The 41,208-nt window shown below is 63.5% G+C and carries 39 protein-coding genes (1 of these 39 running past the window's edge); 23 read left to right on the top strand and 16 right to left on the bottom strand.

Annotated elements, in window-relative coordinates; genetic code table 11:
- Positions 1-148: 148 nt before the first annotated feature.
- A complete protein-coding gene (locus AC04SG_RS08765; protein ID WP_488550707.1) occupies positions 149-1,942 on the bottom strand; it encodes an NAD(P)-binding domain-containing protein in 1,794 nt (597 codons plus the stop codon).
- Between the two features lie 402 nt (positions 1,943-2,344).
- Between AC04SG_RS08765 and AC04SG_RS08760 the strand changes: the two genes are divergently transcribed.
- The 7 genes from AC04SG_RS08760 (at position 2,345) to AC04SG_RS08730 (ending at position 10,534) form a co-directional block, all read left to right on the top strand.
- Positions 2,345-2,434: a K(+)-transporting ATPase subunit F gene (locus AC04SG_RS08760; RefSeq protein WP_488550706.1), complete on the top strand. Its 90-nt coding sequence runs from the start codon at positions 2,345-2,347 to the stop codon at positions 2,432-2,434.
- A gap of 24 nt (positions 2,435-2,458) precedes the next feature.
- The gene (gene kdpA / locus AC04SG_RS08755) at positions 2,459-4,162 is read left to right on the top strand and encodes a potassium-transporting ATPase subunit KdpA (protein WP_488550705.1); all 1,704 of its coding nucleotides are present in this window, start codon (positions 2,459-2,461) and stop codon (positions 4,160-4,162) included.
- Between the two features lie 8 nt (positions 4,163-4,170).
- Positions 4,171-4,332: a hypothetical protein gene (locus tag AC04SG_RS08750; RefSeq protein WP_488550704.1), complete on the top strand. Its 162-nt coding sequence runs from the start codon at positions 4,171-4,173 to the stop codon at positions 4,330-4,332.
- 50 nt (positions 4,333-4,382) lie between these two features.
- Entirely contained in the window at positions 4,383-6,476 is a 2,094-nt protein-coding gene (kdpB, locus tag AC04SG_RS08745; RefSeq protein WP_488550703.1) for a potassium-transporting ATPase subunit KdpB, read from the top strand.
- Between the two features lie 12 nt (positions 6,477-6,488).
- Complete coding sequence (gene kdpC, locus AC04SG_RS08740; protein WP_488550702.1) at positions 6,489-7,052, top strand: potassium-transporting ATPase subunit KdpC; 564 nt, start codon at positions 6,489-6,491, stop codon at positions 7,050-7,052.
- Between the two features lie 66 nt (positions 7,053-7,118).
- Entirely contained in the window at positions 7,119-9,845 is a 2,727-nt protein-coding gene (locus AC04SG_RS08735; RefSeq protein WP_488550701.1) for a DUF4118 domain-containing protein, read from the top strand.
- Positions 9,842-10,534, top strand: a complete 693-nt coding sequence (locus AC04SG_RS08730) for a response regulator transcription factor (protein WP_488550700.1) — start codon at positions 9,842-9,844, stop codon at positions 10,532-10,534. Before AC04SG_RS08735 ends, AC04SG_RS08730 begins: the two co-directional genes overlap by 4 nt.
- Before the next feature lie 8 nt (positions 10,535-10,542).
- Here AC04SG_RS08730 and AC04SG_RS08725 read toward each other — a convergent pair whose 3' ends face one another.
- Complete coding sequence (locus AC04SG_RS08725) at positions 10,543-11,121, bottom strand: invasion associated locus B family protein (RefSeq protein ID WP_488550699.1); 579 nt, start codon at positions 11,119-11,121, stop codon at positions 10,543-10,545.
- Positions 11,122-11,317: 196 nt separating this feature from the next.
- On the opposite strand from AC04SG_RS08725, the gene AC04SG_RS08720 reads away from it, so the two are divergent.
- Together AC04SG_RS08720 and AC04SG_RS08715 are read left to right on the top strand one after the other, a co-directional pair.
- Positions 11,318-11,620, top strand: a complete 303-nt coding sequence (locus AC04SG_RS08720; protein ID WP_488550698.1) for a hypothetical protein — start codon at positions 11,318-11,320, stop codon at positions 11,618-11,620.
- Between the two features lie 122 nt (positions 11,621-11,742).
- Positions 11,743-12,219, top strand: a complete 477-nt coding sequence (locus AC04SG_RS08715) for an NUDIX hydrolase (protein ID WP_488550697.1) — start codon at positions 11,743-11,745, stop codon at positions 12,217-12,219.
- 3 nt (positions 12,220-12,222) lie between these two features.
- On the opposite strand, the gene AC04SG_RS08710 is transcribed toward AC04SG_RS08715, so the two are convergent.
- The 5 genes from AC04SG_RS08710 to AC04SG_RS08690 all read right to left on the bottom strand — a co-directional run bounded on the left by AC04SG_RS08710 (position 12,223) and on the right by AC04SG_RS08690 (position 17,548).
- Entirely contained in the window at positions 12,223-13,074 is an 852-nt protein-coding gene (locus AC04SG_RS08710; RefSeq protein WP_488550696.1) for a citryl-CoA lyase, read from the bottom strand.
- Positions 13,071-14,249 carry a CaiB/BaiF CoA transferase family protein gene (locus AC04SG_RS08705; RefSeq protein ID WP_488550695.1) on the bottom strand — a complete coding sequence of 393 codons (1,179 nt, stop codon included), beginning with the start codon at positions 14,247-14,249 and terminating at the stop codon, positions 13,071-13,073. The genes AC04SG_RS08710 and AC04SG_RS08705 overlap by 4 nt, the downstream gene beginning before the upstream one ends.
- A 15-nt stretch (positions 14,250-14,264) precedes the next feature.
- Positions 14,265-15,788 (bottom strand): tripartite tricarboxylate transporter permease, encoded by a 1,524-nt coding sequence (locus AC04SG_RS08700; RefSeq protein ID WP_352585767.1) that lies wholly within the window; start codon positions 15,786-15,788, stop codon positions 14,265-14,267.
- A 4-nt stretch (positions 15,789-15,792) separates the two neighbouring features.
- On the bottom strand, positions 15,793-16,329 hold the full coding sequence (locus tag AC04SG_RS08695; RefSeq protein WP_488550694.1) for a tripartite tricarboxylate transporter TctB family protein: 537 nt from the start codon (positions 16,327-16,329) through the stop codon (positions 15,793-15,795).
- A 241-nt stretch (positions 16,330-16,570) separates the two neighbouring features.
- Positions 16,571-17,548, bottom strand: coding sequence for a Bug family tripartite tricarboxylate transporter substrate binding protein (locus AC04SG_RS08690; RefSeq protein ID WP_142869019.1), 978 nt, complete (start codon positions 17,546-17,548; stop codon positions 16,571-16,573).
- 304 nt (positions 17,549-17,852) lie between these two features.
- On the opposite strand from AC04SG_RS08690, the gene AC04SG_RS08685 reads away from it, so the two are divergent.
- The 3 genes from AC04SG_RS08685 to AC04SG_RS08675 all read left to right on the top strand — a co-directional run bounded on the left by AC04SG_RS08685 (position 17,853) and on the right by AC04SG_RS08675 (position 23,175).
- Positions 17,853-18,605 carry an IclR family transcriptional regulator gene (locus tag AC04SG_RS08685; protein ID WP_488550693.1) on the top strand — a complete coding sequence of 251 codons (753 nt, stop codon included), beginning with the start codon at positions 17,853-17,855 and terminating at the stop codon, positions 18,603-18,605.
- A gap of 320 nt (positions 18,606-18,925) precedes the next feature.
- Complete coding sequence (locus AC04SG_RS08680; protein WP_488550710.1) at positions 18,926-20,125, top strand: ABC transporter substrate-binding protein; 1,200 nt, start codon at positions 18,926-18,928, stop codon at positions 20,123-20,125.
- A gap of 563 nt (positions 20,126-20,688) precedes the next feature.
- The gene (locus AC04SG_RS08675) at positions 20,689-23,175 is read left to right on the top strand and encodes an EAL domain-containing protein (protein WP_488550692.1); all 2,487 of its coding nucleotides are present in this window, start codon (positions 20,689-20,691) and stop codon (positions 23,173-23,175) included.
- A 25-nt stretch (positions 23,176-23,200) separates the two neighbouring features.
- Here AC04SG_RS08675 and AC04SG_RS08670 read toward each other — a convergent pair whose 3' ends face one another.
- Together AC04SG_RS08670 and AC04SG_RS08665 are read right to left on the bottom strand one after the other, a co-directional pair.
- Complete coding sequence (locus tag AC04SG_RS08670) at positions 23,201-24,301, bottom strand: OmpA family protein (RefSeq protein ID WP_488550691.1); 1,101 nt, start codon at positions 24,299-24,301, stop codon at positions 23,201-23,203.
- A 120-nt stretch (positions 24,302-24,421) separates the two neighbouring features.
- The gene (locus AC04SG_RS08665; RefSeq protein WP_488550690.1) at positions 24,422-24,961 is read right to left on the bottom strand and encodes a GNAT family N-acetyltransferase; all 540 of its coding nucleotides are present in this window, start codon (positions 24,959-24,961) and stop codon (positions 24,422-24,424) included.
- Between the two features lie 249 nt (positions 24,962-25,210).
- Between AC04SG_RS08665 and AC04SG_RS08660 the strand changes: the two genes are divergently transcribed.
- From AC04SG_RS08660 to AC04SG_RS08645, 4 genes are all read left to right on the top strand, one after another.
- On the top strand, positions 25,211-25,666 hold the full coding sequence (locus AC04SG_RS08660) for a DUF2214 family protein (RefSeq protein ID WP_192259140.1): 456 nt from the start codon (positions 25,211-25,213) through the stop codon (positions 25,664-25,666).
- Positions 25,667-25,845: 179 nt separating this feature from the next.
- Positions 25,846-26,823 (top strand): tripartite tricarboxylate transporter substrate-binding protein, encoded by a 978-nt coding sequence (locus tag AC04SG_RS08655; protein ID WP_488550689.1) that lies wholly within the window; start codon positions 25,846-25,848, stop codon positions 26,821-26,823.
- Positions 26,824-26,915: 92 nt separating this feature from the next.
- On the top strand, positions 26,916-27,389 hold the full coding sequence (locus tag AC04SG_RS08650; RefSeq protein WP_488550688.1) for a tripartite tricarboxylate transporter TctB family protein: 474 nt from the start codon (positions 26,916-26,918) through the stop codon (positions 27,387-27,389).
- Positions 27,390-27,398: 9 nt separating this feature from the next.
- Entirely contained in the window at positions 27,399-28,907 is a 1,509-nt protein-coding gene (locus AC04SG_RS08645) for a tripartite tricarboxylate transporter permease (protein WP_352559655.1), read from the top strand.
- Here the strand turns inward: AC04SG_RS08645 and nth are convergent.
- A complete protein-coding gene (gene nth, locus AC04SG_RS08640; protein WP_488550687.1) occupies positions 28,904-29,710 on the bottom strand; it encodes an endonuclease III in 807 nt (268 codons plus the stop codon). The genes AC04SG_RS08645 and nth overlap by 4 nt on opposite strands.
- Before the next feature lie 22 nt (positions 29,711-29,732).
- On the opposite strand from nth, the gene AC04SG_RS08635 reads away from it, so the two are divergent.
- Complete coding sequence (locus AC04SG_RS08635; RefSeq protein ID WP_488550686.1) at positions 29,733-30,227, top strand: DUF2244 domain-containing protein; 495 nt, start codon at positions 29,733-29,735, stop codon at positions 30,225-30,227.
- A gap of 11 nt (positions 30,228-30,238) precedes the next feature.
- Here AC04SG_RS08635 and AC04SG_RS08630 read toward each other — a convergent pair whose 3' ends face one another.
- Positions 30,239-31,054 (bottom strand): class I SAM-dependent methyltransferase, encoded by an 816-nt coding sequence (locus AC04SG_RS08630; RefSeq protein WP_488550685.1) that lies wholly within the window; start codon positions 31,052-31,054, stop codon positions 30,239-30,241.
- Positions 31,055-31,185: 131 nt separating this feature from the next.
- Here AC04SG_RS08630 and AC04SG_RS08625 point away from each other — a divergent pair, with 131 nt between their 5' ends.
- The 4 genes from AC04SG_RS08625 to AC04SG_RS08610 all read left to right on the top strand — a co-directional run bounded on the left by AC04SG_RS08625 (position 31,186) and on the right by AC04SG_RS08610 (position 35,346).
- On the top strand, positions 31,186-32,091 hold the full coding sequence (locus tag AC04SG_RS08625) for a methylated-DNA--[protein]-cysteine S-methyltransferase (protein WP_488550684.1): 906 nt from the start codon (positions 31,186-31,188) through the stop codon (positions 32,089-32,091).
- Between the two features lie 149 nt (positions 32,092-32,240).
- Complete coding sequence (locus AC04SG_RS08620) at positions 32,241-33,149, top strand: ribokinase (protein ID WP_488550683.1); 909 nt, start codon at positions 32,241-32,243, stop codon at positions 33,147-33,149.
- Complete coding sequence (locus AC04SG_RS08615) at positions 33,146-34,606, top strand: amidase (protein ID WP_488550682.1); 1,461 nt, start codon at positions 33,146-33,148, stop codon at positions 34,604-34,606. Before AC04SG_RS08620 ends, AC04SG_RS08615 begins: the two co-directional genes overlap by 4 nt.
- Before the next feature lie 125 nt (positions 34,607-34,731).
- Complete coding sequence (locus tag AC04SG_RS08610) at positions 34,732-35,346, top strand: LysE family translocator (RefSeq protein WP_488550681.1); 615 nt, start codon at positions 34,732-34,734, stop codon at positions 35,344-35,346.
- Positions 35,347-35,500: 154 nt separating this feature from the next.
- Here AC04SG_RS08610 and AC04SG_RS08605 read toward each other — a convergent pair whose 3' ends face one another.
- Entirely contained in the window at positions 35,501-36,442 is a 942-nt protein-coding gene (locus tag AC04SG_RS08605) for a nucleoside hydrolase (RefSeq protein ID WP_488550680.1), read from the bottom strand.
- A 144-nt stretch (positions 36,443-36,586) separates the two neighbouring features.
- Here AC04SG_RS08605 and AC04SG_RS08600 point away from each other — a divergent pair, with 144 nt between their 5' ends.
- Entirely contained in the window at positions 36,587-37,012 is a 426-nt protein-coding gene (locus tag AC04SG_RS08600) for an Hsp20 family protein (RefSeq protein WP_013893014.1), read from the top strand.
- A gap of 65 nt (positions 37,013-37,077) precedes the next feature.
- Positions 37,078-37,335, top strand: a complete 258-nt coding sequence (locus tag AC04SG_RS08595) for a BQ00720 family protein (RefSeq protein ID WP_023683072.1) — start codon at positions 37,078-37,080, stop codon at positions 37,333-37,335.
- 136 nt (positions 37,336-37,471) lie between these two features.
- Here the strand turns inward: AC04SG_RS08595 and ptsN are convergent, their stop codons facing one another.
- The 4 genes from ptsN to lptB all read right to left on the bottom strand — a co-directional run.
- On the bottom strand, positions 37,472-37,936 hold the full coding sequence (gene ptsN / locus AC04SG_RS08590) for a PTS IIA-like nitrogen regulatory protein PtsN (protein WP_006200387.1): 465 nt from the start codon (positions 37,934-37,936) through the stop codon (positions 37,472-37,474).
- Between the two features lie 82 nt (positions 37,937-38,018).
- Positions 38,019-38,603, bottom strand: coding sequence for a ribosome hibernation-promoting factor, HPF/YfiA family (gene hpf, locus AC04SG_RS08585; RefSeq protein WP_488550679.1), 585 nt, complete (start codon positions 38,601-38,603; stop codon positions 38,019-38,021).
- A gap of 294 nt (positions 38,604-38,897) precedes the next feature.
- Entirely contained in the window at positions 38,898-40,424 is a 1,527-nt protein-coding gene (gene rpoN / locus AC04SG_RS08580) for an RNA polymerase factor sigma-54 (protein WP_488550678.1), read from the bottom strand.
- A gap of 214 nt (positions 40,425-40,638) precedes the next feature.
- A protein-coding gene (gene lptB, locus AC04SG_RS08575; RefSeq protein WP_112562685.1) for an LPS export ABC transporter ATP-binding protein crosses the window boundary here: on the bottom strand, positions 40,639-41,208 show its 3' portion. It continues 249 nt past the right edge of the window; 570 of the gene's 819 nt are visible here — the last part of the coding sequence; the start codon falls outside the window, past its right edge; it ends in the stop codon at positions 40,639-40,641.

Genomic DNA, 41,208 nt, shown 5'->3' with positions numbered 1-41,208 from the left:
CGCGGATCTCGAACCTCTCGCAGGATAGACATAATCAACGGCACCGCGGCCTCCTCTGTAGCGAGAAAGCCTCTCAAGAATCCCTCTTTTCCTACTTGGCAAGAGCCAATCAACTTATCTGCGATTCCCCTGCCCTCAAGGGGGGAGATCAGCAGCGCCCCGAATTACTCACCGCCCCATAAACTGGCGTTTCAATCCCCTCCATCCGCGCCTTGATCTGCAGCGCCACATATTTCGAATAAAACCGCGACAGCGCCAGGTTGCCGCCGTGGAACCACAGCGCGTCCTGCGCTGTCGGCTTCCACATGTTGCGCAGCTCGCCCTGCCACGGGCCGGGATCGCCCTTGACGCCGGAGCCGAGGCCCCAGCATGGCCCGACCTTGTCGGCGACCTCGCGCGAGACGATCGCCGCCACCGTCTCGTTCATCGAATGATAGCCGGTGCACGAGATGATCGCATCGACCGCCAACTCGCTGCCGTCGTCGAAGGCAATGCCGGTCGGCGTCAGCGATTTGATGCCGACGCCGCTTTTCACCTTGATCTCGCCGTTGATGATCAACTCGCAGGCGCCGACATCGATGTAGTAGCCGGAGCCGGTGCGGTAGGCCTTCATCAACAGCCCGGTCTCGTCGTCGCCGAAATCGATGGCGAAGCCTGAAGCGCGCAGGCGGTCGTAGAACGCCGCGTCGCGTTCCTTGATCACCTCGTAGAGGTCCCGCTGGCCCTTGGGCACCAGCGCGAATGGCGTTGAGGCGACGATCATGTCGGCCTTGTCGGTGGTGATGCCGCGCGCCAGGGCCTTCTCGGAAAAGATTTCGAAACCGACTTCCATCAGCGTGTCGGACTTCACCACCGTCGTCGGCGAACGCTGGATCATGGTGACGTCGGCGCCGCTCTCCCAGAGGTCGACGCTGACGTCATGGCCGGAGCTTGCCGCGCCGATGACCGCGACCTTTTTGCCGCGGAATTTCTCGCCGCTCGCATACTGGCTGGAATGCAAGAGCTCGCCCTTGAAAGTCTCGGCGCCGGGCAGCGCGATCTTCCGTGGCGGACCGTAGGCGCCGGTGGCAAAGACGATGTGCTTCGGCTTCAGCGTGATGTGCCGGCCGACGCGGTCGACCACCACCGTCCACACCTTCTCGGCCTCGTCATAACTGGCGCTGACGCATTTGGTGGCGACCCAGTAATTGAGCTCCATCACCCTGGTATACATCTCCAGCCAGTCGCCCATCTTGTCCTTGGGCGTGAACACCGGCCAGTTCTCGGGGAACGGAATGTAGGGCAGATGGTCGTACCAGACCGGATCGTGCAGGACGAGCGAGCGGTAGCGGTTGCGCCAGGAATCGCCGGGGCGCGCATTCTTCTCGATGATGATGGTGGGCACGCCGAGCTGCCTCAGCCGCGCGCCGAGCATGATGCCGCCCTGGCCGCCGCCGACGACCAGGCAATAGGGCTGCTCGGCGGCGCCGAGGTCGCGCGTCTCGCGCGCCCGCGACTCCGCCCAGGTCTCCCGCGCCGGATCGGCCTTGTGACGAATACCGAGCGGCCGCGCCGGCCCCTTTTGTTCCTCGAACCCCTTGAGCTCGCGCATCGCCGTGAACAAGGTCCGGCAGCGGCCATCCCGAAGCCGCAAGATCCCTTCGCCACGCGCGACAGAGGTTTCGAACGTGAACCAGGCCTCGACAGTACCCTCGTCCGAGGTCGCCTCGCCGGAGAGGGTCCAGTGTGACGGCTTCACCGTCGCCAGCGTTGCCTGCAGCATGTCGCGGATGGCGTCGCGGCCTTCCATGGTCGTGATGTTCCAGGTGAAGGTCAGAAGATCGCGCCAGTAGCAGTCGTCGACGAACAGGTTGGCGGCCGCCTCGATGTCGTCTGCTTCCAGCGCCCGCGCAAGAGCGGAAAGCCATGTCGCCGCCTGTTTCGATGGGGCCATGTTAAGCATCTTTTCTTCCCTTGTTTTGCGCTCTCATTGTTTCGAAAGACGGCGCCGCCGCAAGGGGGCCGCGATATCAAGACATCGGTTTTTGAGCGACCCGGAATCGAGCCCGCTGGCGCGAAATCTTTATAGGAATTTTATATCTTTCCTCCGCGGCCCGTCTCGAACCTTTATGGCTGTCGGGTCCATATTCCATTCCGAGCAAAACGCTCCGACCGTCGTGACCGATCGAGGTACGGCGGGTCGTTCTCATGGAATTTCTGGCTCGCCAGCAGCCGGCGCCAAATAAAGCAGAAGCAAGGACCAACACAATGGACACTGTCGTCATCGGGATCGACGTTTTGTTTTTCGCACTTTCCCTTGCCTACATCAGAGCCTGCGACGCTCTTTAAGCGGAAAGATCACACCATGCTTGTCGATTACATCCTCGGTGGCGGCGTGACCTTGTTCCTGTTCGTCTACCTGACATACGCCCTCGTTCGCCCAGAACGCTTCTGACGCAAGGCACGGAAAGCTATTCTCATGACTCTCAACGGATGGATACAGATCCTCGTCTATTGCGGGATCGTCGTTTTGCTGGTGAAGCCGCTCGGCGGCTACATGTATCGCGTCTTCAACGGCGATCGCACCTTTCTCTCGCCCATACTTGGCCCGGTTGAACGCGGCCTTTATCGCATCTCGGGAACCAGTGAACGCGAGGAGCAGCACTGGACGACCTATTCGGCAGGCATCATCTTCTTCAGTCTCGCCAGCTTCCTGGTGCTGTACTTCCTGCAGCGCCTGCAAGGCGTACTGCCTTACAATCCGGCGGGCATAACCGCTGTCGAACCCAACCTCGCCTTCAACACCGCCGTCAGCTTCGTCACCAACACCAACTGGCAGAATTACGGCGGCGAAAGCGCGATGTCCTATCTCGTGCAGATGGCCGGCCTGACCGTGCAGAACTTCATGTCGGCGGCTGTCGGCGTCGCCATTGCGGTGGCGCTGATCCGCGGCTTCGCCCGGCACTCGGTCAAGTCGATCGGCAATTTCTGGGTCGATATGACCCGCTGCACGCTCTACATCTTGCTGCCGCTCTGCATCGTGCTCACCCTCGTCTATGTCAAGCTCGGCATACCGCAGACGCTCGGGCCATATGTCGACGCCACCACGCTGGAAAGCGCCAAGCAGACGCTGGCGCTCGGCCCCGTTGCCTCGCAGGTCGCCATCAAGATGCTCGGCACCAATGGCGGCGGCTTCTTCAACGCCAATGCCGCGCATCCCTTCGAAAACCCGGATGCTATCTCCAACCTGATCCAGATGGTGACGATCTTCGCGCTGGGCGCGGCGCTGACCAACGTCTTCGGTCGCATGGTCGGCAACCAGCGCCAGGGCTGGGCGATCCTGGCCACGATGGGTGTGCTGTTCATCGCCGGCATCGCCATCTGTTACTGGGCCGAAGCCGCAGGCAATCCGCTGGTTCACGCGCTTGGCATCGACGGCGGCAACATGGAAGGCAAGGAGAGCCGCTTCGGCATTGTCGCATCGGCGCTGTTCGCGGTCATCACCACGGCAGCAAGCTGCGGCGCCGTAAACGCCATGCATGACTCGTTCACGGCGCTCGGTGGCCTGATCCCGATGGTCAACATGCAGCTCGGCGAGGTCATCGTCGGCGGTGTCGGCGCCGGCTTCTACGGCATCATGATGTTCATCATCGTCGCCGTCTTCGTTGCCGGCCTGATGGTCGGCCGCACGCCGGAATATCTCGGCAAGAAGATCGAAGCCAAGGAGGTCAAGATGGCGATGCTCGCCATCCTGTGCCTGCCGCTGGCGATGCTGACCTTCACCGCCATCGCCGTGGTGCTGCCAAGCGCCGTGGCCTCGATGGCCAATGGCGGGCCGCACGGCTTCTCCGAGGTTCTCTATGCCTACACCTCGGCGGCTGCCAACAACGGCTCGGCCTTTGGCGGCCTTTCCGGCAACACGCCCTGGTACAACATCACGCTTGGCATCACCATGCTGATGGGCCGCTTCCTGGTCATCATCCCGGCGCTCGCCATTGCCGGCTCGCTGGTGGCGAAGAAGACGGTGCCTGCCTCGGCCGGCACCTTCCCGACCGATGGTCCGCTGTTCGTCGGCCTGCTCGTCGGCGTCATTCTGATCGTCGTCGGCCTGACCTTCTTCCCGGCACTGGCGATCGGACCGATCGTCGAGCACCTGGCTGCCATCAACGGGCAGACGTTCTGAGGCTGGTGATGTCCTGGTTCAACCTCAAGCGCAGGAAGGGCCGGCCGCGAGCCGGCACCGAGGGAGAGGAAACTCCCCCTCCCTTCCCCAGCGTGTCCACCTTCCTCGGCCTCGCGGCAGTCATGATCGTGATCTGGCTGCTGGCCTATGGGCCGCCGCATCTCTTTTAGGCATCCGACCACTCGGTGCCGCCCAACATTTCAGATACTGGAGCCACCAAATGAGCCAGTCCAAATCCGCTGTCATCATGGATGCCAGCATCCTGTGGCCCGCCATCGGCGGCGCCTTCAGGAAACTCGACCCGCGCACCCTAGTCAAGAACCCGGTGATGTTCGTCGTCGCCATCGTCTCTGCTCTGACCACGGTCCTCTTCGTCAGGGATCGCTTCACCGGTGGCGGCGATTTCGGCTTCACCCTGCAGATCATCATCTGGCTGTGGTTCACCGTGCTGTTCGCCAACTTCGCCGAAGCCGTTGCCGAAGGCCGCGGCAAGGCGCAGGCCGACTCGCTGCGCAAGGCGCGCACCGAGACGCAGGCCAAGCTGCTTGCCGGCGAGGACCGCTCCAAATTCAAGCTGGTGCCCGGCACCAGCCTGAAGGTCGGCGACATCGTGCTGGTCGAAGCCGGCGACATCATCCCGTCCGACGGCGAAGTGATCGAAGGCGTGGCTTCTGTCAACGAAGCGGCGATCACCGGCGAGTCCGCACCCGTCATCCGCGAATCCGGCGGCGACCGTTCGGCGGTCACCGGCGGCACGCAGGTGCTGTCCGACTGGATCCGCGTGCGCATATCAGCCGCTTCCGGCCACACCTTCCTCGACCGCATGATCTCGCTGGTCGAGGGCGCTGCCCGCCAGAAGACGCCCAACGAAATCGCGCTCAACATCCTGCTCGTCGGAATGACGCTGATCTTCGTGCTCGCCACCGCGACGATCCCGAGCTTTGCCTCCTATTCCGGCGGCTATATCTCGGTGACCGTGCTGGTCGCGCTGTTCGTCACCTTGATCCCGACCACCATCGGCGCCCTGCTGTCGGCCATCGGCATTGCCGGCATGAACCGTCTCGTGCGCTTCAACGTGCTGGCCATGTCCGGTCGTGCCGTGGAGGCCGCTGGCGACGTCGACACGCTGCTGCTCGACAAGACCGGCACCATCACGCTCGGCAACCGCCAGGCCACCGAATTCCGCCCGGTCAAAGGGGTAACCGAGCAGGAACTGGCCGATGCGGCGCAGCTCGCTTCGCTGGCCGACGAGACGCCGGAGGGACGCTCGATCGTCGTGCTGGCCAAGGAGAAATATGCCATCCGCGCCCGCGACATGGCGACCTTGCATGCGACCTTCGTGCCCTTCACCGCCCAGACCCGCATGAGCGGCGTCGACATCGATGGCTCGTCGGTGCGGAAGGGCGCCGTCGACTCGGTTCTCGCCTATGTCAACCAGTCGACATCGGCCACCCATGGCGTGCGCCCCGGCAGCGACACCGTCAAGGATCTCCAGACGATCGCCGATGAGATCGCCAAGTCGGGCGGCACACCGCTGGCGGTCGAGCGTGAGGGCCGCCTGCTCGGCGTCGTCCACCTCAAGGACATCGTCAAGGGCGGCATTCGCGAGCGTTTTGCCGAACTGCGCAAGATGGGCATCCGCACCGTGATGATCACCGGCGACAATCCGATGACGGCGGCAGCGATCGCGGCGGAAGCCGGCGTCGACGACTTCCTTGCCCAGGCAACGCCGGAGGACAAGCTGAAGCTGATCCGCGACGAACAGGCCAAGGGCAAACTTGTCGCCATGTGCGGCGACGGAACCAACGACGCACCCGCCCTTGCCCAGGCCGATGTCGGCGTCGCCATGAACACCGGCACGGTCGCCGCCCGCGAGGCCGGCAACATGGTCGACCTCGACTCTGACCCGACCAAGCTGATCGAGATCGTCGAGATCGGCAAGGCGCTGCTGATGACGCGCGGCTCGCTGACGACCTTCTCGATCGCCAACGACGTCGCCAAATACTTCGCGATCATCCCGGCGATGTTCGCCGTCTTCTACGTCGCGCCGGGGCAGACCACCGGACCGCTGCACGCGCTCAACATCATGCACCTGGCGACACCGCAAAGCGCCATCCTGTCGGCCATCATCTTCAACGCGCTGATCATCATCGCGCTGATCCCGCTGTCGCTGAAAGGCGTCAAATACCGCGCCATCGGCGCCGGCGCCCTGCTCAGCCGCAACCTGCTGGTCTACGGCCTCGGCGGGATCATCGTTCCCTTCGTCGGCATCAAGGCGATCGACATGATCGTCACCGGCCTCGGCCTCGCTTAAGGAAACACGTCCATGCTCACCCAGATACGACCCGCGATCATCATGATCGTCTTCTTCACCATCCTGACCGGCCTGGTCTATCCCCTGGGGATGACCGGCATCGCCCAGGCGCTGTTTCCGCACCAGGCCAATGGCAGCCTGATCGAGAAGGACGGCAAGGTCGTCGGCTCCGAACTGATCGGCCAGGGCTTTGCCGGCGACAGATATTTCCATGGCCGCCCTTCGGCTGCCGGCGACGGCTACAACGCCACCGCCTCGAGTGGCTCCAACCTCGGCCCGACCAACCCCAAGCTGATCGACCGCATCAAGGGTGACGCCGACAAGCTGAAGGCGGAGAATCCGAACCAGCCGGTGCCGATGGACCTGGTCACCACCTCCGGCAGCGGCCTCGATCCCGACATCAGCCCTGACGCCGCCTATTTCCAGGTCGCCAGGGTGGCCAAGGCCAGGGGCTTCGACGAAGCCAAGGTCAAGGCGCTTGTCGACAGCCATGTCGAAGGCCGCGAACTCGGCTTCCTCGGCGAGCCGGTCGTCAATGTGCTGGCGCTCAACCTGGCGCTGGACGATACCAAGTGAGAGACAGTCTTTGAAGCCTAGCGCCGGGATCGACAGCATCCCCGGCGCCGTTCATGATCGAGCCTGATGCCGGACGACAGAAGCAACGACAACAGACCCTCTCCGGACGCGCTGCTTGAACATGCGGAGCGGGAAGAGCGCGGCCGTCTGCGGATATTTCTCGGTGCCGCCCCCGGTGTCGGCAAGACCTACGAGATGCTGATGGCCGGCCGCGCCAGGCTTGCCGACGGCGTCGACGCGGTGATCGGCATCGTCGAAACCCACGGCCGCAAGGAAACCCTGGCGCTTGTCGAAGGCTACGAGGTCATCCCGCGCCAGAAGGTCAGCTACAAGGACCGCGTGCTGGACGAGATGGACATCGACGCCATCCTCGCCCGCCGTCCGGCGCTGGTGCTTGTCGACGAGCTTGCCCACACCAATGCGCCCGGCAGCCGCCACCCCAAGCGCTATCTCGACGTCCAGGAACTCCTGACCCGCGGCATCGACGTCTACACCACGCTCAACATCCAGCATGTCGAGAGCCTGAACGACGTCGTAGCGCAGATCACTCGTGTACGAGTGCGCGAGACGGTTCCCGACTCCATCATCGACCAGGCTGACGACATCGAGATCATCGATCTCACCCCCGACGACCTGATCAAGCGGTTGAAGGAAGGCAAGGTCTATTTCCCCAACACCGCCCAACGCGCGGTCGAAAACTATTTCTCATCAGGCAATCTGACGGCGCTTCGCGAACTGGCGCTGCGCCGCACCGCCCAGCGCGTCGATGAGCAGTTGCTCAACCACATGCAGTCGCATGCCATCCAGGGTCCGTGGGCGGCCGGCGAAAGGGTGCTTGTCTGCGTGGACTCGCGTCCGGGCGGAGCCTCCCGCATCCGCTATGCGCGCCGGCTGGCCGACCGGCTGCGCGCGCCCTGGACGGCACTCCACGTCGACACGCCGCGTTCGGCCACCATGTCCGAGGAGGACAAGGACCGGCTGGCGACGCTGCTGCGCCTGGCTGAGCAACTCGGCGCCGAGGTGACGACCATTCCGGGCCAGAACGTTGCCCAGGACATCGTCCGCCACGCGACGGCCAACAATTTTACCCACATCGTCGTCGGCAGGCCAACCCGGTCGCGCTGGCGCGAGCTGATCGAAGGCTCGCTCACCTACGATCTCATCCGCAATGCCGGCGACATCAGCGTCCATGTCATTTCGGGAACCGAGCGCGGCAACGAGGCGGTCTCGCGGAACGTCAAGGCAGCGGACGAGCAATGGCAGTTCGATGTCTGGCCCTATCTCAAGGCGACGGCCTTCGTTGCCGGCTCGCTCGGTTTTGCCGCCCTGCTCGACCAGTTTCTCGACGTCCGCAATCTTGCGATCATCTTTCTCATCGGCGTGCTGACATCGGCGGTGGCCGGTGGTCTGTGGCCGGCTCTATATGCCTGTGTGGCCAGCGCCCTTGCCTTCAACTATTTTTTCCTCGAGCCGCGCTACACGCTCACCATCCGGGATCCGGAGAGCATTGTCGCGCTCGCCGTCTTCCTTGTCGTTGCCGTCATCGCCAGCAATCTGACGGCGCGCGTGCAGCGCCAGGCGGTCGCTGCCCGCTCACGCGCCCGGGCGACGGAGGATATCTACCTCTTCTCCAAGAAGCTCGCCGGCGCCGGCACGCTTGACGACGTGCTGTGGGCCACCGCCTTCCAGATCGCCTCGATGCTGAAACTGCGCGTGGTGCTGCTTTTGCCTGAAGATGGCACGATCACCGTCAAGGCCGGCTATCCACCCGACGACACACTCGCCGAGGCCGACATCGCCGCCGCCCGCTGGGCCTGGGAGCACAACCGTGCCGCCGGCCGTGGCGCCGACACGCTGCCCGGCGCCAAGCGCCTCTATCTGCCCTTGCGGACAGGCCGCACCGCCATCGGCGTCGTAGGCCTCGACAACGACAAGCAAGGGCCGCTGCTGACGCCTGAGCAGCAGCGCCTGCTCGACGCGCTGGCCGACCAGGCGGCGGTCGCCATCGAGCGCATTCAGTTGGTCGCCGATGTCGACCGCGCCAATCTGGCGGCCGAGGCCGACCGGCTGCGCTCGGCGCTGCTGACCTCAATCTCCCATGATCTGAAGACGCCGCTTGCGGCCATCATGGGCGCGGCCGGCACGCTGCGGGAATACGCACCCTCATTGCCCGAGAGCGATCGAGCCGAGCTGCTGACCACCGTGCTCGACGAATCGGAGCGGCTGAACCGCTTCATCGCCAACCTGCTCGACATGACCAAGATCGAGTCCGGCGCCATGGAGCCGAATTTCGCTCCCCACTATGTTGGCGACATCGTCGGCTCGGCCTTGCAGCGGGCGCGCAAGATCATTGCCGGGCACAAGACCGAAGTCGATATTCCGGCCGATCTGCCGATGCTGAAGCTCGACCCCGTCCTGTTCGAGCAGGCGCTGTTCAATCTTCTCGACAATGCCGCAAAATACGCGCCGCCGGGGTCGACCATCCGCGTGCAGGGCTGGGTCGCCAATGGCTCCGTCGTGCTGCAGGTCATGGATGAAGGACCGGGCATTCCACCCGCCGACCTGGAGCGGATCTTCGACAGCTTCTACCGGGTGCGCAAACGCGACCAGGTCCAGGCCGGCACCGGGCTCGGCCTGTCGATCTGCCGCGGCTTCATCGAGGCGATGGGGGGCACGATCACGGCGGCGAACCGCAGCGACCGCACGGGCGCGGTCTTCACCATCCGCATGCCGAGGCCGGCACAATCGCCCGGCATCAGCGCGGACGGGCAAGCATCTGGTGATCTCGCATGACAAATTCCAACGTCAGCATACTGGTGGTCGATGACGAACCGCCGATCCGCAAACTGCTGCGCGTCGGCCTCGGCAGCCAGGGCTATGCGGTCAGCGAGGCGCCCAACGCCAGAGCCGCGATCGAGATCGTCGATACGCAAAAGCCGGAGCTGATCCTGCTCGATCTCGGCCTGCCCGGCATGGGCGGCCTCGATCTCTTGCGCAAATGGCGCGACGACGGGCTCGACGTCCCCGTGGTCATCCTGTCCAGCCGCACCGACGAGGCCGGCATCGTCGCCGCACTGGAACTGGGCGCCGACGATTACATCACCAAACCATTCGGCATGAACGAGCTGGTCGCCCGCATCCGCGTGGCGCTGCGCCACAAATTCCAGCAACAGGGCGAGAAGCCGGTCTTCCACACCGGCGATCTCAGCGTCGACCTGGTCAAGCGCATCGTCAAGGTCGAGGGCAAGGAGGTAAAACTCTCGCCGAAGGAATACGACATATTACGCATTCTCGTGCAGCACGCCGGCAAGGTTCTCACCCACCATTTCCTGTTGAAGCAGGTTTGGGGCGATTCGACCGACGTGCAGTATCTCCGGGTCTATGTCCGCCAGCTCAGGCAGAAGATCGAAAAGTCGCCCGACCAGCCACGCTACATCACCACCGAGACCGGCGTCGGGTATCGGCTGCGCGAGGTCGAGTGACCGGGCGCTCAGTCAGCTGACAATTCCGCCGTCCGGGCCAGCGCGCCGCCGAAACCGTTGAGCGGGATGGTGAAGCTCACCGCTTGCCCGGTGTCGGCCGCGAAGGCGTCGATCTTCAGCGTGGTACCGGCCTTGAGCAGCGGCGTGACACTGGCGTCGAATGTCACCGGCACCAGGCAGCCGACCGCTTGGCAAGTGTTGAACGGCAGGCTGCCATCCAGCTTCTGGTCGTCGATGGTCAGGCTGACGCCCTTGGCCAGCGCCAGGCCGAATGGCAGCGCCAGCGTTCCGGCCGCATCCTCGCCGCTCTTGCTCGACAGCTCTATTGCCAGCAGGCGCTGGTTGGTTTGCTTGTTGAACTGCTGATGCGACAGGCTGCAGGCCTTATTGGTCCCCGTTATCTGGCAATTGACCGTCCAGTCGCCATGGGTTTCGGACAGCGCCGACGCGCCGCCAGGCAGTGTCGGGCCAGTGGCAGCGGCGGCAGGTGCTGCCTTGTCGGTCTTGGTCTGCGCGGCGACCGCCGCCGGGCCAAGAATACAGACGCTGCCCAGTAGCGCTGCGAAATATACTTGCCTGCTTTTCATCAATATCTCCCGATTGTGCCTCGAGCCAGCCGCCATTGAGCTCAAGGACCGCGCCCGATAGAGCGTTCATTCGATCTTTTGTGTCAAGTGAGGGCAGGTCGCATCCGCCACGGGCTCCACCGATTTCGCAACCCATGGCAGATCGGGACGAACGCCCTATATAGAAGTGAGGCTATGTCTGTGCGGGAATGAACGAATGTCGACGCTTCGTTTATCGACAATTCTGATGTCGGCGATGCTGGCGGCGGTGACGCTGCCGGGCATGGTGCAATCTGCCTCGACGCAGGCCGTCAATCCCGCCACAAGCCGACTGATCCAGCAGAACGAGCTGCAGCAGTTGCGCAACAGCCTGCAACGGCAGCAATTCCAGCAACAGCAGCAGCAATATCGCGACCAGGACCGCCGGGTCGTGCCGCAGCCGCGCCCTGAAGTGCCGATCGTCAGGCAAGCTTGCCCGATTCAGATCGTCGGCAACCATATTGTGCGTGTTTGCCGTTGATATCGGTCGCTTGCGATTTACTTAGTCGACTTATCTAATACAAATGCTTCATTGCCTCGCGGGCATTTTTGGGGTTTGCAGGCGGCGTGCGGCGGCGCGCCCGTCGACCGGGTTTTCAGCAAATGGCGACGACGAAGAAAAAGGCGGTGCGCAAGGCAAGGCGAGGTGAGCGGATTCGCCAGGTCGCAGCCATACCCTTTCGCCTGGACGCTGACGGTAATTTCGAAGTGATGCTGGTGACGTCGCGCGCAACGAAGCGCTTCATCGTGCCTAAGGGCTGGCCGATGAAAGGCAAGAGCGGGCGCAAGGCCGCCACCATCGAAGCACGCGAAGAGGCGGGCGTGCTCGGCAAGACCCGCAAGGCGCCGGCCGGCAGCTATTCCTACTGGAAACGATTGGAAAACAGTTTCGTCCGCGTCGACGTCGTCGTCTACCTGCTCGAAGTGTCCGAGGAACTGGCCAACTGGCAAGAGGCCAAGAGCCGCCAGCGCGCCTGGCTCAAGCCGCAAGACGCGGCGTTGCTCATCGATGAGCCCGATCTTTCGACATTGATGGCAAACCTGGCGACCACGCAGCCAGCGGTGCCGGACCCGGCCTGAGCCTCACTTGCCGTCGTCTCCTTCAGCGGGAAACGGCCGCACGGGCGTGCCTGTATAGGCCCACAGCCATTCGCGCGGCAGCGGCCCTTTGTTGCGGTCGCTCTGCTGCGACTGCTCCCAGGCATGCGCCAGGATGCCGACCGAGCGCGACAACACGAACAGGCCGCGCGTCAGCGGCGGCGGAAAGCCGAGTTCGCCATAGATGACGGCGGTGGCGCCGTCGATGTTGAGCGGTATCTTCTTGCGCTTGCGCCGCGCCACCTCCGCCTCGACCGCCTCGGCGATGTCGGCGAAGCGTCCGCTGACGACGCCGCGCGCGGCAAAATCGCGGGTCACCTCGATCAGCCGCGGCGCGCGCGGATCGATCGGATGGAAGCGGTGGCCAAACCCCGGCACATAGCCCTCCTCCTCGGCGAAGAAGCGACCGAGCCGCGCCGAGACCGCCTCGTCCAGCGTCGCACCCGCGTCGAGCGCCACGGCAATGTCGCCATAGAAGGACAGCGCCTGTTCCCCGGCGCCGCCATGCACGTCGCCCAGCACGTTGACCGCCGAGGCCATGGCGCTGTTGATGCCGACGCCACAGGTGATGGCCATGCGGGCAATGGCGATCGACGGCGCCTGCGGCCCATGGTCGACTGCTGCCCCCAACGCAATGCCAAGCAGCGCCGCCTGCTCCTCGCTTGGCAGTTCGCCGCGCAGCATCAGCCAGATGACAGCCGGAAAGCTGACGCGGCCGATCAAATCCTGGATTTCATAGCCGCGTAGCCGGATGATGCCCGGGCTCATCTCGATGATGCCGGTCTGCCACCATTCCTCACCGCGCTCGCGGCCGGTCTTTTTTTCCCCCTCGCTCACGCGCTTCTCCTGGTGCGCGGCGGCAGGCTGGAAAAAACCTCGTCCATGTGTTCGCCGAGCTCAGGCGGCGGCAGGACCGGCAAGGGTGCCGCGCCATCGACCATGAAGCCGCCGCGCACGACGGTCAGCGGCTGGTCCATGCCGGGCAGTCCCTGGAAGCGGGTGGTCATGTCGCGCTCGGTCACCTGGCGCTCGCCCAGCACCTGCGGGATGGTCAGCACCCGGCCCGCCGGCACGCCGGCGCGGTTGAACTTTTCTTCCCAGGCGGCGGCCGAGGCGCTGGCCAGAGCCGTCTCGATCAGCGCCTTAAGCGCCGCGCGGTTCTGCTTGCGGGTCTCGCGTTCGGCAAAGCGCGGGTCCGATGCCAGCTCCGGCTGGCCGATCAGCCGGCAGAGCGTGACGAACTGCTCCTGCTTGTTGGCGGCGATGTTGAGCAGGCCGTCGCCGGTGCGGAATGCACCGGAGGGCGCCGCCGTCATGTTCTCGTTGCCCATTGGCTTTGGCTCGACCCCGGCCGTCAGGTAGTTGGACACCGGCCAGCCGAGCGCCGACAGCGTGCATTCGAGCATCGAGACATCGAGAAACGCGCCCTCGCCTGAGGTCTTCTGCTTCACAAGTGCTGCGGCAATGGCAAACGCCCCGACCTGTCCACCCAAAGTGTCGGCGACGGGATAACCGACCCGCAAGGGTGCGGTCTCCGGCGTGCCGGTGATGCTCATAATGCCGGAAAGCCCCTGGATGATCTGGTCGTAGGCTGGATTGTCGCGCATCGGCCCGGTCTGGCCGAACCCCGATATCGCGCAATAGACGAGACCGGGACGAACCTCTTTAAGCTTCTCATAGCCGAGCCCAAGGCGCTCCATCACGCCGGGGCGAAAATTCTCGACCAGCGCATCGGCCGAGGCGACCAGGTCGAGGAAACGCTCGCGATCCACCTCCTTCTTCAGATCGAGCATCACCGATCGTTTGCCGGCGTTCTGCGCCAGGAACGATGCGCCCATGCCGGCTTTGTTGAGCTCCGGCGAGGCGCCGAGTTGGCGCGCCAGATCGCCGCCTTGCGGCGCCTCGACCTTGATGACGTCGGCGCCGAGCAACGCCAGCTGGTAGGCGCAGTAAGGCCCGGCCAGCACATTGGTCAGGTCGAGAACACGGATGCCGGCAAGCAGATCGGTCATGATGCTCCAGTTCGCTCAGGCGTCGCCCGGCACATGCTCCGGTCCACGCCGGCGCCTATGCTCAATGAAGGCCCAGATATGCGGACCGGCCAGCCCGATGAAGGCGAGAATCAGCAGCACCAGCGACAGCTTGTGGGTGTAGAACACCGACCAGTCACCATTCGAGATCGTCATTGCCCGGCGGAACTGGGTTTCGGCGAGCGGCCCCAGGATCATGCCGATGATCACCGGCGCGGTCGGGAAATCGAAGCGCCGCATCAGGAAGCCCGCAGCTCCCAGCAGATACAGGATGACGAGGTCGATCGGCGATTGCGAGATGCCGTAAGTGCCGACGGTCGCGAACACCAGGATGCCGGCATAGAGCTGCGGCGCCGGAATTTTCAGCAGCCGCACCCACAGCCCGATCAGCGGCAGGTTGAGGATGACCAGGATGACGTTGGCGATGAACAGGCTGGCGATCAGGCCCCAGACCAGATCGGCCTGCGTCGTCAACAGCAGCGGTCCCGGATTGATGCCGTAGCTCTGGAAGGCCGACAGCATGATCGCGGCCGTTGCCGAGGTCGGCAGGCCGAGCGTCAGCATCGGCACCAGCACGCCGGCGGCCGAGGCATTGTTGGCGGCTTCCGGGCCGGCAACGCCTTCGATGGCGCCGACCGTGCCGAACTCCTCCTTGTGCTTCGACAGCTTCTTTTCGATGGCATAGGACAGGAAGGTCGGGATTTCGGCGCCGCCGGCCGGCATGGCGCCGATCGGGAAGCCGATGAAGGCGCCGCGCAGCCATGGCTTCCACGAGCGCCCCCATTCGGCTGCCGTCATGTAGAGCGAGCCCTTGAGCGGCACGATCTCGTCCTTGCCGGCATAGCGGCGCGAGGCCATGTAGAGAGTCTCGCCGACGGCAAACAGGCCGACCGCGGCAATGATGACATCGACGCCGTCGAGCAGTTCGTTCGTGCCGAAGGTGAAGCGCGGCTGTCCGGTCTGCAGGTCGACGCCGATCATGCCGATGACAAAGCCGAGGAACAGGCTGGTGAGGCCGCGCACCGACGACGAGCCAAGCACAGCTGACACCGTGATGAAGGCGAGCACCATCAGCGAGAAATATTCGGCCGGCCCGAAAGCCAGCGCGAACTTCACCACCACCGGCGCCAGGAAGGCAACGCCCAGCGTGCCGATGGTACCGGCGACGAAGGAGCCGATCGCCGAGGTCGCCAGTGCCGCGCCGCCACGGCCGGAACGGGCCATCCTGTTGCCTTCCAGCGCTGTGACGATGGTGGCGCTTTCGCCGGGCGTGTTGAGCAGGATCGACGTCGTCGAGCCGCCATACATGGCGCCGTAATAGATGCCGGCGAACAGGATGAAGGAGGCTTCCGGCGCCACCTGGTAGGTGATCGGCAAGAGCAGCGCGATGGTCAGCGCCGGCCCAAGGCCGGGCAGCACGCCGATGGCGGTGCCAAGCGTGGTGCCGACCAGGCACCACAGCAGATTCATCGGTGAGAAAGCGACAGAAAATCCGTGTCCGAGATGGCCGAGCGTTTCCATGGCTTCAGCCCCTCAACGTGGTGACGATCGCGTCGATCACCGTGTTCAGCTGGTTTTCGATGAAGCCGGCGCCGATGTTGACGCCGAGCGCCCTGGCAAAGCCGAAATAGGCGGCCAGCGCCAGGATCAGACCAGTCAGCGCATCGCGCAGCGTGTGCCTGCTGCCGAAGCCGTAACAGACAAGCACGAACATGATGACGGAGGCGGCGGTGAAGCCGAGCGGCTGGATCAGCACCAGATTTGCGACCAGGCCGGCAACGACGATGCCCATCGCCTTCCAGTCGGTCGGCGTTTCCTTTTCCTCCTGCGGCTGCCAGCCACCGCGCACCGCGGCAAGGATGAGCAGCAGCGAAAGCACGATCATGCCGGTCATGGTGATGTAGGGAAAGACGGTCGGCCCGACCTTGGAATAGAGCGGCGACACCGGGATCGCCAAGGTCTGCCACGCCACGGCCGCGGCACAGGCGAGAAGCCCGATGCCGATCAACAATTCGGGCGTGGCAAGGCGCGAGGGCGCCGGCTGCTGGTCGCTGCTGCTCATCAATGTCCTCCCAAAATGGCCGGCATCCTCCCGCCGGCCGCATCCGCAGTTTCACTCCCACCGCATGATATGTCCATGCCGCAGGCGAAAGTCGGAAAGGGGCGGCCCAAGTCTCCTTGGAGACGCCGCCCCCGGAGCAATTCCAGGAAAAGTGTGAAGCGGTCTCCCGTCCGGAATTGCGTTAAAACAAAAGTTAGAGCGGATCGCCGTTTCCATGAAACGGCGAACCGCTCCATAAGTGTTAGGCGAGGCCGAGATCCTTGAGGATCGCGGTGATGCGGGCGGTGTCGTCGGCGAGGAATTTGGCGTAGTCGTCGCCGGTCAGAAGGATGGGCGTCCAGTTGCGGTTCTTGCACTCGGTCGCCCAGGCGTCGCTCTTGGCCATGGTTTCAATCATCGTGACCATCGCCGCCTTGTCGGCATCGGACACGCCGGGCGGTGCAAAGACGCCGCGCCAGTTGAACAATTCGACATCGATGCCGGCTTCCTTCATGGTTGGTGCGTCGATGCCGTCCTGGCGCTTATCGGCGGAGATCGCCAGCAGCCGAAGCGCGCCTGCCTTGATCTGCTCGGAGAACTCGCCGAAGCCGGAAATGCCGGCAGCAACCTGGTTGCCGAGCAATGCCGACAGCGCCTCGCCGCCGCCGGCGAACGGTACGTAGGAAAGGTTGGTTGCCGGAACCCCGACCGTCTTGGCGATCAGTCCGAACAATATGTGGTCGGAGCCGCCGGCCGAGCCGCCAGCCACCGGAACCTTGGTCGGATCGGCTTTAAGCGCAGCAACGAAATCGCCGGCGGTCTTGAACGGCGAATCCGCCGGCACCACCAGCGCCTCGAACTCGCCGGTGAGGCGGGCGATCGGCGTCACTTCGGACAGGTTGTTGGCCGATTTGTTGGCGATGATGGCGCCGACCATGACCATGCCGGCCACCATCAGCGAGTTGCCCTTGCCCTTCCACTGGCTGATGAATTGCGGCAGGCCGACCGTACCGCCGGCGCCGCCGACATTCGTGATCTGCGAGCCGGAGATCAGTTTTTCACTGCGCAGCACCTGGTCGATGGTGCGCCCGGTCTGGTCCCAGCCGCCACCCGGAGCGGCCGGCACGAAAATCTGGATCTGTGGTGCATCCTGAGCGAAGGCGGGCGTCAAATGCGTTGCGACGAAACCGGCAGCGCCTGCGGCCGCGGTGCTCATCAAAAATCTGCGTCTGTTCAGCATGGGATTCCTCCAAATCACGACACCTCCTCCGGTGCCTGCCAGAAACGTAGCCTGAAAACAGACCCGCTCGGCAAAAATTCATGCCGATTTCGATACGTTCTGTCAACAGGAACGGCGTTCTACTAGACAGAACAAGAGATGTGCGGCACAATCGCTTGGTCGGCCTAGAGCAATTCCAGGAAAAATGTGATCGGTTTTCCCACAGGAATTGGGCAAAAACAAAGAGATAGAGTGGCTCGCTGTTTCCGTGAAACGCGAAACGCTCTAGTCCGAGCGAGTAAACTGGCATGAGACTGTCCGTGAGATGACCGAGGCGCGACCCCAGCCGTTACAGGCAGATGGCGTTGCCGCGCTCGATCGTGCGATCGCCATTCTCGACGCTTTCGCCACCACCGACCGCTCGCTCAGCCTGGCCGAAATCGCGGCACGGACCGGGCTCTACAAGAGCACCATATTGCGGCTGGCGAAATCGTTGCTGCGCGGGCAGTTGCTGGAGCGGCTCGACGATGGCCGCTACCGCATCGGGCCGGCCACCTTTCGGCTCGGCGCGCTCTACCAGCGCTCGGTGGTGGCGGTCGACATACTGTTGCCGATCATGCGCGATCTCGCCGAGCGCAGCTGGGAAAGCGTGGCGTTCTATGTCCGCTCGGGCGACGCCCGCACCTGCCTCTACCGCGTCGAATCCAAGCATCCGATCCGCCATACGATCCGAGAAGGCGACCTGCTTCCATTGCTTTCCGGCTCGGGCGGCCGCGTGCTGGCGGCGTTTTCAGGCCAGCAGGGCGAGCCATACGAGACCATCCGCCAAACCTGCTACTACCTGTCGATCGGCGACCGCGACCCGGAGACGGCGGGCGTGTCGGCGCCGGTGTTCGGACCTGGGCACGTTCTGCTCGGCGCCTTGACACTCGCCGGTCCATCGACGCGTGTCGATCCGGCCTTTCTGCGCCGCATGACGCCGGCTTTGCTGGAAGCAGCCGCCCGCGCCACCCGCGCTTTCGGGGAGGATGCCTCAGCCCTCGAACATGCAGGCGTGAAGGCAGGCAACCTCACCTAGTGGTTCTGGCCTGACATAAGAGTCCGGCTAGGGAAGGACGTGCGTCCGGGTCCCGTGGTCATCGCCGCAGCTTGGTTCCAGGTATCTACGCCTTGCTCGTGCGACCGCATATCGCGCAGTCCCCCAACATGCCATAATGGGTCAGAGGATGTCGCGAACCCGCTGCTCGCTCCCACCTTCAAAACCGCGATCGATGCCAACAAGGTTCAACGCGGAGGAACTTGCATCGAACGCACGCCGACGGAGGAAAACGAACCATGAAACATGGATCAACGGACGAACACACAATGAGGGTTGAAACTGCCGCTGGTCAGCGACCGATGAGTCGCCGCGATGCACTCAAGGCAGCAGGTCTGGCTGGAGCCGCCCTATCAACGGGTGCCGTGTCGGTTTGCGACGCCCTAGCGTCCGCCGACGCGATGGAAGACCTAGTTGCAGCCGCCAAAGCAGAAGGGCAGCTTACCGTCATCGCGTTGCCGCGCGACTGGGGCGCATACGGCGTCGTGATCGACAGGTTCAAGGCGAGATACGGTCTGACAATCAACGAACTCCGGCCCCATGCCAGCTCAGCCGATCAGATAGAAGCGGTCAAGGCAGGGCGAGGCAAGACCGCCCCCCAAACACCGGACATAGTCGACCTTGGCATGTCCTTCGCCTCATCGGCAAAGGAAGACGGCTTGTTGCAGCCGTACAAAGTGTCAACGTGGGACACGATCCCGGAAGCGGCCAAGGATGCACAAGGGTATTGGTATGGCGGCTTTTACGGAGTCCTTGCGTTCGAGATCAACGCTGACCTAGTCACCAAGATGCCTCGGGATTGGGCGGATCTTGCCGCGCCGGAGTATAGGAACTCGGTCGGCCTCGCCGGCAATATTTCTTCGAATCAAGCGGTCCAGAGCGTGTTCGCCGCAGGCTTGTCGGCGGCGGGCAATGTCGAAGAAGCCGCTGATCAGGGTCTGAAGTTCTTCGCCGATCTCTATGAGAAGGGCAATTTCGTTCCCATTATTGGCTCTGCCAACACGCTTGCTGACGGCCGCACGCCGATCCTCGTTCGCTGGGATTACCTCGCGCTGGGTGACCGCGAGCGCCTGAAAGGGACAACGAGGATCGAAGTCATCAGGCCAAGGACCGCCGTCGTTGCGGGTGTCTATGCCCAGGCGATCAGCGCCTATGCTCCGCATCCAAATGCTGCTCGGCTATGGATGGAGTATCTTTATTCAGACGAGGCGCAGCTCGCCTGGTTGAAAGGCCATTGCTATCCTATCGGGTTCGCGGACCTCGTGCGCAGTGGATCGGTCCCCATCGATTGGCGCGAAAGGCTCCGACATCTCGACCACGAGGGGTACGATGTCGACCCGATATTTCCGACCCTCAAGGACCAGGAGAGGGCGAGAGACATCATCACCAACGGCTGGGACGATCTCGTTGGTGTCGAGGTACGTTGCCAGCCTCCTGAGGGGTACCTCGGCCCGATGTCCTTCAACAACATGGAAGCACCGGTTCCTCAGCAGCCAATTTGAGGTCAGCGACGGCCTCGCGCCAATGCAACTTCACAAGGCGGCGATGCCGATCATTGCCGATGCCCAGCTTCATTGGCGCTGTTGAGCGACCTCGTGCGGTGGATCACCAAAGTGGGAAGGTCGGCGCGTGGCGCTAGTTGCTGGTTCGGATTGACGAGACCAGCGGTTGCCTTCCGCCCTTGGGAGACCTGCACGGCGGGTACCAAGCGTCTGATCTTATCCACTAGTGCGGCCAAGCTCCGCAACGCGATCAAGCATGTGCGGTTTGCGTGGTGTTTCCACCCGCTCTTGCAAGATCCCGATACCGAATGTATTCTTGTAATTTACTCGAATACAACCCAATTTTTGCGAAAGATTGTGCACCTGACTCCGCGCAAGCAAATTCTACAGAAATCGAACCAGTCCGAAAGCAAGTATCCGAAGAATTTATTTGCTGTTAATGCCGGTAGGCTAGTCAGTCAATCGTCGCCGGATATAGGCGACATCGGGAGAGGGCGTCGCTGGGTCGGCATCTGGTCGGCAGGCAATTCGCGAGGAGCCATGGCCATTTCCATGAGAGCTTGATGAGGCTGTCACCAACAGACACCAGTCCCCGTCTTCTTGGGCTGGTCTGGCCATTCATCCTCGTGGTTCTTGTCCAGGCCCTGGTTGCCAGCGGCAGCCTCTACACGCTCTCGGCGGTGCGCGCCTATGTCGGCGGCGAGAGCCACTGGTCCAAGGGACAGAAGCAGGCCATCTATTTTCTCAGTCTCTATGCCGAAACCGGCAAGGAAGAATTCTTCAACGAGTATCGCGGAGCCATCGCTGTTCCGCTCGCCGATCGTTCGGCTCGACTTGCCCTCGAGCAACCCGAACCCGATATCAGCGCCGCCCGCGCCGGCTTCCTGCAAGGCGGCAACCACCCCGACGATCTGACGGGATTGATCTGGCTGTTCCAGAACTTCCGCAAGGTGAGCTATCTCGACATTGCCATCCAGCATTGGACGGCCGCTGACAGCATGATTCTTGACATCGATCGGCTCGGCACCACGATCCACCAAGGATTCTTGGAAGGGGCAGTTTCGGCTGCGCAAATCAGCACCTGGAAAGCCCAAATCCATCAACTCAACCATCTGATCGGCCCCCTTTCCAAGGCCTTCTCCGACAGCCTCGGCGAGGGATCCCGTTTCATCAAGATGGTGCTGACGCTTGCCAACCTGGTTACAGCCTCCTTGCTCATCCTGCTCGCCGTGTGGCGCACCCGCAAACTGCTGACGCAGCGCCGGGCTTTCCAATCCGCCCTCAACGCCGAACGCGAGCGCGCCCAGATCACCCTCGCCTCGATCGGCCAGGCTGTCATCAGCACGCAAGCGGACGGACTGGTGGACTACATGAACCCCGTCGCCGAGCGGCTGCTGGCACACTCGCTCCACATGGCCAGGGGCAAGCCGATCGCCTCGCTGTTCCGCTTGCTGGACAAGGACACCGGCGTCGAGGAACTCGGGTTGGCGGAACGCCTGCTGGCTGGCGAGCCACGTCGCCCCAACGTCCGCCCGCAACTGCTGCAGCGCGCCGACGGCTCGGTCATTCCCGTGGCGCTGACCGGCGCGCCACTGCTCATTTCCGGCCATGTGGTTGGCGCAGTGCTGGCTTTCCACGACATGACTCGCGAGCAGGACTACATCGAGCGGCTCTCCTGGCAGGCCTCGCATGACGCGCTGACCGGACTTGCCAACCGCCACGACTTCGAAAGCCGGCTGGAGTCGGAAATCGCCGAATTGCGTCACAAGTCCCGCCAGCACGCGCTGATGTACCTGGATCTCGATCAGTTCAAGCTTGTCAACGATACGTGTGGTCATGCGGCCGGCGATCAGTTGCTGCGGCAGATTTCCGTTCTCCTCGGCAATGCGCTGCGGCCGGGCGACATGCTGGCGCGGCTGGGTGGCGACGAGTTCGGCGTTCTGCTGTTCGATTGCGGCCCGGATCTCGCTGTCGACATAGCCGAACGCCTGCGTGCAACGGTGCAGGACCTGCATTTCACCTGGGAGGCCAGGCCTTTCAACAGCAGCGTCAGCATCGGCATGGTTCAGATCACCAATGCCGAAATCACGCTTGAAGAGACCCTGCGGGCTGCGGATGTCGCCTGTTACATGGCCAAGGAAAAAGGCCGCAACCGGGTTCAGCTGCACAGCGACAGCGATGTCGCCTTGCGCGAACGCTTCGGCGAGATGGCCTGGGTTCAGCGCCTGCATGCCGCGCTGGAAGAAAACCGCTTTGCGCTTCATGCCCAGGAGATCTGGCCGCTGAACGAGGCGGCCGCAGAAGCCGGCGCGCATATCGAGATCCTGCTGCGGCTGACCGACGAGGACGGTCTCGTCGTCTCGCCCGCCAGCTTCATTCCGGCGGCCGAGCGCTATGGGTTGATGCCGTCGATCGACCGTTGGGTCGTGCGCAACGCCTTCGGCGTCCTGGCGGCGCGCCTCGCCGATCCAACGGCCTCTCCCATCACCACTTGTGCCATCAATCTTTCCGGCGCCAGCTTCGGCGACGAGACCTTCCTCGGCTTCCTGCGCGAGCAGTTTCTTGCCTATGGCATTCCGCCGAAAATGATTTGTCTGGAGATCACGGAGACCAGCGCCATCGCCGATCTCGCCAATGCCATGCGCTTCATTGCCGATCTGCGCGGCTTGGGCTGCCGCTTCGCCCTCGACGATTTCGGCTCCGGCATGTCGTCCTTCGCCTACCTGAAGCACCTGCCCGTCGACTATCTGAAAATCGACGGCAGCTTCGTCAAGGACATGCTGGAGGATCGGATCGACCGTGCCATGGTCGAGATGATCCATCATATCGGCAAGGTGATGGGCAAGCGCACCATTGCCGAATTCGTCGAAAGCGACGGCATCATCGCGGCACTGAAGACCATCGGCGTCGACTATGCGCAAGGCTATGCGATAGCCAGACCGCAACCTTTCAAGGCCTCCATGACGCTGCTGAATCCAGCGGGGCCGGCAAAGGGGAGGGACAAAGATCGTTGGAACGGCCTTGCGCGAAAATTGCGCAAGGCCGGATGACAAGAAAAGCCGTCGCCGGACTTCGTCAGTTCGCCTTGACCAGCACCACGCGCCGGTTCTTGGCGCGGCCGGTTTCGTCGTCATTGCTGGCGACGGGCGCCATCATGCCGGCGCCGGCGGCAGTCAGCCGCCCGCCGTCAATGCCGTATTTCGAGACAAGCACCGCCTTCACCGACTGCGCCCGCCGCGACGACAGGTCGATATTGTAGTCGAAAGCGCCCTGATTGTCGGTGTGGCCGACGACGATCACCGCCATGCCGGGTTCGTTGGTCAAAAGCGTCGAGATCTCCTTCAGCGTCGGCTCCGATTCCGGCTTGATGTCAGACTTGTCGGTGTCGAAGAAGATGCCGTAGAGCGAGATCGAGCCGGTGGTGGAGAGCGAATCCGCCATCTTGGCGGCCTCGACGACCACCATCTTCTTGTCGCGCGCCTTCGGCTCCAGCACTTGGACGACGGCGATGGTGCGGCCGTTGAGTTCCTTGCAGTAGAGGTCATCGATCAGCGAGTAGGCCTGCACAGTGACATAGGCGTCGCCGCCATCCTGCGGCACCTTGGCTGAGAAGAAGCGCTGGTCGTTGATGCCCGTGGTTACTGCACAGGCGCCATTGGAAAACGCCGCGTCCTTGATGTCGCTTTCATGGAAGAAATACATCATCAGGCTCATGTCGCCGCCACCGCCGCTCGACGACCGGTCGGCAGCGCCGCCGCACTCTTCCTTCTTGCATTCGAACAGGACTTCGCCGCCGGCGGCCTCTGTCACATCCTGATAGTTGCGCAGCACTTCGAGCGGCGAGCGCTCGGCCGGCAGCACATAGGCGATGCGGGTCAGCGCACCCTCGACCTCGGCCTTCTTGTCCGGTGCATAGATACGATTGTTCATCGCATCGCGCGCGTCCGCATCGGCACTCGGCTTCAGCGGCGACAGCGGCACGGTGAAATCGGTATAGGTGAATTTTTCGTAGGAGACGATGAACGACCCCTCATAACGCTTGGCCAGATGATTGTCGGCGGCACCCTCGATGTCGGCGGTCGGCACCGTCGCATCGGCGCCAGCCAGCCGCACGGTCGCAAAGATGAGCAGCCCGGCCCAGAAAAGCTTTGCAAGTATCGCATTGATCGTACGCATGGTCGGCCTCCCCCAAAGAGCAATTCCAGGAAAAGTGTGAGCGGTTTTCCCACAGGAATTGCGTCGCTAGATCAGGATGGCAATTTTTGCAGAACGAGGCAATTGCGTCGATGAAGTGCTTCACACCAGCCGCTCAAGCAGGATGGTCGGCCCATCGTGATAGGTGGTTTCCAGCACTTTGGTGTAGCCGCATTTTGCCGCGACGTTCAGCGAGCCGGTGTTTTCCGGATCGATGATGCAGACGGTTCTGGCGCTGGCAAAGGTTTCGTCGCCCCAGGCCAGCGCCCGCCTGACGACTTCGCTGGCAAAACCCTTGCCATGCGCCTGCGGCGCCAGCGCCCAGCCAGCTTCGGGGATGCCTTCGAGCGAAGGCTCGATATCGCGCTTCAGATCGTGAAACCCGGCCTCGCCGATGAAGCGGCCGCTGGCCTTGTCCTCGACCGCCCAGAAGCCGTAACCGAGTAGCGACCACAGGCCGGCGTGCCGCAGAAACCGCATCCAGCTTTCCTCGCGCGTCCGCGGCTTGCCGCTGATGAAGCGGGTGGTGACGGGACTGGCCCACATGACGGCATAGTCGTCAAAGTCATCGATCCGGTGCGCCCGCATGATGGTCCGCTCCGTTTCGAGAACCGGAACGCCGGCTGTTTTTGGACTGCCCATGAAACTCTGCCTCCGTTGACGTGGCAGCGCTTAGCAAACCAGCGCGCCCGGACAAGGGCCAGGCCGTATCATCGTACGGCCAGCGAAACCATCTCGATCAATCACAGCTTAGTTGTCAGGATGTGGCGTCAATGACACTGATGACTGGACCAGAAGCAGCTCGCCTCTGGGAATTCTGCCGAACGATGCTACCTTCCGCACCGGCCCGGCGAGGGCCGGTCTCGATACCGTCAATGGGAGGAGAGCGCCATGGACACCACCGATCTTGTGCTTGCCATTTTCCATCACCTGCTGGTGTTCTCGCTGGCCGGCATCATCGGCGCCGAATTTGTCCTGATCCGCGGCGACCTCTCCGCCGCCACGCTCAAACGGCTTGCCGGCATCGACCGCCACTATGGCATCATCGCCAGTCTGATCATCATCATCGGCATTGGCCGTGTCATCTATGGCCTGAAGGGCTGGGAGTTCTACGTCTACAACTGGATGTTCTGGGCCAAGATGGCGGCATTCGCTGTCGTCGGTCTGCTATCCATCGTGCCCACCATCCGCTTCATCTCCTGGAACCGGCAGGCCAGCGCCGGTCCCGGCTTCCAGGTGCCGGCGGCCGAACTCGCCTCGGTGAAGACCTATGTGCGCGCCGAAGCCTTCATCTTCCTGCTGATCCCGATCTTCGCGGCGGCCATGGCGCGCGGCTACGGTTATTGAAGCAACGGCCAACACGAAATCCCATCTCCGCCTGGCATACTCCCCACTGATCGCATGGTTGCGCACGACTGTATTTTGCAGTTTGCGTCACGCGACAATCTGTTAGCCTGCCAATGTTGCACTTCGCTGGCGGGTTCCGGGCAACGGTTGGAAATTGATATCCTGGGAGGAGAATTAAGATGAAGAAATTCGTTACCGCCCTGGCCGCCGCCGCGGCCGTCACGCTTTATTCCTTCACCGTCTCAGCACAGACCTATCCCGAGCGCACCATCACCGTCGTCGTGCCGTTTGCAGCCGGCGGTCCGACCGATACGGTAACGCGCCTTGTCGCCGAAGCCATGTCGAAGGATCTCGGCCAGCAGATCATCGTCGAGAATGTCGGCGGCGCCGGCGGCACGCTGGGCGCCGGCCGCGTCGCCAACGCCGACCCTGACGGCTACACGCTGCTCCTCCATCACATCGGCATGGCGACAAGTGCCACGCTCTACAGGAAGCTCGCCTACGACACGCTGAATGCCTTCGAATATGTCGGCCTCGTCACCGAGGTGCCGATGGCCATCGTCGCCCGCAAGGATCTGGAGCCTACCGATCTGAAAGGGCTTGTCGAATACGCCAAGGCCAACAAGGACTCCATCACCGTCGCCAATGCCGGCATCGGGGCGGCCTCGCATCTGTGCGGCATGCTGTTCATGAGCGCCATCGGCACGCCGCTGGTCACCGTGCCTTACAAGGGCACCGGCCCGGCCATGACCGACCTTCTCGGCGGCCAGGTCGATATGATGTGCGACCAGACCACCAACACCACCAAGCAGATCCAGGGCGGCACGATCAAGGCCTATGCCGTCACCACGCCGGAACGCCTCGATGTCATGAAGGACGTCCCGACGACGATCGAAGGCGGCCTGCCCGCTGTGCAGGTCGGCATCTGGCACGGCCTCTATGCGCCGAAGGGCACGCCGGCTGCGGTCACCGACCGCCTGTCGAAATCGCTCCAGGTGGCGCTGAAGGACCCCAACGTCATCGCCCGCTTCGCCGAACTCGGCACCAAGCCGTCATCCGAAGCCGAAGCGACGCCGGCGGCGCTGAAGGCCAAGCTGGAAGGCGAGATCACGCGCTGGAAGCCGATCATCGAAGCCGCCGGCCAGTACGCCGACTGAGGACTTGAACAGGGCGCGACCAGCGCCCCGTTTTCGCTTCGACGCCCGTTTTCACATTTGCAACGGCAGGCCCGAGGCCTGGGAGGACCGTCATGAAACCTTTCGCAATCGACCGGACAAACGGCCTGTGCGCCGCGCTGTTCATCTTTTTCGGCGCCTTTTTCGCGATACAATCGCTCGGACTTGAGATCGGCACCGCCTTCCGCATGGGACCGGGCTATTTCCCACTGGTGCTGGCGATCGTCCTGATCGTGCTCGGCGCCATCATCCTGGTCCAGGCGGTGCGCATCGAAGGCGAGCCGATCGGCCCCATCGCCTGGCGCGGCATGTTCTTCATCCTGCCGGCGCCGATCTTCTTCGGCCTGACGGTGCGCGGCCTCGGCTTCGTCCCGTCGATCTTCCTGACGGCGCTGATCGCCTCCTTTGCCAGCGGCCGCATGAAGCCGCTGACCGCGCTTGTGCTGTCGGCCGGACTGACGCTGTTCTCGGTCCTGGTCTTCAGCTACGCGCTCGGGCTGCCGTTCCAGCGCTTCGGCCCATGGCTGCCCCAATGGCTAGCATTGTGAGGTGATGAGATGGACCTCCTCAAAAACCTCGAACTTGGCTTCTCGACGGCCACAACGCCCGCAAATCTCGGTTTCTGCCTGATCGGCGTCCTGCTCGGCACGCTGATCGGCGTCCTGCCCGGCATCGGCGCCACCGCAACCATCGCCATGCTGTTGCCGATCACCTTCCAGATCGGCGACCCGGTCTCCTCACTCATCATGCTTGCCGGCATTTATTACGGCGCCCAGTATGGCGGCTCGACCACCGCCATCCTCATCAACATGCCCGGCGAATCCTCCTCGGCCGTCACCGCGATCGACGGCTACCAGATGGCCCGCAACGGCCGCGCCGGGGCGGCGCTCGCCATCGCCGCGATCGGTTCGTTCTTCGCCGGCACGGTGTCGACCTTCCTGGTCGCCGTCTTTGCCCCGCCGCTGACGGCGATAGCGCTGCAATTCGGCGCGGCGGAGTATTTTTCGCTGATGATCGTCGGCCTCGTCTCGTCCGTCGCGCTCGCCCATGGCTCGATCGTCAAGGCGCTGGCGATGGTCGTGCTCGGCCTGCTGCTCGGCATCGTCGGCACCGACATCTACACCGGCACGCCGCGCTTCACGCTCGGCATCCGCGAGTATGCCGACGGGCTGAACTTCGTCGCGGTGGCGGTGGGCGTGTTCGGCATTGCCGAGATCCTGCGCAACCTCGAAAACGAACACGAGCGCTCGGTGCTGATCAAAAAGGTGTCCGGCCTGATGCCGACGCGCGACGACTTCAAGGCCATGGCGGCACCTATCGTGCGCGGCACCATCATCGGTTCGGCGCTCGGCATCCTGCCCGGCGGCGGCGCGGTGCTTGCCGCCTTTGCCTCCTACACGGTCGAAAAGCGCGTCTCGAAACACCCTGAGGAATTCGGCAAGGGTGCGATCGCCGGCGTCGCCGGGCCGGAATCAGCCAACAATGCCGGCGCCCAGACGTCCTTCATCCCGATGCTGACGCTGGGCATTCCGGCCAACCCGGTCATGGCGCTGATGATCGGCGCCATGATCATCCAGGGCATCGTGCCCGGCCCCAATGTCGCGACCGAGCAGCCGGCACTGTTCTGGGGCATCATAGCCTCGATGTGGATCGGCAATCTGATGCTGATCGTGCTGAACCTGCCGCTGATCGGGCTTTGGGTGAAGCTGCTGACGATCCCCTATTACGTGCTGTTCCCGATCATCATGGCGTTCTGCTCGATCGGCGTTTACAGCGTCAACACCAACGCCTTCGACCTGCATGCCGTCGCTTTCTTCGGCCTGCTTGGCTACGTCCTGACCAAGCTGCGCTGCGAACCCGCACCCCTGCTGCTCGGCTTCGTGCTCGGCCCGTTGCTGGAGGAAAACCTGCGCCGCGCCATGATCCTGTCGCGCGGCGATCCCTCGACCTTCGTGACCCGGCCGATCAGCGCCGGCCTGCTACTCGTGGCATTGGCCGTGCTCGTCGTCGTCTTCCTGCCCTCGGTCAAGAAGAAGCGCGAAGAGGTGTTTGTGGAGGAGAACTAGTTATCCGGAACGTCGAAGGGACCGAGCGTCGCGATCTCCACCAGCGGCGCCGGCACATCGGTGGTCTTTTCCGCCGCCTTGCAGATATCGGCGATGACGCAGGCCGGGCAATCCGGCTTGCGCGCCTTGCAGACATAGCGGCCATGCAGGATCAGCCAGTGATGCGCATGGCGCATATATTCGTCCGGGATGATCCGCAGCAGTCCCTGCTCGACCTGTTCCGGCGTCTTGCCGGGCGCCAGTCCCAGCCGGTTGCCGATGCGAAAAATGTGGGTGTCGACCGCCATCGTGTGCTGGCCGAACGCCATGTTGAGCACGACATTGGCGGTCTTGCGTCCGACCCCCGGCAGCTTGACCAACTCATCGCGCTCGCCGGGCACCTCTCCGCCATAGTCGCGTAGCAGCGCCTCCGACAGCGCAATCACGTTCTTGGCCTTGTTGCGCCAGAGCCCTATGGTTTTGATGTATTCGCCGACACGGGCCTCGCCCAGCGCCAGTATCTTTTCAGGCGTGTCGGCGACCTTGAACAGCGCCCGCGTCGCCTTGTTGACGCCGGCATCGGTCGCCTGCGCCGACAGCACCACCGCCACCAGCAGCGTGAAGGCGTTGACGTGCTCGAGTTCACCCTTCGGCTCGGGCCGCTGCACTGAAAACCGCCGGAAGATCTCATGCACTTCGGCGGCGCTGTAGAGCGAACGAACCCTTGCCGGCCGTGGCCGCGGCTTCGCGTTCGAGCCGTCGCGCCGGCCTGGCGGCAGTTCACTTTTGAGCATGGAAGAATCTTTGGACTTGGGGCTAGCCATTTCCCTCCTATAATATCCCGCCATGAGCGACACAAACGCCTCGTTTCAGGCTGACGAGCCCTTCTTTCACGCATTGTTGACCCCACACCGGTCGCTGGGAAGGACGGGCTTCCTGATCCTGATGGGCGCGCTGCTGTTCGGTTGGGTGGTGACCGGGGCGTTTTTCCTGTCGCGCGGCGCCTGGCCGGTGTTCGGCTTCTTCGGGCTCGACGTGATCGCCGTCTACATCGCCTTCCGCGCCAACTACCGCGCCGCCCGCGCCCACGAGGAGGTCTCGGTGTCGCGCACCAGCCTCGACATCCGCAAGACCGCGCCCTCGGGCAAATCGGAGGCGCATCGCTTCAACCCGTCCTGGGCGCGCTTTTCAGTCGCCCGCCACGCCGAGATCGGTATCACCAGGATGGCAGTTGAAGCACAGGGGCAGAATGTGCCGATCGGCTCGTTCCTGGATCCAGACTCCCGCGAAAGTTTTGCCACCGCGTTCTCGCGCGCTCTTGCGACCGCTAAAACGCGCTGAAGCGGCGCGCCTCAGAAACGGAAGCGCAGAATCCTGCCGACCTTGCGCAGTGCGGGAATGTGTCTCCAGAGCACGATGAACAGTTTCGCGGACCAGCCCATGTGAGCTGTGCGTTCGGCGCTGTAGGCCGAGATATCATCGACGAAGCGCAGCTTCGGAACGGCGCGCTCCAGTTCGTGCGGGTCGTCGATCGCCCAGTGGACCTCGGCGCCGGTCGCCCTGATGGTCGGATTGAGGCGAAGCATCTTCAGGCCGAATCGGCTGTAGGCGTCGAACATCAGCTCGCCGCCGGCAAGATGCGAGACGAGACGCGACAACAGGCGCGGCCCTTCCTCGGCCGGGAGATAAGGCGTCAGCCCCTCCATCACCACGACGGCCGGGCGATTGCGTGGCACTTGCGTCAGCCAGTCCGGTTCGGTCACCGACGACGCGACGAGGTGATAATCGTCCCGGGACGGGTAGAGCTTGCGCCTGAGGTCGATGACGTCAGGAAAATCGACATCGAACCACTCCACGCCATCGGGCGGATCGACGCGGAAGATGCGCGTATCGAGCCCGCTGCCGAGATGCAGCACGATGGCCCCAGGATTCCTGGCGACGAAGTCCTGAACGCGAACATCAAACGTCCTGGCGCGGATCGCCAGGCCGATGCCGAGATTGGTGTCGACCTTGAGCCGAGAAAAATCATAGTCGATGGCGCGCACAGCCTCATCCGCGAAACGGTCTTTGAGCAGCGAATGCTGCAACCGGCTCTCCAGCGCCTTGCCGTAGAGCGTCATCAGCAAGGTCTCCCTTGCCCCGGTCAGATTTACCTTTTCGCCGGCCATCGGCATCTCCCGCTTGGCAATGCAGTGTCTATTTGGGCCAATTTCTATTTGGGAGTGCTCGGCGACAAGGCAAGTTTCGGGTGGTTGCAGAGCGTGCAAAGACCGATATTCGCGGTCAAGGAGATATTGCCATGAACGCCCAGATGACCATGAATACGCAGATGAGACCGACGCCGATCCTGCAGCACGACATCACTCCCGAAGGCAACGACTACGAGGTCGTGCGCCGCGCCATCGAAAAGATCAGCCTCGACTACCGCGACCAGCCCTCGCTGGAAGCTTTGGCAGCCGATGTCGGCGAGACGCCGACCGGCCTGCAAAAACTGTTCACCCGCTGGGCCGGCCTGTCGCCAAAAGCCTTCCTGCAGGCTGTCACCCTCGACCATGCGCGCAAGCTGCTCGATTCCGGCATGCCGCTCCTGGAAACATCGTTCGAGCTCGGCATGTCCGGCCCCGGCCGGCTGCATGATCTCTTCGTCACCCATGAAGCGATGTCGCCGGGCGATTACAAGACGCGCGGCGCCGGGCTGACTATCCGCTACGGCTACCACATCTCGCCCTTCGGCATTGCGCTCATCATGGTCACCGACCGCGGCCTTGCGGGGCTCGCCTTCAACGATCCGGGCGGCGAGCGGGCGGCCTTCGCCGACATGTCGGGCCGTTGGCCGAACGCGACCTATGTCGAGGACATGAGCGCCACCCAACCCTATGCCGCGCGCATCTTCGATCCGACGCTGTGGCGCGCCGACCAGCCGCTGCGCGTGGTGATGATCGGCACCGACTTCCAGCTGCGTGTCTGGGACGCGCTGCTCAGGATCCCGATGGGCAGGGCCTGCACCTACTCCTCGATCGCCGCCGGCATCGGCGCGCCGAAGGCGAGCCGTGCGGTCGGCGCGGCAGTCGGCGCCAACCCGCTGTCCTTCGTCGTGCCGTGTCACCGGGCGATCGGCAAGTGCGGTGCGCTGACCGGCTACCATTGGGGTCTCACGCGCAAGCGCGCCATCCTCGGTTGGGAAGCAGGCCAGACCGCATCCTGAAGCGCCAGCATCAAACGACACCGGCGAAAACCCTTCGCCGGTGTTTTTCTTTTTGCGAGCCCTCGGAAGTCGAGCAAAACATCCGCACGCTCTGGCAAGCCGCCGGCTTACAGGTTAGCTTCCCGCGCATTCCCGCAGGAGGCCTTTTCTTGATCATCGTTGTCGGCTCGATCAACCTCGACCTCATCGCCAATGTCGACCGCTTGCCTTCGCCGGGTGAAACGGTCCGCGGCTCCGGTTTCACCACCGCGCCCGGCGGCAAGGGCGCCAACCAGGCGCTGGCCGCGGCGCGCGCCGGCGCCAAGGTGCGCATGGTCGGCGCCGTCGGCAAGGACAACTTCGCCACCGAGGCGCAGGCGCTGCTTGTCGCGGGCAAGGTCGATCTGTCGGGCGTCGGCCAGAGCTTCGCTTCCACCGGCACGGCGCTGATCCTGGTCGGCGCCGACGGCGAGAACGTGATCGCCGTGGTGCCGGGCGCCAATGATTCGGTGCTGCCCGGCGATCTCGCCAAAGCTTTCCTTGGTAAGGGCGACGTCGTTCTGCTGCAGCACGAAATCCCGCTGCAGACGGTCGATGCAGCGCTTGACGCCGCCCGCGCCGCCGGCGCGATCACCGTGCTCAACACCGCGCCCTTCCGCGGCGACGCGGCTTCCTTTCTCGGCAAAGCCGACTACGCCGTCGCCAACGAAACCGAATTCGACCTTTACGGCGAGGCGCTGTCGCTGAAAGGCCGCGACCGCGCGGCGCGCATGCGCGACTTCGCCGGCAAGACCGGCCGCACCATTGTCGTCACGCTCGGCGGCGACGGCGTGCTGGCCGCGACCCCGGACGATTTGCTGACCGTGCCGGCGCTCAAGATCACCCCGGTCGATACGGTCGGCGCCGGCGATACGTTTTGCGGCTACCTTGCCGCCGGGCTGGCGGCGGGCCTGCCGCTCCACCAGGCTCTCACCCGCGCCGCGGCAGCGGGCTCCCTGGCCTGCCTGAAGCCCGGCGCCCAGCCGGCGATCCCGCTGGCGGCGGACGTCGATGCCGCCCTGCGTAACGCCGCCGGATGACAGCCATGCGCCCCGCCACGAAACACGCCGTGCCGCCGGCCGGCGATATTTGCCGCCTTTCCGCCATCGACCTTGCCGAAGCGATCCGGCTTCGCCGCCTGTCCGTGCGCGAGGTGGTCACGGCCTTCCTCGACCGCATAGAAGCGGTGAACCCGCTGGTCAACGCCATAGTCTCACTGCGCGAGCGCGCCGACATTTTGCGCGAGGCCGACGCGGCGGACGCGCATCTGGCGCAGGGCGGACAGACCGGCTCCCTGTTCGGCCTGCCGATGGCGATAAAAGACCTCGCCATGACCAGCGGCCTAAGAACCAGTTCCGGCTCGCCGATCTTCGCCGATTTCGTGCCGCAGGAAGATGATTTCTTCGTCGAGCGTATCCGCAACGCCGGCGCCATCATCATCGGCAAGACCAACGTTCCCGAATTCGGGCTGGGATCCAACACCTATAACAACGTGTTCGGTCCGACCTTGAACGCTTTCGATCCGGCGCTCACCGCCGGCGGCTCGAGCGGCGGCGCCGCGGTCGCCCTTGCGCTGGACATGGTGCCTGTCGCCGACGGCAGCGATTTCGGCGGCTCGCTGCGCAATCCGGCCGCCTGGAACAATGTCTATGGCTTCCGCCCGTCGCAGGGCCTTGTCCCCGGCGGACCGGACGTCGAGGTCTTTCATGCCCAGATGGGCGTCGACGGGCCGATGGGCCGTAATGTGCGTGACATGGCGCTGCTGCTCGATGTGCAAGCGGGCTACCATCCACAGGCGCCGCTGTCCTGGGAGAAATCAGGCTCCTTCCTCGAAGGGTTGGCAACGCCGGCAAAGGGCGGCCGCATCGGCTGGCTCGGCGATCTCGGCGGTCATCTGCCGGTCGAAGCCGGCATCCTCGACCTGTGCGAGGCCGGGCTCGGACGCTTCGCCCAGGCATCTTTCGTGAGCGAGCCCTTGCTGCCGGATGTCGATTTCGAAGCGCTGTGGCAGGCTTTCGTAACGCTGCGCCAGGCGAGCAGTGGCTCGGCGCTGAAAGTCCATTATGACGACCCGCACAAGCGCGCCCTGCTGAAACCGGAAGCCGTCTGGGAGGTAGAGAACGCCATGCGGCTGACGGCGCCGCAGATCCGCGCAGCCTCGGTCGTCCGCACCTCCTGGCACCGCACGCTGCTGTCGCTGTTCGAGCGCTTCGATCTCATCGCGCTGCCGACGGCGCAGGTCTTTCCTTTCGAAGTCGGCATCCACTGGCCGCAGGAGGTCGCCGGACGCGCGATGAACAGCTACCACCGCTGGATGCAGGTTTCGGCCTTCGCCACACTGGGTGGCTGTCCGGCGCTCAACGTGCCGGTCGGCTTCGACGCCGCGGGCAGGCCGATGGGCATGCAGCTGATCGGTCGGCCGCGCGGCGATCTCGCCGTGCTCAGGGCCGGCGCGGCCTATGAGGCGACGCTGCCGTGGCAGGCCGGAGCCTCCTGATGTCAACCCGCGGCTGCCGGCGACCTCTCCTGCCGGCTTGCACCGGCGTCGCCGGCGTGCATTGATCAGGCCCTGCCGCGCCCGCGCGAGGCGCATTCTGCCGAGGAAATCCCCGAGGAATCCCAATGTCGCTGGAACTCTACGCCGCCTATGTCCTTGCCTGCATCGTCATCATCCTGGTGCCCGGACCGACCGTGACGCTGATCATCGCCAACAGCATCCGCCACGGCGCGCGGGCCGGGCTTGCCAATGTCGCCGGCACGCAGGCCGGGCTTGCTGTCATGATCGCCATTGTCGGCATCGGCCTCAACACGCTCATATCAGGCATGGGCCACTGGTTCGAATGGGTGCGCCTGATCGGCGCCGCCTACCTGATCTGGATGGGCGTGCAGATGTTCCGCGCCAAGGGCACGCTGAACGCCGACGGCACCGCCAGGCAGCCGCGCGGCGGCTTCTTCCTGCAGGGCTTGGCTGTGGCGCTGAGCAACCCCAAGACGCTGGTCTTCTTCGGCGCCTTCTTCCCGCAGTTCATCGCCCCGCAGGGCAATTACACGCTGCAGATCGTCGTCATGGGCCTCACCGCCATGATCTTCGCCGCCGTCTCGGATTCGACCTACGCGCTCGCCGCCAGCCGCGCCGGCCGCCTGCTCTCGGCCAGCCGCATCAAACTGATGTCGAGGATCAGCGGCAGTTTTTTGGTCGGCGGCGGCCTGTGGTTGGCGTTTTCAAAGGCGAAGTAAGCGCCCCTTCCCTCGCCCCGTTTACGGGGAGAGGGTGGTCGCGAAGCGATCGGGTGAGGGGCGGCGCCGGGATTGCAGGCTAAATTTCAACGGATGCGCCGCCCCTCATCCGCCTGCCGGCACCTTCTCCCCGTAAACGGGGAGAAGGGAGCTTTTACAGCCGCGCCAACCGCTCCACCAGCAGCGCGAAAAAGGCGTCATGGTCGATGTCGCGCATCACCATGGCGTTCTTCGGCCGCTTGGTCACGCCCCACCAGTCGATCACGGTCATGCCCATGGTGAGTTCGGAGGCCGTTTCCACGGTGACGTTGCACTTGCGCCCATTGAACAGGCCCGGCTTCAACAGATAGGCAATGACGCAGGGGTCGTGCAGCGGGCCGCCATCGGTGCCGTATTTCTCCTCGTCGAAGCGCTCGAAGAATTCCAGCATCTCGGCCGTCGCCGTGCCGACCCTGGTGCCGAGCTTGCGGATGGCCTGCGTGCGCTTGGCCGTGGTCAGCGCCTTGTGGGTAACGTCGAGCGGCATCATGACGATCGGGATGCCGGATTTGAACACGACCTCGGCGGCTTGAGGGTCGACATAGATGTTGAATTCGGCGGTCGGCGTGACATTACCGCCCTCGAAGAAACCGCCGCCCATCAGCACGATTTCCTTGATGCGCGGCGCGATCTTCGGTTCGCGGATCAGCGCCAGCGCGACATTGGTGAGCGGGCCGAGTGCGCACAGCGTGATCGTGCCGGCCTCTTCCTTCATCAACGTCTCGACGATGAAATCGACCGCATACTGGTGCTGCAGCTTCATCTTCGGGTCGGGCAGTTGCGGGCCGTTGAGGCCGGTCTTGCCATGCACTTCCTCGGCGGTGACGAGTTCGCGCGCCAGCGGGCGGATGGCGCCGGCATAGACATTGATATCGGGGCGACCGGCCAGTTCGCAGATTTTTCTGGCGTTCTTCTCGGTCAATTTCAGCGGCACGTTGCCGGCAACAGCGGTGATGCCGACGATCTCCAGCTCGGCGCTGCCAAGCGCCAGCAATATGGCGACGGCATCGTCCTGGCCGGGATCCGTGTCGATGATGATCTTGCGGGTATGGGGCATTTCATTTCCTTATGCGGGGGAGTCTTTTTGGCGGGGGTTTTAGACGGCTTGAACTTCGCCGCGGCGCGGACCATATCAAGACCATCGGGAAAAATGCCATCCGGGTTTTTCCAGTTTATGTCGCTCCAAAGAGGACAGTGTAACATGAGCCGAATGACGCCCTTCTCCAGCCCGCTTCTCCTGGGTTTCGATGCCATGGAAAAGACCCTGGAACGATTGGCGAAATCCGGTGACAGCTATCCTCCCTACAACATCGAGCGCCTTAGCGGTGCCGACGGCAAGGCCGAAAGGCTGCGCATTACGCTCGCTGTGGCGGGATTCGCCGAAAGCGATCTCGATGTCACCACGGAGGAAAACCAGCTGGTCGTGCGCGGCCGTCAGACCGACGACACCGAGCGCGAATTCCTCCACCGCGGCATTGCCGCGCGCCAGTTCCAGCGCTGTTTCGTGCTGGCCGACGGCATGCGGGTGATCGCGGCGGAACTGAAGAACGGCCTTTTGTCGATCGATCTCGATCGGCCGGAGTCCGAACGGCTGGTACGGAAAATAAATATATCGGTGAAAGACTGATCTTTACCGATGGCTCTGATGCGGGATGGCCTTGAGCGGCGTCCACGCGCCAAGGAGGCTTTGAAATGACCAGAACTGACGAAACCATCACCATGACCAGCGGCGAATTCGCCCATCTCGGCGAAGGCTCGGTCGCTTACCTCCGCAAGGTCTCGAGCGACGAACTGCTCGGTCGCTTCCCCAATCTCGGCGAAATCGCGCCCGGCATGGTCTTGTGGGCCCTGTTTGCCGCCAACGGCCAGCCGATCCTGCTTTCCGATGCGAAAGACCGGGCTCTGGCCGGCGCCATGGAAAACGACCTGACCACTGTCGCCATTCACTAAAACCATGATCCCGAAAAGCGGGAACCGGTTTTCGGGCAAGATCATGGTTGACCGATAGAAATCGGCGATTGTCAGGATCGGAAATGCAAAGGGCCGCCTTTTGGCGGCCCCTGGAAGACTTAATTCCCAAAAGACTTCAGGCCGCGTGCGAGGCCTGCGTGTCCGACAGCAGCGCGTGGATGGCGACCGCATCGCGCGTGCCCCTGATCTTGGCCACCGTGTCGGCGTCACGCAACACCCTTGCGATGCGCGACAGCGCCTTGAGGTGATCGGCGCCGGCGCCTTCCGGGGCCAGCAGCAAAAACACCAGATCGACCGGCTGGTCGTCCAGCGCCTCGAAATCGACCGGCGTTTCCAGCCGGGCAAAGACGCCGGCGATGCGCTTGACCCCGGCGAGCTTGCCGTGCGGAATGGCGATGCCGTTGCCGACGCCGGTGGAGCCCAGCCGTTCGCGCTGCAGGATGGTGTCGAACACTTCGCGCTCCGGAATGCCGGAAATCGCCGCCGCTCTCTCGGACAGCAATTGCAGAAGCTGCTTTTTGGAGTTCGCCTTCAACGCCGGCATGATCGCCGGAACGTTGATAAGATCGCTCAGATCCATGCTTGAAAATCCCTTATTCGCCTGCCGTCGCCAGTCCTCGCCCCTCGCGCGGCTGGTTCTTATCCCTGTGCGACTATTGTCGTCATCCTTGTGCGACTTTGGTCGTGGACGGGTCGATCCAGCCGATATTTCCGTCCGGCCGCCGATAGACGATGTTGAGGTGGTCGTTTCCGGCGTTGCGGAAGACGAAGACCGGGCTGTCCTTGGTGTCGAGCTCGATGACTGCCGACGCCACCGACATGGTTTGCAGCGTCATGGTTGATTCGGCGACGATGGCCGGCGCGAAATCCTCCGGAATCTCCTCGTCGTCGTCGGCTAGCGGCGCCATCACCGTATAGGCGATGTCGGTCATTTCGCCATTTCCGTTGCCTGAATTGTGCGACTTCAGCCGGCGCTTATAGCGCCGAAGCCGCGTTTCGAGGCGATCCGCAGCCGCCTCGAAGGCAAGCGTTGGATCCTGGGCGTCCCCGGTCGCCTGCAGCGAAGCGCCGGAATCCAGCCTGATCATGCAGTCGGCGGAGTAACGCGAACCCGATTTGATGACCGTGACATGCCCTGAAAAACCGCGGTCGAAATATTTTCCGATCGCCTCTCCGACACGGTCGGTGATGCGCGTACGAAACGCATCGCCGATATCCATGTGCTTTCCCGATATGCGCAGCTTCATCTGAAAACTGACCTTCCTTGCTCAGGCTTCAAACTGGCCAGAGTTTATACTCGTGGTCCGTGCGCACAAGCTTTGCGGCGTCAACTCGCGCCGATTTTAGATCCGAACTTTCCGGTTGATCACAATCCGCCTTCTTGGCCGTCCCGTGGCCTTCATCGTGACGGACCATCCGCATGCGGGCAATTCAGCCCGTCTCATGCGGGCGGGCTTCTAGACACTTCATTGCGGCTTGTCAATGAAGGCCTAGAGTTGTGGAAATCCAGCCACAGCAAAAGCCGTGTCGGGCAAGCAGAACTAGCGCCCGGCGCTGGCCAGAGCGCGCTTCTCGCGCCGCCTCTGCACCGATGAGGGAATGTTCATGCCCTCGCGGTATTTGGCCACGGTGCGCCTGGCAATATCGACGCCGCTTTCTTTCAACATGTCGACGATGGCGTCATCGGACAGCACGTCTGCGGGCTTTTCCTCGTCGATCAGCTGCTTGATGCGGTCGCGCACCGCTTCCGAGGAATGCGCATCGCCACCGCCCGATGCCGCGATCGAAGCGGTGAAGAAATAGCGCAGCTCGAATACGCCGCGCGGCGTCAGCATGTATTTGTTGGCCGTCACCCGGCTGACGGTCGATTCGTGCATGCCGATGGCATCGGCCACCGTGCGCAGGTTGAGCGGCCTGAGATGACGCACGCCATGGACCAGAAAAGCGTCCTGCTGGCGCACGATTTCCGACGCCACTTTCAGGATCGTCTTTGCCCGCTGGTCGAGGCTGCGCGTCAGCCAATTGGCGTTTTGCAGGCATTCGGCCAAAAAATCCTTCTCCGCCTGGTTCTTGGCCTGCGGCGAGACCTGGGCGAAATAAATATGGTCGACCAGAACCCGCGGCAGCGTCTCGGCGTTGAGCTCGACCGTCCAGCTGCCGTCATTGGCGGCGCGGACTTCGACATCGGCAACGATGGCGTCGCTGGTGCCGCCCGAGAACGCCATGCCTGGGCGCGGGTCGAGCGCGCGGATTTCGGCCAACATGTCGAGCAGATCCTCCTCGTCGACCCCGCAAAGCCGCTTCAGCGTCTGGAAATCGCGCCGCGCCAGGAGTTCAAGGTTGCCGACCAGCGTCTTCATCGCCGGATCGAGGCGATCGCGCACGGCAAGCTGCAGCGACAGGCACTCGGCAAGGTCGCGCGCAAACAGGCCGACCGGCTCGAATGTCTGGCAAACGACCAGCACCTTGGCCACCATGGCCTGATCGGCGCCGAGCCGTTTCGCGATGTCAGCCAGGTCGGCGCGCAGATAGCCGGCCTCGTCCAGGCCATCGGCCAGTTCGCCGGCGATCAGCCTTGCGGCCGGATCGGCAAAGGCAAGCGCAATCTGCTCGCCGACATGCTGGCGCAGCGTGATGGCGGCGGCAGCCATGTCGCCGACGTCGAAGCCTTCGGACGAGCCGGACGAACCATTGCCGGTCGCCGACTTCCACTGCGCCGTCAGGTCAGGACCGAGCCGCTCGCTGGTGCCGGGATCGTCTGGAAACAGGTTCTCCAGCGAGCTGTCGAGCTTGTCCGAGATTGCTTCGGCGCTCCACGCCGTCTCGCTCTCGAACCAGTCGCCATCGGCGGCAGGCTCAGGCGCGGCGTCGCCCTTCTGCACCTGGTCGCTTGCGGCGTCATCCTGGGGCTCGGCGCGCTCCAGCAACGGATTGCGCTCGATCTCGTCGTCGATGAAGTGGTCGAGCTCGATATGGGTGAGCTGCAGCAGCCTGATCGACTGCATCAGTTGCGGCGTCATCACCAGCGACTGGGATTGTCGTAGCTGTAGTTTCGCCGCCAGCGCCATGGTTCGGTTTCAAACGCCCTTCTGCACCCGGAAGCCTACACATCAGAAGCTGCCGGAAAATGAATTTTTCCGACCCTCCATAGAAACTGGCCCAGCTTTTGCTTGTCAAGGAAAATGCTGGCAAAAGGCCTCTACCGGGGCGTTATCTCACGCAAAATCGGAGAAAAAGGCCCTACGGGGCGGCAAAAATCGCCTCAGGAAACAAATTTCACGCTCAGAGCGTGAAACCCTCGCCGAGATAAAGCCGCCGCACATCGGGGTTTGCCACCACCTGGTCGGCGCGGCCATGCGTCAGCACCTGGCCGGCATGGATGATATAGGCGCGGTCGATGAGGCCGAGCGTTTCGCGCACATTGTGGTCGGTGATGAGCACGCCGATGCCGCGCGCCGTCAGATGGCGCACCAGCTGCTGGATGTCGGCGACCGCAATCGGGTCGATGCCGGCGAAAGGCTCGTCGAGCAGCATGTAGGCCGGCCGCGTCGCCAGGGCGCGGGCGATTTCCAGGCGCCGCCGCTCGCCGCCGGACAGCGACATGGACGGCGACTTGCGCAGATGACTGATGTGGAATTCCTCGAGCAGTTCGTCGAGATTGCGCTCGCGCACCTTGCGGTCCTTCTCGACCACCTCGAGCACGGCGCGAATATTCTGCTCGACATTGAGGCCGCGGAAGATCGACGCTTCCTGCGGCAGATAGCCGATGCCGAGCCGGGCGCGGCGATACATCGGCATCGAGGTGACGTCGAAACCGTCGATCTCGATGGTGCCTTCGTCGACCGGCACCAG

It is taken from the genome of Mesorhizobium sp. CNPSo 4684, from assembly GCF_057784315.1.
This window is presented reverse-complemented; position numbering and strand designations above follow the sequence as displayed.

What these genes read in the sequence shown, in the direction of transcription:
- AC04SG_RS08765 (WP_488550707.1), bottom strand. Translation starts at nt 1,942, where the DNA reads ATGCTTAACATGGCCCCATCGAAACAGGCGGCGACATGGCTTTCCGCT.
- AC04SG_RS08760 (WP_488550706.1), top strand. Translation starts at nt 2,345, where the DNA reads ATGCTTGTCGATTACATCCTCGGTGGCGGCGTGACCTTGTTCCTGTTC.
- kdpA (WP_488550705.1), top strand. Translation starts at nt 2,459, where the DNA reads ATGACTCTCAACGGATGGATACAGATCCTCGTCTATTGCGGGATCGTC.
- AC04SG_RS08750 (WP_488550704.1), top strand. Translation starts at nt 4,171, where the DNA reads ATGTCCTGGTTCAACCTCAAGCGCAGGAAGGGCCGGCCGCGAGCCGGC.
- kdpB (WP_488550703.1), top strand. Translation starts at nt 4,383, where the DNA reads ATGAGCCAGTCCAAATCCGCTGTCATCATGGATGCCAGCATCCTGTGG.
- kdpC (WP_488550702.1), top strand. Translation starts at nt 6,489, where the DNA reads ATGCTCACCCAGATACGACCCGCGATCATCATGATCGTCTTCTTCACC.
- AC04SG_RS08735 (WP_488550701.1), top strand. Translation starts at nt 7,119, where the DNA reads ATGCCGGACGACAGAAGCAACGACAACAGACCCTCTCCGGACGCGCTG.
- AC04SG_RS08730 (WP_488550700.1), top strand. Translation starts at nt 9,842, where the DNA reads ATGACAAATTCCAACGTCAGCATACTGGTGGTCGATGACGAACCGCCG.
- AC04SG_RS08725 (WP_488550699.1), bottom strand. Translation starts at nt 11,121, where the DNA reads ATGAAAAGCAGGCAAGTATATTTCGCAGCGCTACTGGGCAGCGTCTGT.
- AC04SG_RS08720 (WP_488550698.1), top strand. Translation starts at nt 11,318, where the DNA reads ATGTCGACGCTTCGTTTATCGACAATTCTGATGTCGGCGATGCTGGCG.
- AC04SG_RS08715 (WP_488550697.1), top strand. Translation starts at nt 11,743, where the DNA reads ATGGCGACGACGAAGAAAAAGGCGGTGCGCAAGGCAAGGCGAGGTGAG.
- AC04SG_RS08705 (WP_488550695.1), bottom strand. Translation starts at nt 14,249, where the DNA reads ATGACCGATCTGCTTGCCGGCATCCGTGTTCTCGACCTGACCAATGTG.
- AC04SG_RS08700 (WP_352585767.1), bottom strand. Translation starts at nt 15,788, where the DNA reads ATGGAAACGCTCGGCCATCTCGGACACGGATTTTCTGTCGCTTTCTCA.
- AC04SG_RS08695 (WP_488550694.1), bottom strand. Translation starts at nt 16,329, where the DNA reads ATGAGCAGCAGCGACCAGCAGCCGGCGCCCTCGCGCCTTGCCACGCCC.
- AC04SG_RS08690 (WP_142869019.1), bottom strand. Translation starts at nt 17,548, where the DNA reads ATGCTGAACAGACGCAGATTTTTGATGAGCACCGCGGCCGCAGGCGCT.
- AC04SG_RS08685 (WP_488550693.1), top strand. Translation starts at nt 17,853, where the DNA reads ATGACCGAGGCGCGACCCCAGCCGTTACAGGCAGATGGCGTTGCCGCG.
- AC04SG_RS08680 (WP_488550710.1), top strand. Translation starts at nt 18,926, where the DNA reads ATGAGTCGCCGCGATGCACTCAAGGCAGCAGGTCTGGCTGGAGCCGCC.
- AC04SG_RS08675 (WP_488550692.1), top strand. Translation starts at nt 20,689, where the DNA reads ATGAGGCTGTCACCAACAGACACCAGTCCCCGTCTTCTTGGGCTGGTC.
- AC04SG_RS08670 (WP_488550691.1), bottom strand. Translation starts at nt 24,301, where the DNA reads ATGCGTACGATCAATGCGATACTTGCAAAGCTTTTCTGGGCCGGGCTG.
- AC04SG_RS08665 (WP_488550690.1), bottom strand. Translation starts at nt 24,961, where the DNA reads ATGGGCAGTCCAAAAACAGCCGGCGTTCCGGTTCTCGAAACGGAGCGG.
- AC04SG_RS08660 (WP_192259140.1), top strand. Translation starts at nt 25,211, where the DNA reads ATGGACACCACCGATCTTGTGCTTGCCATTTTCCATCACCTGCTGGTG.
- AC04SG_RS08655 (WP_488550689.1), top strand. Translation starts at nt 25,846, where the DNA reads ATGAAGAAATTCGTTACCGCCCTGGCCGCCGCCGCGGCCGTCACGCTT.
- AC04SG_RS08650 (WP_488550688.1), top strand. Translation starts at nt 26,916, where the DNA reads ATGAAACCTTTCGCAATCGACCGGACAAACGGCCTGTGCGCCGCGCTG.
- AC04SG_RS08645 (WP_352559655.1), top strand. Translation starts at nt 27,399, where the DNA reads ATGGACCTCCTCAAAAACCTCGAACTTGGCTTCTCGACGGCCACAACG.
- nth (WP_488550687.1), bottom strand. Translation starts at nt 29,710, where the DNA reads ATGGCTAGCCCCAAGTCCAAAGATTCTTCCATGCTCAAAAGTGAACTG.
- AC04SG_RS08635 (WP_488550686.1), top strand. Translation starts at nt 29,733, where the DNA reads ATGAGCGACACAAACGCCTCGTTTCAGGCTGACGAGCCCTTCTTTCAC.
- AC04SG_RS08630 (WP_488550685.1), bottom strand. Translation starts at nt 31,054, where the DNA reads ATGGCCGGCGAAAAGGTAAATCTGACCGGGGCAAGGGAGACCTTGCTG.
- AC04SG_RS08625 (WP_488550684.1), top strand. Translation starts at nt 31,186, where the DNA reads ATGAACGCCCAGATGACCATGAATACGCAGATGAGACCGACGCCGATC.
- AC04SG_RS08615 (WP_488550682.1), top strand. Translation starts at nt 33,146, where the DNA reads ATGACAGCCATGCGCCCCGCCACGAAACACGCCGTGCCGCCGGCCGGC.
- AC04SG_RS08610 (WP_488550681.1), top strand. Translation starts at nt 34,732, where the DNA reads ATGTCGCTGGAACTCTACGCCGCCTATGTCCTTGCCTGCATCGTCATC.
- AC04SG_RS08605 (WP_488550680.1), bottom strand. Translation starts at nt 36,442, where the DNA reads ATGCCCCATACCCGCAAGATCATCATCGACACGGATCCCGGCCAGGAC.
- AC04SG_RS08600 (WP_013893014.1), top strand. Translation starts at nt 36,587, where the DNA reads ATGAGCCGAATGACGCCCTTCTCCAGCCCGCTTCTCCTGGGTTTCGAT.
- AC04SG_RS08595 (WP_023683072.1), top strand. Translation starts at nt 37,078, where the DNA reads ATGACCAGAACTGACGAAACCATCACCATGACCAGCGGCGAATTCGCC.
- ptsN (WP_006200387.1), bottom strand. Translation starts at nt 37,936, where the DNA reads ATGGATCTGAGCGATCTTATCAACGTTCCGGCGATCATGCCGGCGTTG.
- hpf (WP_488550679.1), bottom strand. Translation starts at nt 38,603, where the DNA reads ATGAAGCTGCGCATATCGGGAAAGCACATGGATATCGGCGATGCGTTT.
- rpoN (WP_488550678.1), bottom strand. Translation starts at nt 40,424, where the DNA reads ATGGCGCTGGCGGCGAAACTACAGCTACGACAATCCCAGTCGCTGGTG.